Raw genomic sequence first — 57,671 nt, 5'->3', positions numbered from 1 at the left:
CTGTTCGAGCTGAAGTATTTCGATCGGCTTCATTTTGGTGGAGTCAGACCAGTCACCCACCCAAATCCCTGATGTGAGGGGCTGTGAAGGATGAACTGAACGTGCCCATATAAATACTTCTTTAAGCAGCGGCAACACGAGCGCCACTTTGTTCGGAAGCTCTATTTTCTCGTAAGACGGACCGGTCATATTATCTGGTTCATTCCACAAGTCCCAGCCAATGATCCTTTCATCGTTGGCAAATTTTCCGATAATTCCCTTCACATATCTTTCCAGCCTGGGGTACTGCAGGGAATCCTTTAGTGCCAACTGCCCAGGACTTTGAACCCATCCTGAATTATGTTTGAAAGGAATGGGTTCCCTCTGTTTACCCAGTTTATAGAAAGGATCCCAGCAGGAGTCAAAAATCACAAGAAATGGTTTTATTTTATGCTTATGGGCCAGGTTCAGAAATATATCAATCCGTTTAAGAAAGCCTACTGAATCTTGCTGATAAAGTGCATCGTGAAGATATACCCGCACGGTATTCATGCCCAGATCGCTTGCCCATCCCAGCTCCCTGTTAATGGTAACGGTATCAAATGTTTCTGCCTGCCACATTTCCAATTGGTTGATGGCATTACTGGGGATAAAATTGGCCCCGATTAGCCACGGCTGTTTTTTATACCAATCGTTAGCCTGTTGCTTAGTCCATATTTTTCGTTGCGTTTCAGCCTTTTTCTTTTCTCCCGAACAGGCGAAAAACACGCCAAGGCACAATATTAAGGCGTAGGGAAATATTCTTTTCTGCATAATCTTTAGTATAAGTGTTATTAATTTGTGTTGATAACAGTTCCCTTTATCATCCATACTTCTGTGGAATTGGAATAGGCATTGGTACTGGTAACGGCAATTACACTGCCATCACTTAGCACAGTTAAGCTGTTCCATAGACATGATTTATTGCTGGGAATCAAGAAGGGTACAGATTTACTCTTGAAATTCCGGCCTTGTTCATCACCGATGACCACTTTCATATCTGCGAAATTCAGATCATTTGTACGGCCCTCTGTACCCTGATAGGAAAGTATGGTTTCGCCGGTTTTCAATTGCCTGATAAATGGGGCACCTGCGTATAGTGCATCCCCTATCCTATCCGCCAATGCATAGCTTCTGTTTGCACTCTCTGCACCGATTGTTACTGCCCAGTTTTCCTGCAGGCTATTTCTCAATACATAGGGCTTAAAGGTATTAACTGCATTATCTTCTATAGAGACGAGAATGTCTTTGCCATCTTTTAAAAGAAGCGGCACCGGCATTCCATCTCTTTTCCCGGGGCGAAAGCTGACAATTTCCGGGGCTGTTGTCCAGCTTCCGGCATTATCTTTTGATCTGAGCATAGAAATATTCTGCTCATTCGAGTTTGTATACGGGCCTTCATTGGCAAAGTACAACTGTATTTCTCCATTTGGCAATTGAATGGCAGAAGGTTCCCAGCAGCCATTCTCAAATTGATACCCTGCCTCGTACAAATTCTTTTCATTTTCCCAGCTCTGTCCACTGTCACTGCTCTGTTTTACCAGGATGCCGAATTTTCTGGACGGCGCAATATCGTATGGCCTGGCATTGTAAAAAACCAGGATTTTATTGTTGTTCAGCAATAGTAGATCCGGAACGCTCATGTTTGATCCATTGGCACGTGGGGCAATAACCGTTGCCGAAGACCAGGTATTGCCTCCGTCCGTGCTTTTAACCGATACAATGCTACCATCGGCTTCATATACCGCAAGCAATGATGCATCAGCTAACTGTATTATTCTTGCATATCCGGAATAACTGGCGTTCAATGCTGGTGACGAAACCCTTCTTCTGCTATTCTGGTCCCAGCTGATCGATATATCATCCTGCTTAGGTACGGAAACTTCGGGAACAGATTTGTTATCTTTTGAACAGCCTGAACAATAGGTAATGGCTAATATATTAACCAACAGCAATCTAATAAAGGTGTAATGTATCATTGGAGTTTATTGACGATTTATTAATAGTTTGGATTCTGCTTAAGATTTTTATTGTTCTCCACTTCTATTTGTGGCAACGGAAGACGGATGTGTTTACCGGGAACAAAATTATTGAAATCCGGATCGCGCTGAGCTACCTTTGCTACGGCAGCCTGCGTATCGAGGTCGCCCCAACGTTTTAAGTCGGCCCAGCGTACACTTTCCCCGCAAAGTTCTAGGGCCCTCTCCATCTTTAAGCGTTCCCTAAAGAGTGCCTGATCATTTCCGATAGCTGGGTAAGCCGTTGCCAAAGGTGCAAGATTAACCCTTTGCCTTACCCTGTTTACGTATTGATAAGCTGCAGAGGTCTGTCCAAGTTCGTTATTGGCTTCTGCATACATTAAAAGAATATCTGCAAAACGGATTATCCTGTTGTTTACCTGACTAAAATAATCTTCGTTTGTACGCATATAATCCCGCGAATATTTTCTGAACCAGGCTTCATCAGCGTCCCATTGCCAGCTTCTTCCATAAGTCTTGTCACCGAAATCTGCTTCCAGACCAGGATAGAAAAGGCTATATCTCAAACGTTGATCAATTTTACCATCTAAAGTCTTTTCTTTTTTAAATTCATCAACCAACCAGTTTCTTGCCTGGCCATCGGACCATCCTATAGACCTGGGCGCAAAAAACTGAGCTCTGTTATTTCCCATGTTCGAGCTTGGGCCGTCTCCTTCAGCCGTTTTATTTGCATCAGAAAACTGGATTTCAAAAACAGATTCCTTGTTGTTTTCGTTCTCTGCCCTGAAGTTATCCTTATAATCAACCAGATCATAGAAACCTGCCCCTGCGCCGGTTACCAGATAATCAAAGGCTGTTTTTGCCTGTGCCCATTTCCGTTGCTGCATATAAGTTTTACCCAGCAGGGCAAAAGCAGCGCCTTTTGTAGGACGCCCGATATCGTTTCCATTCCATTGCGCCGGCAACACATCTGCAGCTTCTGACAGATCTTTCTCAACCTGTGCCCAAACTTGTGCAAGGCTGCTCTGCTGCGGCATATCGGTTGGGCTTTGGATAGTGGTTACTATCGGAAAATTTTCCCATAATAAGGCAGCATAATAATAATATAGCCCACGTAGAAATTTTGCTTCTCCCAACATCCTGGCTTTTTTGTTCTGATCGGCGAAAGTTATTTCAGGCACATAAGTCAGTACCTGGTTGCATCTGAAAATTGCCTTATAGGTATCGCGGTAGCTTACCTGATTGCCTTCAAAAAAATTATAATTGACATATTGAAAGCGTGTCCAATCAGCCAGTTCGATCCAGGGGCTTTTGCTAAAACCTTCATCAGAAGTTAAATCCAAACGAAAATAAATCCACCTAGACCAACTTCCTGGCTGATAGAACATATGATAAATGGCATTGACACCTTTTTGGGCATCGTCTTCTGTTTTCCAGAACTGCTCCTGTGTAAGTGTATTGGGATTGTCCTGATCAAGCAGGCTTTTTTTACAGGATGATATCACAAAAGTTCCTGTTATCAGTAGAGTTAATAATATTTTTTTCATGTTCATCATTTTAAAATCCAAACTGTAAACCAACAGAGAACATCCTTAGATTTGGGAATGCGCCAAAGTCGTAACCTTTTTCAAAAATGCTGTTGTTGCTGAATTCCGGGTCGAGTCCCGTGTACTTGGTAATTGTTATCAGGTTCTGCCCCGATACGCTGATCTGTGCATTCCGGAATCCTATCCTTTTCAACATTTTTTCAGGGATGTTATATGATATCCCGATATATTTTAACCGGGCAAAACTGCCGTTCTCCAGCCAACGGTCCGTGTCTCCCCTGGAATTGATTGTACTTCCATAATAGGCTCTTGGCACATCAGTATTGGTATTTTGTGGAGTCCATGGCTGTATACCAGCGCGGTAATTGCTGTTATCAGAAAAAGCATCGGTCACACTCCGTGGCCCATTGAATACGGTTGAACCAAAAGAACCGAACCAGTCCATGTTAAAAGAAAAGTTCTTATAAGAGGCATTCAAATTCAGTCCTATTTCGTAATCGGCCCAGGGACTGCCAACTACTACCTTATCAGAGTTATTGATTTCGCCGTCGCCATTGTTGTCCTTGAAACGGATATCTCCCGGTTGAGCGGTAGGTTGGATAACTTTGCCGGCAGCATTTTTGTAATTGGCAACTTCCTGACTATTTTGGAATAGGCCATCAGTTTGCAGCACGTACCACATTCCTATCGGCTGACCAACTTCGGTAACTGTATTACCTACAAAAGTTCTGTTTTTACCGTATCCCAGGTCAAGCACTTTATTACGTAAAGTGGTAAGATTTGCAGTCGCCCCATATTTAAACGTGTTTTTATTTTCCTGGTAGGAAACGGTAAATTCAAATCCTTTATTTCCGAGGGTGGCACCGTTCACATAAGGATTACCGCCATCATTTCCTGTTGAAATCAGTAAAGGATATTGTAAGAGCACATCTTTGGTCTTTGAAATAAAATATTCCGCACTAACGGTCAGTTTATTTTTAAGAAAGGCAGCATCCAATCCGTAGTTCTGTTGGGTAACCTCTTCCCAGCGCAGATCAGGATTGGCCAATTTTACCTGGGTGGCTCCAGGAAGCACCGTTTGTCCGGGGCCTAGTACGATTGTAGGAAAAGTATTTATAAAAGCGATATAATCATATGGTCCGATATTACTGCTTCCAAGCGTTCCATAATTGGCACGTAATTTAAGATCGTTTATCCATGAAGCTTTAAAAAAATCTTCTTTGCTGATCCTCCATGCGCCGGATATGGATGGGAAGACACCAAACTTGTGATCCTTTCCAAATCTCGAAACCCCGTCAGTCCTGATCACCCCGTTCAAAAGATATTTGTCGGCATAGTTATATTCAAATCTTCCAAAATAAGAAATCAGATCGGTACGGTTTTTAAAACCGCCGGTTTGGGGTTCATCTCCCTGATCCAGTACATCATAGTAACCGCCTGAAGGATTTGCCAGGATATTTCTTTTGGTACCCCAAATCTGGGCATATTTATCTCTTTGATAAGATTGTCCAGCTAAAACATTTATTCTATGTTTACCGAAATCTTTATCAAAGGATAACGTATTTTCAATCAGTACAGTCGAAGATTCAGCTCTGTTTTCATTAATAATGGCAGGGTCAAATGCTTGGTTCAGTGTCCAGTTTCCCGGCTTCCTTAAATAAGCATAATGATCTCTGCTTGTTTCATACCCCACATTGATTTTATATTTCAGAGAGGGCAATATCTGCAGTTCCGAAAACAGGTTGCCGCGGATGCGTAAATTTTCGTTTGTCCTATCTTCAAGATCAGCAATTGCGACCGGGTTTGTACCAAAGGTTCTTGCACGTGCCTCGTCTCCATACCCATACCCACCCGGGTTTGCCGGATTGTAAACAGGAATCGTAGGAAGCAGGCGGACAACACTCAAGATAGGGTTTCCGGACATTTCATCTGCTTTGGCATTACTTATCGCCAGATTCTCTCCAATGGTAAAAATCCCTTTTGTGGTTTTGGTATTTACCCTAAAGTTTACCCGGTCGAATCCAGTACTAATGACGGCACCTTTGTTACCAAAGTACCCTCCGGATATGAAATAACTGTTATCTTTTCCTCCTCCTGAAAAACTTAGTGAATAATCCTGTACCAACCCCGTCCGGTAGGCTTCATCCTGCCAATCTGTATTAACTGAAAGATCAAGGTCCTGTCTTTTAACATTGGCATTATCATAAGCCATATTGTTCAGTGTTGCGAATTCGCTGGTTTCAGCAAGTGAATATCTGGGAATGGTTTGAAATGTGGTTTTTGCAGAAACGTCGATTTTAGTCGGCCCCTCTTTCCCTCTTTTGGTAGTAATAATAATAACACCATTTGCAGCACGGGTACCATAGATTGCCGCGGCCGATGCATCTTTAAGGATCTGGATAGACTCAATATCTGCAGGATTGAAATCTCGGTTTGCACTTGTGACCAATCCATCAATCACATATAATGGATTTGTACCCGAAAAATTCTTCAGGCCGCGTATCTGAATCTGCGCTTCGGAACCTGGTTGTCCCCCACTCCTCACACGGATCCCGGTTGCCAGGCCCTGAAGGGATTCGGCAACTGTAGTAGCCTGTCTTTTCTTTACATCTTCTGCCTTTACCACTGATACTGCTCCTGTAAGATCCTGTTTTCGCTGGGTACCATACCCAATCACTACAACTTCATTTAGGTCTGCGGTAGATTCTACCATGATCACTTCTAATATCTGGTTTTCGGCAGCAGAGAGTTCTTGGGTCTGATAACCTATAAATGAAAAAATAAGCACTGCTTTTTGCCCGCCAGGAAGAGCAATCATAAACTTACCGTTACCATCGGTAATGGTAGATACCGATGTGCCCTTTATCTGCACACCAACCCCTGCTAAGGGTCCGCTTGCATCTCTGACAATCCCTGTGGTTCTTTGCTGCGCCTGCACACTAATTGTTAAACTGATCAATAACATGGTTAGGGCGATTTTGAAAATTCGATCCTTGATCCTCATGATCGAATTGGGAGGGGTATTTGTACCCCCGCATTGTGGAAGCTTTTTGTTCATACGCTATAGTTTATATTTGGTAGTGCTAAATAAGGGGATACATATAGATAAATCAGTTCAATTTCTGTTCATTATGTATCAATTATCAGCTGCAAAAGCCAATTTTGAAGGAGATTGATCTAATTTTCGTTTTTTGGACTATATTTAATAATGTTTTTTTACGAGCGACTGAAAAGAATATTTTTCTGCTTTACATTTTTATGTATCCATCAACAACTTCTTGGACAGGCATACACCTTTAGGCATTATCAGGTAGAATCCGGTCTTTCCTATAACTCAGTGATCTGCAGCTTGCAGGACATCAACGGATTTATGTGGTTCGGCACAAAAAATGGTTTGAACCGCTTTGACGGTTACAGGTTTAAGATTTACCGTAATGACCCTGCAAAACCTGAAAGCCTTGGACATAATTTCATTCATTCATTATTTGAGGACAATCAGGGGCTTTTATGGGTGGGAACACGCAAAGGATTGTACAGATATAATCCGATAAAAGATACCTTTATTTTGATTAATGAAACCAGAGACAAAGACATCAGCACGATATCAGCAGATGTTAAAGGAAGGATCTGGTTTATTGCAAACAACACTTTATTGCGATATGATATCAGGACAAAAAAAATAAATGATTTCCCCGGGCCGCAATATGGAGGAGCAACCTCTTTAGCCATTACCAAGGAAGGCGATATATGGGTATCCACAGCACAGGGATACCTTCAGCAATATGGACTAACTACTAATGAGCATAAAGTTTATAGCACATTTGAGGATACCTCTTCCCCATTATCGAAATGGATCGAAAAGATTAAAGATACAGGAGATGGCCATTTGATAATAGGAACATCAAATGATGGGGTAAAACTCTTTAGCACAATTGATCACAGGACAAGACAGTTGCCCATGCGAAATACCGATGGGACTAATGTTTTTGCCAGGGATTTTTTGCAAAGAACAGCGGAAGAGTATTGGATCGCGACTGAGTCAGGAATATTTATTTATAACATGCGGACACAGAAATACGTTCAATTGCGCAATAAAATAAATGACTTTTATTCAATCTCAGATAACGCAGTATACACAATTACCCGTGATAAAGAAGGAGGAATATGGTGTGGAACCTATTTTGGCGGACTAAGCTATTATCCCCAGCAATACACCTCATTCGACAAATTCTATCCTGGGGTTGCCGATAACCGCCTCAAAGGTTATGCTGTCCGCGAAATTCAGCAGGATAAAAACGAAAAACTCTGGATAGGCACTGAAGATTCCGGACTGAACAGGTTTGATCCCAAAACCGGCAATTTTAAAAATTTCATCCCACAGGATGACGGCCAGGGTATTTCACACTCCAATATACATGGACTTGCAGCTAAAGGCAACAAACTCTGGATAGGTACTTTTGAACAGGGGCTGGATGTTATGGATATCAATACTGGCCGTATAATTAAAAAATATAAGGCTGGGCCTGCGCCGAATCAATTCAAAAGTAACTTCATTGAAAGTTTGCTTGTAGACAGCAATGGAGAGCTTTTGGTTGGAACGGCAACCGGCTTATATAAATATCGTGACGGCAGTGATGATTTTATTCTGTTAAATGAATTTCCGGGCAACAGGCATTACTCAGCACTGCTGGAAAGCAGTGAAGGCATACTCTGGGCAGGCACATTACGTGATGGTCTTTGGTTTTTTGATAAAAAAAACAACCAGTCAGGAAATTTTTCCTTTAACGCTCAGGATAAAAGTAGTTTAAGCAGCAATGAAATTAACGGGCTTTTTGAGGATTCCATGCACAACCTCTGGATAACAACCGAAGATGGCCTCTGTATATTAAAAAAGGGAGCAAGGACTTTTAAACGCTATACCACAGCAGACGGATTTCCATCCAACATTTTCTATAAGATTTTGGAGGATAAAAATAGAAATCTATGGATCAGTACATCCAGGGGCCTGGTATTGTTCAACCAAAAAAATGGAAAGATCATTACATACACCAAATCCAGTGGCTTATTGGGAGACCAGTTTAATTATAGTTCGGCCTTTAAAGATGCAACGGGTCAGATGTATTTCGGAAGTGTTAAAGGAATGATTGCTTTCAGACCTGAGCATTTCAGGGAAAACCGGGTCGTTTCAAAAATCTTTATAACAGGTTTTCAGGTAGATAATGTAGAGTTGATGGTTGGAGAAAGAGATTCGCCCTTAAGCAGTCCCATTGATTTCACAAAAGAAGTCAAACTACGTCATGATCAATCTAATTTCAGTATTGATTTTGCCGCCCTAGGTTTTACTTCGCCTGCAATGACAGAATATGCTTTTATGATGAAAGGGCTTGATGATAAATGGACCTATCTGAAGACCAACAGAAAGGTTTATTTTACAAGTCTCTCACCGGGCAAATATGAGTTTTTGGTTAAAGCATCCAATAATGGGAGGATATGGGGCAAGCAAATCAGAAGTTTGAAGATCATCATTGCACCACCCCTATGGGCATCACCCACAGCTCTGGCAATCTATGGGTTAATGATTGCAGCAATAGTGATTGTGCTTGTAAAAAACAATCACAAAAGAATACTGCTGCGATATCAGCGAAAGATTGAACGTTGGGAAGTACAAAATGAAAAAGAACTTTACCACGCGAAGATTAATTTTTTTACCCAGGTTACCCATGAAATAAGAACGCCTCTGAGCCTTATTCACGGTCCATTGGAAGAGGTGATCAGAATAACCGGACGGTCTGCCGAGATCAGCTCTAATCTTCAGATCATGAAACAGAATACCCACCGCCTTATCGAACTATGTAATCAGTTGCTCGATTTTAGAAAAACAGAACAGGAGGGTTTTAACCTGAGCTTTGTTAGCCTTGATGTCAATGAGCTATTGAAACAGACATGCACAAGGTTCCAACCCATAATTAATGAGAAAAAGATCACATTAAACCTTGAACTGGATAATGATGGTTTAGTAGTATATGCTGATGCAGAAGCTCTAAATAAAATCATCAGCAATCTGCTTGATAACGCATTAAAATATGCCTCTACAGCCGTTTGGATCAAAATCTCATCTGATCAGGACACATTCAATATACAATTCATCAATGATGGCACCCCCATCCCTGAAAAATATAGAGAGAAAATATTTGAGCCTTTTTATCGTATGGAAGACGTTAAAGGTATAAGAGGTTCGGGAATCGGCCTCTCCCTGGCAAGGTCACTTGCTGAATTACATGATGGTAATTTATCACTTGTTCTGCAAGATGATGATTATACCCATTTCGAACTCAGGTTGCCCAAACGCCATAATCAGGAATATACATTGGCTTATAACAATGGGAACTACCAGGAAACAAGCGGGGCGGAAGTTAAAAAATTAGATCCAGATGCTCCCAATGTACTAGTTGTTGAGGATAATCCAGACCTGCGAAGATTTATCGTAGGCATTTTAAAGGAGGATTTTACCGTAATAGCTGTTGAAAATGGATCTAGGGCAATGGATATTCTGCAGCAGACAAGTGTGCAGTTGATTGTAAGCGATATTATTATGCCATTAATGGATGGATTGGAATTATGTAAAACATTGAAGGACAGTATTGATTATGCCCATATTCCGGTTATATTGTTAACAGCCAAAAATAGCTTACAGACAAAAATTGAAGGGCTTGAAGCTGGTGCAGATGCTTATATTGAGAAACCGTTTTCGCCCAATCATTTATTAACCCAAATATCCAACCTGTTAAATGTAAGGGAAAAAATCAAAACGCATTTTGCCCAGTCACCATTGGTACATTTAAAAAGTATGGCCTATAATAAAGCTGATGAGGCTTTCCTGGATAAACTCAATGATACAATTGTAAAAAACATGTCTGATACCACATTGGATGTTGACTTTCTGGCAGAGGCAATGAACATGTCGAGGCCAACTCTTTACCGTAAGACAAAAGCCATTTCAAATCTTTCCCCTCACGAACTGATCAACATTACACGGCTGAAGCATGCTGCATTATTGCTCAACGAGGGGCAGTTCAAGATCCTTAAAATTGCCTCGATAACCGGCTTTAGTTCTCAAACACAGTTTTCAAGAAGTTTTGCCAAACAATTTAAAATGACACCATCTGAGTATGTTAATTCTTCAAAACTGACCAAAAGCGAATAACCGAATTGGTTTTATATCGAACCTAAGCAGATTTAAGAAACAAATTAATCCTAAACTGAATGCATCAATGACTGACAATTGATGCATTAAAGATTTCTATTTGTACTTGGTATCATTTTATCTATTGAAAAAACATTTTTTCCTTTATGCTCTAATATTAACAACTCTAAATCCTATTATTTTTTTAGCAAGGTCAACCTATAAGGCTATTTTTTATAAAATGAGTGCAACAAAAAAATATCAAAAATAAAGAAAGTTTAAATATTAGGCCCATAGCGGAACATGTTATTAATAACTTAAAAAAGTTAGATCTTTTTTACGAAAATTCAGGTATAGAGGGCAAAAGATATTTAATAAGTACCTTTTTCCTGAAAATTGGTATATGATGGAGATCGTTTTCAAAGAGTTAAAGACAAAAAAATGGGACGAAAATCTTCTGAAAAAGACCTCGTCCCACTGGGGGTGGCTGATGGGGCTCGAACCCACGACCCTCGGCACCACAAACCAATACTCTAACCAACTGAGCTACAGCCACCGTGTTTTTTAGTGTCACAAAAGTACGACTTTTAATATTCCTTGCAAATATTTTTATTAAAGATTTAACAACATTTTTTTAATTGGTTAAAATTCAATTATTTGAAATGAAAATATTTTTTATACCAATAATAAAATAAGCGATTTAGAACCTAAAAACATAACTTTACACCCTTTATGATCGAAATTTATACAGACGGAGCAGCAAGTGGAAACCCCGGACCAGGAGGTTATGGAACTATTTTAAGAGCAGGCAAACACTACAAAGAATTAAGCGGAGGTTTCAGGATGACCACTAATAACCGCATGGAGTTATTGGCAGTAATTAAAGGACTGGAAGCTTTAAAAAGTTTAAACCAGCAGGTAACCGTTTATTCAGATTCCAAATATGTGGTAGATGCCGTTGAAAAGAAATGGGTTTTTGGCTGGGTAACTAAAAATTTCAAAGACAAGAAAAATAAAGACCTCTGGATTCGCTTTCTTGAATTATATAAACTTCATCAGGTCAAATTCATCTGGATCAAAGGCCACAATGCCCATCCGGAAAATGAACGGTGCGACATGTTAGCTGTTTTTGCCTCGCAGGACAAGCAAAATTTAGCCATTGATACAGTATTTGAAGCAGAACGCAATAAGTTGTTATAATCCCGCTATTTAAGCAAGTTTATATTAATCAATTCCGCCAATCACACCTAAATCTTCCAGTTTGGCTTCTACCTTTTGTTCAACAGATATTGATTTGGCAGTATAAAGCAACATCATTTCTTCTGCTTTCTCTACCATTTTCTTTGATCCGATAAAAATCGGGACACGCTGATGTAATTCTGTTGGCACAATATCTAAAATCCGGTCAAAGCCTGTACTTGCTTTCCCTCCGGCCTGCTCAATGATAAATGCCATCGGATTACATTCATAAAGCAACCTGAGTTTACCGTTTGGCGACCGGGAAGTGGTTGGGTAAATATAAATCCCACCTTTAATCAAGCTTCTATGAATATCGCCTACCATTGAGCCTATATACCTTGAGGTATAAGGTCGTCTGGTGGCCTCATCTTCCACCTGGCAATATTTAATATATTTTTTTACGCCGTCAGGAAAATGAACATAGTTTCCTTCATTAACCGAATACATATATCCTGTTTCCGGAATTTTCATCTGCGGATGCGACAAACAAAATTCGCCAATGGATGGATCTAATGTAAAACCATTAACGCCTTTTCCTGTGGTATAAACCAACATGGTTGAAGAACCATAAATAATATAACCCGCTGCAACCTGCTCCGTTCCTTTTTGTAAAACATCGGTAATACTTGCCTTCCCATCGGTAGATTTCCTGCGATAAATAGAGAAAATAGTGCCCACTGCAACATTCACATCGGTATTTGAAGAACCATCCAAAGGATCAATGCAAACAATATATTTTGCATTTTGAGAAACAGGCGATTCAATATGGATAATTTCATCTTCCTCCTCTGTGGCCACAATGCAACATTCCCCCCCACTGGTCAACGCCGCAATAAATTGTTCATCGGCATATACATCCAGTTTCTTTTGTTCCTCACCCTGAATATTTGTAGTACCCATATCACCTAAAATATCCACCAGGCCAGCCTTGTTGATTTCTCTGTTTACAATTTTCGCCGCTATACCAATGTCCCTTAATAATCTGGAAAGCTCTCCTTTAGCATAAGGAAAATCAGCCTGTTTTTCTATAATAAATTGTCCTAGTGTTTTTACGCCGCAAATCATACTTAGTGTATATTTTACATTATCTACCTGATAATTCTATGACCTCTAAGGTATGAATATTTTCGTCAGTTATGCAAAACCGAATCAAGGTTCTCACTTTATGCCAGCCTTGTTTTCCCGCTGCACCCGGGTTTATATGTAAACATTTTATCTTTTCATCAAACATCACTTTTAAAATATGTGAATGTCCTGTAATAAATAATTTAGGAGGGTTAGTGTATATTTCTGGCTTAACATAAGAAGAGTATCTGCCGGGGTATCCGCCAATGTGAACCATCAATACATCCACCTGTTCGCAGCTAAAACGATTTTGTTCAGGAAATTCCGATCTGATTAATGCATCATCAATGTTTCCCGATACTCCACGTAAAGGTTTAAATGCCGCCAAAGGTCCGGCAACATTTGGACCAAAATCTCCGGCATGCCAGATTTCATCAACCTGATCGAAGTGTTTAAAAACAGCATCATCTAAAAAACCATGCGTGTCAGAAATTAACCCTATTTTTTTCATTTTGTAAAGTTTAATGGAACATGATTCACAATTCATTGGATCGTGATTTACAAAATCCAGCGGTAATCATGGCCAAATCTATTAAAGAAACACCGATTTAGATAACGAAGTTAATTTCTTCTTTTATTAAAACCCCGTCCTAAAAAATCAAGCATTTATTATACAATATTATCTTTTTTTTATTCAAGTCATCTATTGTTTGAATACATCTTTAAAACTTTGGGTCATACCTGATTTAATTGTGTAGCTGAAAGAAGGTTCCCATCTAATGTCATTATTTTAAAAAATTGTCATCTTTGAATGACAACTTTTCGGACAGTGCTTGTCATTCAGTGAATACCTGCGGGCAAGCATGAGTACAATTGAAATAATGTTATGATTGAATAATCTGCGGGAGATAAAACACAAACTTTAGTAATAGCATTACCTTTTACAAAACAAAATCAGTGGTAAACCAGAAACAGCGCCCATAGGCCAGAGATTTACTTCGTAGCTGCTTCGCGGTCTTCGTTGCACTCAGAATGACAAAATCCGTTAACAACCTTCTGAATGCAGTGCAAAGCAGGCATGAGTACAATTGAAAATAATGTTTTAATGAATAATCCTCAGGTGATGGAATGCTAATGTAAATAACCAGGCAACTAAATCTGAGCAAAACTACAACCAATGCTTATAGATTACAGATTCTTCGTTACGCTACCATTGATATATTTTGGTAATATATTGCTAATCACTATTCCAATTTAAATTCTTAAAGAAATATTATCCCGCAGACTTTATTTTTATGGGCGTAATCAGCGGTATCTGCGGCAAACACCTGAAAGAATCTCAACGTTATTTATATTGATTTTTATGACCACGAAGTAGCTGCGAAGCAAAATAAATTATCCCTCAGAATGACAAAAAATTGCATTAATTTAATGACATTGGGTTCGCACCTCTGTGTGGGAATGAATGGCCTGAAAAATATTTGCGGCCACACGATTGGTTTTACGGGAATGATGCACAACCGATGACATAGGCCCATACGATAACTCATCATCCGTTTACCATGTGCTAAAAAGCCAGGAAAAAATCTTTAAGAAGCTGCTTATAAATTGAGGTGTGTTCCTGAAAAGATTCATAAATATAAAAATCAGTTTCTTTTGTATTACCTTCTTCCCTGCCTAAACAAATAATTTGCCTGAAAGCAGGTTTACTTTCATCGGAGTGGATGTGGATTCTTTCTAAAAGTGATAATTGATACGTTCCAGCAGCAGTAACAATGTCGTTTGCTTGTTTGATGGGAAGAATCAGCCACAATTTCCCGGTTTCACTTAGCAGTTCATTTGACTTTTCGATTAACATTCCAAAAAAATCCACATCTGCATGTCTGGCTATACCTTTTCTCATTTCTTCGTTTTTTAAATCGTTAACAAAAAACGGGGGATTGGAAACAATCAAATCGAACTTTTGCGCATTGTTGTATTGTTCGATGGCTATGTTATTAACGGACAACCGATCGCTGAAAATGGACAATAGAAAATTCTTATTTGCGGTTTCTGATGCCTGCCGATCAATTTCTACGGCTTCAATATTAGCATCTGGAAAGCGTTGTGCAAGCATAAGCGCAATTACACCAGTACCGGTTCCAATATCCAATACAGTTTTAGGGTTGATGTGATTTGCCATAGCAGCTATCAAAACCCCATCAGTGTTGATTTTCATGGCACAACCTGTTTGATCTACTTCAAATTGCTTGAATTTAAAAACGCTCATATCTTCTATTTACGATTGAACTAATCGCTAAATCCTAATCCATCTTTACAATCTAACCACCTCAAACACTAACAACCTTATTTTTCATACAACTCTAACGGCAAACCATCAGGATCAGCAAAGAAAGTAAATTTTTTCTCTGTAAACTCATCAATACGAACAGGCTCAGTTGATATATGATGGTTATTTAATCTCGCAATTTCTTGTTCAATATCATCAACTTCAAAAGCTAAGTGACGTAGTCCCTGCGCCTCGGGTCTTGATGGTCGGGCTGGAGGATTTTCAAAAGAAAAAAGTTCAATCTGATATACTCCGTTAACGGCAAGATCTAACTTATAAGATTTGCGTTCTGCCCGGTAAACCTCAGCCAAAACTGTAAAACCCAATTTATTCACATAAAAATCTTTTGATTTTTCATAATCGGAGCAAATGATGGCAATATGGTGGATACTGTTAAACATTGATTGAAATTTGAATAAGTGAATTTGAAAGGCAAAACTGCATAAAAATGATTGAATTTTGAATGATTAAATGAGTGAATTTGAAAGATAAAGCCCTATAAAATGGTTAATGTAGATATAATTCGCAACATTGGCCCATTTAAAACCCGCTCATCCATTCATTACCACAACATCCTCCCATTCAAAACCCAGTTTCTCAATCATTATTATGACATTAGGTCATTTAAAATTAACTCATTCTATCTCCTAATCATTCACTCATTAAATTAAAAAACCCTAAATTTGCAACTTCAAAAAAAAAGCATGATTCATTTCTTCCTTAGTCAATCGCAGGCGGTTTTTGTTCTACAAACAGATAAAACGCTTACTCCCAATGATATTACTAAACTTGAATGGTTATTTGGCGGCGCCAAAATCTCACAAGAAACTGCTTTGAGCGGTTTTTATGTAGGACCAAGAGCAGCAATGATTACTCCATGGAGTACCAATGCGGTAGAAATTACGCAAAACATGGACATGCAAGGCATCATCAGAATTGAAGAATTCAAGAAAGTTGCCGATGATTTTTCTGATTATGACCCCATGCTTTCCCAAAAATATGGTAAGCTTGATCAGGATGTTTATACCATTGATATTAAGCCCGAACCTATCCTTCAGATTACCGATATTGCGGCATACAACAAACAAGAGGGCTTATCTTTAAGTGATGAGGAGGTTGATTACTTAAACACACTGGCGAAAAACCTGGAAAGGCCTTTAACTGATTCGGAAGTTTTTGGTTTCTCACAAGTAAATTCAGAACATTGCCGCCATAAAATATTTAACGGAAAGTTTGTGATTGATGGTGTAGAACAGCCTACTTCACTTTTTAAACTCATCCGTAAAACATCAGAAGAAAACCCTAACGATATCGTTTCTGCTTATAAAGACAATGTGGCCTTTATAAAAGGTCCGAAAGTACAGCAATTTGCCCCTAAACGTGCTGATATTCCTGATTTTTATACCACCAGTGATTTCGATTCGGTCATCTCATTAAAGGCAGAAACGCATAATTTCCCTACTACAGTTGAGCCATTCAACGGTGCTGCAACAGGTTCTGGTGGCGAAATCAGAGACCGTTTAGCGGGCGGACAAGGCTCTTTACCATTAGCTGGAACAGCGGTTTATATGACAGCGCTATCCCGTTTAGAAGACAACCGCTCCTGGGAAAAAGGTGTGGAAGAAAGAGAATGGTTATACCAAACACCGATGGATATCCTGATCAAAGCATCAAACGGTGCTACAGATTTTGGAAATAAATTCGGTCAGCCATTAATTACAGGTTCGGTTTTAACTTTCGAGCATGAAGAAAACAGCAGAAAATTAGGTTTCGACAAGGTAATTATGCTCGCTGGTGGTATTGGTTATGGTAAAGCAAATCAGGCTCAGAAATTAAAACCACAGGAAGGCGATAACATCGTTATTCTTGGAGGCGAAAATTATAGAATTGGAATGGGTGGCGCGGCAGTTTCATCTGCTGATACTGGTCAGCATGGTTCTGGAATTGAATTAAATGCCATCCAAAGATCTAACCCTGAAATGCAGAAACGTGCGGCCAATGCTGTTCGCGGGATGGTAGAAAGTGATCACAACTCCATTATATCCATCCACGACCATGGTGCCGGCGGACACTTAAACTGTTTATCAGAACTGGTCGAAGAAACCGGTGGATTGATTAATCTGGATAAACTTCCTGTAGGTGATCCTACCCTATCTGCGAAAGAAATTATCGGTAATGAATCTCAGGAAAGGATGGGATTGGTTATCGGCAACGAACATATTGATACTTTACAAAAAATTGCTGATCGCGAACGTTCTCCTATGTATACGGTAGGTAAAGTAACAGGTGATCATCGTTTTACTTTTAAATCTGAAACTTCAGGCATCAAACCAATGGATTTGGAACTGGCCGCTATGTTTGGCAGTTCTCCTAAAATTGTGATGGAAGATCAAACCGTAGATCGAAAATACGAAGCGGTTACTTACGATCAGGCCGAATTAAATACTTATTTAGAGCAGGTTTTACAACTGGAAGCTGTTGCAGCTAAAGATTGGTTAACCAACAAAGTTGATCGTTGCGTGGGTGGCCGTGTGGCAAAACAACAGTGTGCCGGACCATTACAATTACCACTGAACAATTGCGGTGTTATGGCTTTGGATTTCCAGGGCAAAGAAGGAATTGCCACCTCTGTAGGGCATGCTCCCCTCTCTGCTTTGATTGATCCAGCCGCTGGTAGTCGCAATGCCATTGCAGAATCTTTATCAAACATTATCTGGGCACCTTTAAAAGATGGTTTAAAAAGCGTTTCACTTTCAGCGAACTGGATGTGGGCTTGCAAAAACGAAGGCGAAGATGCACGTTTATATACAGCCGTTAAAGCTTGTTCTGATTTTGCCATTGATTTAGGAATCAACATCCCGACAGGGAAAGATTCATTGTCGATGAAACAGAAATACAAAGACGGCGATGTTATTGCACCAGGAACAGTTATTATTTCTGCAGGTGCCAACTGTACTGATATTACGAAGGTTGTTGAACCGGTTCTTCAAAAGGATGGTGGTTGCATTTACTATATCAATCTTTCTAATGATACTTATAAACTAGGTGGTTCATCATTTGCTCAGATTTTAAATAAAATCGGAACAGAAACACCTGATATTAAAAATACAGATCAGTTTTCGAAAGCATTTAACACCATTCAGCAGTTAATTAAGGAAGGTAAAATTCAGGCAGGTCATGATATTGGTAGTGGCGGTTTAATTACCACTTTATTAGAGATGTGTTTCGCAGACCGTGATTTAGGTGCATCGATAGATTTATCTTCACTGGCAGAACAAGATACAATCAAGGTATTATTTGCTGAAAACATTGCCCTGGTATTCCAGGCTGAAGCTTCAGTTGAAAACACCTTAACAGCGGCAGGAGTTGCTTTCCACAAAATTGGAGCGGTAAGCTCGACAGCTACACTAACAGTGAAAAATGCTTCCAATCATCTGAGTTTTGATATTGACCATTTACGTGATGTCTGGTTCAAAACCTCCTATTTATTAGATAGCAAGCAAACTGGGGCTGGTTTAGCAAAAGAACGTTATGATAATTATAAAAATCAAGTTCTAAAGTATAATTTCCCTCCGCAATTTGATGGCAAAAGACCTGTAATTGATTCAGCTAATCCACGACCTAAAGCGGCAATTATCCGCGAAAAAGGAAGTAACTCTGAGCGTGAATTGGCCAATGCCATGTATTTGGCAGGTTTTGATGTGAAAGATGTGCACATGACTGATTTAATTACTGGTAGAGAAAACTTAGAAGATATCCAGTTTATTGGTGCAGTTGGTGGTTTCTCTAACTCTGATGTTTTGGGATCTGCCAAAGGTTGGGCCGGTGCATTTTTATACAATGAAAAGGCAAGGGTTGCCTTAGAGAAATTCTTTGCCCGTCCTGATACTTTATCGGTTGGTATATGTAATGGTTGTCAATTATTTGTAGAACTCGGTTTAATCAATAAAAACCATGACGAGAAACCCAAAATGTTGCACAACAAGAGTGGCAAACATGAAAGTATTTTCACTTCATTAACCTTGCAGGAAAATAATTCGGTTATGCTATCGAGTTTAGCGGGCAGCACATTAGGTGTATGGGTATCGCATGGCGAAGGAAGATTCTCACTACCTTATTCAGAAGATAAATATAAAATCGTAGCTAAATATGCCTACGAGAGTTATCCGGCCAGTCCGAATGGTTCTGATTACAATACCGCAATGATGTGTGATGAAACCGGACGTCATTTAGTGATGATGCCTCACATTGAGCGTTCATTATTTCAATGGCATTGGGCAAATTATCCTGCGGGACGTAAAGATGAGGTTTCTCCATGGATGGAAGCTTTTGTGAATGCCCGTAAATGGATTGAATCGAGGTAGAAGGCGATAAGGCAGAAGGTTTAAGGTTTTGAAATCATTAAACATATTGCATTAACAACAAAGGCTTGAATACTCAAGCCTTTGTTGTTCTGTCCCAGTGGTTAACAGGTTTTTTAAGCGTGATGCCTAACCACAACGTCATGCTGAACTTGCTTTAGCATCTTTCCTGTTATGCGTTCATGCCATTAAGATCCTGAAATAAACGGCGCAGCCCTCTTGAATACCAATAAAAACTTAAAAACAAATGAAAAATTCAGCATGACGACCCGTTCATGTATGGTTTTTTATACGTGATGCTTAACCACGATGTCATGCTGAACTTGTTTTACAAGTGTAAATATTAATTTTAAAAGGTCTTGTAGCTACTTCGTGGTCAGCATCTTTCCTGCTTGGCTTTCATATGATTAAATTTCTGAATCAAGTTCAGGAAGACAACCGTTCATAGAACGTCTGTCAACATTGTTTGCCAATGGGTACAATTTTAACACTTCCCATCATACATCTTCCATTTAACATTTCCCATCCTGTTACATCAGATTGAAATTGATGGGCATATTATATCTTACACGAACAGGAATGCCTTTATTTTTTCCGGGTTTCCATAATGGAGATTTTTTGATTACTTTCATGGCTTCTTCATCACAACCGAAACCAATGCCACGTAAAACTTTCACGTCAGTAATTGAACCATCTTTTTCCACAACAAAGCTCACAAACACCTTCCCCTGGATTCCATCTTCCTGTGCTCTTGAAGGATAGCGTAAATTACGTTCCATATATTTGGTAAACGCCTTCATCCCCCCGGCAAATTCCGGATACTCATCAATCCCACTTATTTCTTTAACTTCATTTGAATTTTCACCTTCCCCCTCTTCTTTTCCTAAACCATTTCCGTTCCCATTGGCAGACGGCGTAATCAATGATAAATTTGGTTTTATTTCGCCATCCTGGGTAATATTGCTCACAACGGCATTTTCAATTTCTTTAATGGTTGGCGGATCTTTAATCTCAGTCTTATCCACCACCACAATATTCGAAGTCATATTAACCGTTTTCACTTTAACAGGTTCAGCTTTCGGAGGTTCAATCTTTTTCTCGGGTTCAACCTTTTTTTTCATGTCATGAATTACATTCGATAAATCGACAACTGTTGGAGGTGTAACTTTTTCTACAACGGTTGGAAACATTTTACTGTAAATCAAGGGAGAAAACCCGACCAACAGGAATAAACCAGCTGATACCAAAAGAGATTTGGTCATAATTTTTGAGGATTTAGACCTTAATTCATAAGCCCCATAATTTTTGTTGCGGTCAGCAAATACAAGATCGAGCCACTCGGTTTTGTAAACATTGATTGATGAATTGAACATAGCTATTAATTTTTATAGCATGATGTAAGAAATTTATCAATTCCATAAAACAAATGAAAAATCAATTTTCATTACGAATAATGAAAAAATTCATTTAAAAAACATTTTTTTATTTCATTTTCAATAAAATTCATATTAAACTTACGATTGTTTTATAAAACCAAAGAAAATATACTATTTTTGACAAAAAACATAACAAATTAATGAAAAGCTTAAGAACCATCGCATTAAAAGAGGCTCAAAACAGAATTTCACCAGAAGTTAAATCACCATCTTCAAAAATTTCTGACTTTTTTGGCGCTAATGTATTTGATAAGAAAAAAATGAGAGATTTCTTATCTAAAGACGTGTATGAAAAATTAATTTCATCTATTAATCAAGGTGAATTAATCAACTCTGATGACGCTAATCAAATTGCAACTGCTATGAAAGCATGGGCAATGAGTGCTGGGGCAACACATTATACACACTGGTTCCAGCCTTTAACCGGCACAACTGCCGAAAAGCATGATTCATTTTTTGAACCAAGTGGCGATGGTGCTATTGAAAAATTTTCAGGCAGTGCTTTAGTTCAACAAGAGCCTGATGCATCGAGTTTCCCTAATGGTGGTATCCGTAATACTTTCGAAGCACGTGGTTATACTGCATGGGATCCATCATCTCCGGCATTTATCATGGAAAGCAAAGCAGGTAAAACACTTTGTATCCCTACAGTTTTTGTATCATATACCGGAGAAGCATTGGATTATAAAGCACCATTATTGAAAGCATTGGCTGCACTTGATAAAGCTGCCGTTGATGTTTGTCAATATTTTGATAAAAGCATTACTAAAGTAAATGCTTCATTAGGTATCGAGCAGGAATACTTTCTGGTTGATGAATCTTTATTTAATGCCCGCCCGGACCTATTATTAACCGGCCGTACATTGTTCGGACACATGTCTGCAAAAGGTCAGCAATTAGAGGATCACTATTTTGGATCAATTCCTGAACGTGTTTTCACATACATGGTAGATTTCGAAAATGAAGCGCTAAAATTAGGTATTCCATTAAAAACCCGTCACAACGAGGTTGCACCTTCTCAATTTGAGTGTGCGCCTATTTATGAAGAAATCAACCTGGCCATCGATCACAATCAATTATTGATGGATTTGATGGAAAAAGTTGCCCGTCGTCATCACTTCCGTGTATTATTACACGAAAAGCCATACGCAGGCATCAACGGATCGGGTAAGCACAATAACTGGTCGTTAATTACCGATACGGGTAAAAACTTATTGGCGCCAGGCAAAACCCCTAAAAACAATTTGATGTTCCTTACTTTCTTTGTAAATACAATTAAAGCGGTTAGTGAGCATGCAGATTTATTACGCGCAAGTATTGCATCGGTAAGCAACGATCACCGTTTGGGTGCTAACGAAGCTCCACCAGCCATCATCTCTATCTTCTTAGGTTCTCAATTGAACGATGTGTTGGATGAAATAGAACACTCACGTATCAGCAAAAAAATAAAAGAAGATAATGCACTTTGGTTAGGCATTCCTAAAATCCCACAAATTCTGTTGGATAATACAGATCGTAACCGTACTTCTCCTTTTGCATTTACAGGTAACAAATTCGAGTTAAGAGCAGTTGGTTCTTCGGCTAACTCTTCAGCTCCTATGACAATCTTAAACGCAATCGTAGCTGAACAACTGGTTAAATTCAAAGCTGAAGTTGATAAGTTAATTAAGAAAGGCGATAAAAAAGATATCGCTTTATTAACCGTAATTAAAAAATACATCAAAGAATCAAAATCAATTCGCTTTGAAGGTAATGGTTACAGCCAGGAATGGGAAGATGAAGCTGCAACACGCGGTTTATCAAACATTAAAACCACTCCAAAAGCTTTAGATGCTTACTTAACAGATAAATCTGCTGATTTATTCGCTACAACTGGAATTTATAGCAAACGTGAAATCCATGCCCGTCATGAAATCATGTTAGAGAATTTCTATAAAAAATTGCAGATTGAAGCACGTGTAATGGGAGAAGTTGCGAATACAGCTATTATTCCGGCTGCAATTGCTTATCAAAACTCATTAATCACTAATGTTAAAGGGTTAAAAGAAGTTGGTGTAGACAGCAAATCTTCTCTTGAAATTGTTAAAAAATTATCAGAGCATTTAGATATCGTGAAAACGAATATTGATGCCATGTTAGAAGAACGTAAAGTGACTAACAAAATCGAAGATACCCGTGAAAAAGCAATTGCTTACGATGAAAAAGTTAAATCTTACTTCGACACTATTCGTTATCATGCAGATAAGTTAGAGCAAATCGTTGACGACAGCGTTTGGCCTCTACCAAAATTCAGAGAATTATTATTCATGAAATAATTTAAGCCGTAAGGTTTAAGTATAGGGCGTAAGGTTTTACTTTACGCCCTTTTTTGGATCATGGATTTTCAAGATTTAAGGATTTTAAGATCAAGCGACTGAAAAACCTATATGCTCTATATTTCTATATGGTTTTGATCTTAGATCAAGCAAGAAAAAACCCATATGTTCTATCTTTCTATATGGTATTGATCTTAGGTTCAGGATTCAAAGATCAAGCAACTGAAGTTCTAGATTATGCGACATTGTAAGCAGCAAGAATCGCTTATCAGAACATTAAGCTCAACACTCACTGTTGACATTAGTTTATGGTTTCAACTTTAGACTTCACAAACTTCTGACTCCCGACTTTTTCACTTATCTTTGCGCCAACATGAGTGATAACAGGTACAATCAACGCGGCGTTTCTGCCTCAAAAGAAGATGTGCACAATGCCATCAAAAACATCGATAAAGGAATTTTTCCAAAAGCGTTTTGCAAAATCATTCCCGATATTTTAGGTAGAGAAGATGATTATTGCAACATTATGCACGCCGATGGCGCTGGTACCAAATCATCTTTAGCTTATGTGTATTGGAAAGAAACCGGCGATATTTCCATTTGGAAAGGCATTGCACAGGATGCGATCATCATGAATATAGATGATTTGATATGTGTGGGTGCAACTGATCACATTCTGTTATCCTCAACAATTGGCCGTAATAAAAACTTAATTCCGGGTGAAGTTATTGCTGCTATAATCAATGGAACTGAAGAAATTTTGACCGATTTACGCGAACAAGGAATTTCCATTTATTCAACTGGTGGAGAAACAGCAGATGTCGGCGATTTAGTCAGAACAATCATTGTGGATTCTACAGTAACCTGTCGTTTAAAACGGGAAGATATCATCAGCAATGATAATATTAAACCAGGCGATGTTATTGTGGCCCTAGCATCATACGGACAGGCCACTTATGAAACAGAATATAACGGCGGAATGGGTTCAAATGGATTAACCTCTGCCCGTCATGATGTTTTTGAAAAATCTGTAGCAACCAGCTATCCTGAAAGTTTTGATCCTGCTGTACCATTTGATTTGGTTTTTTCTGGTAAAAAACAACTTACCGAAGAAATTGAAATTGAAGGGTTTGGAAAAACAACTATCGGAAAACTTGTACTTTCTCCTACCCGTACCTATGCGCCAGTGATCAAAAAAATACTGGGAAGCTACCGCAAGCAAATTAATGGCATTGTTCATTGCAGTGGTGGTGCTCAAACCAAAGTATTACACTTCATCAACGATGATATTCATGTTATAAAAGATAATTTATTTCCGGTTCCTCCTCTTTTTAAATTGATTCAGGAGCAGTCGGGAACAGATTGGAAAGAAATGTATAAAGTTTTCAATATGGGGCACCGCATGGAATTATATGTTCCGCAAGAAATTGCAGAAAGTATTGTTGAAATATCTAAAAGTTTCAACATCGATGCAAAAATCATCGGTCGTGTAGAAAAAGGCGAACAAAAACAAGTGACAATTACCAGCGAAAAGGGAACTTTTATTTATAATTAGAAGCCTTATGTAGGATCCATAAGAAACCCGAATAGAAATAACTATTCGGGTTTCTTATTTTATAATTTCCTTTTAAAACTAATTATTCCATTTTGGATTTAGCGTACAATTCAATGTTTAGTTGATATATTTTTATGTTTTATATCACAAACAACCTTTAGTTCAATAATTTAAACACTAATATACCAGCATGCCCTATAATTAAGGCACATCTTTCCTGAGCAGGAAACAGGCTGCAGAGGTCACTGAATATTTAAATGAAACAGACCGTTAAATTCAGAAGGCTACATTATTAATATTGATGCTTCTGGAAAAACTCATATATCTATTCCTGATCTCAGATAAAACAAAAAACCTCTCAACTTTCATTGGGAGGTTTTATCTTTTCAGGTTTTTAGTATTCATCCTCATTAAAAAAGAAGTCTTCTTTAGTAGGATAATCCGGCCAAATTTCCTCAATGGTTTCATATGGCTCGCCATCATCTTCTAATGCCTGTAAGTTTTCAATAACCTCTACCGGGGCACCAGAACGGATACCGTAATCAATTAATTCGTCTTTAGTTGCAGGCCATGGTGCGTCTTCCAAGTGCGATGCTAATTCTAATGTCCAATACATATCTTCAATTCAATTAAATTCTTGTTCTTAACAATGCGCAAAGTATATTAAAATTTTTGAGCAAAGCAAACTTATTTTTCCACTATTAAACACGAGGTACCCAAATATTTTCCTCTGCCTTAAAATCCATGTTCAGTTTTCGTGCCAAAACGAATAAATAATCGCTTAAACGATTTAAATAAACTGTTACACGCTCATCTACAAAGCTATTTTCTGCAAGTTCCACTGTCAATCTTTCAGCCCTTCTGCAAACGCATCTAGCAATATGACAGTAAGAAACCACAGTGTTTCCACCAGGCAAAATAAAATGTTTTAACGCGGGTAAAACCTCATTCATTGCATCCATCTCATTTTCCAGCATAATAATGTCGGCATCATGTAAATCAGGAATCTTCATCCTGGATTTTTCAGGGTCTGCTGCTAATGAAGCGCCCACCGTAAATAAACGATCTTGAACCTCCTTTAACAGCTGTTGATAATGAGGGTTAATATGCTGGCACATAATTAATCCTATATATGAATTTAACTCATCTACAGTCCCGTAAGCTTCAATGCGTAAATGATATTTAGGAACGCGGGTGCCGCCTATTAATGATGTTTGCCCCTTATCGCCTGTTTTAGTGTAGATTTTCATTTCAAGAAAGTTAAAGGTAGAAGGTTAAAAGTAAATGGTTTTAAACCTTAAATCCTATACCTCTAACCATAAACCTTAAAATTAATTTATTTTTTCCCAATCACTGCCACTATCTTTCAAAGCCTGTAATCGTGGAGAAACATTTTTTACATCAGTATTAACATAATCGTTTTCAATCAATCCATCACGCATACGAACAATGCGATGAGCATGTTGTGCAATATCTTCTTCGTGAGTTACCAGAATAATGGTGTTTCCTTTGCTGTGAATTTCTTCTAACAGCCCCATAATCTCAATGGAAGTTTTAGTATCCAGGTTACCTGTAGGCTCATCGGCAAGAATAATGGAAGGATCATTTATTAAGGCTCTTGCCACCGCAACACGTTGACGCTGACCACCTGATAATTCATTGGGTTTATGATCCATGCGATTTCCTAAACCTACATTTTCTAAAGCTTTAGCAGCTCTGGCCTGGCGATCTTTTTTACTGTTACCTGCATAAATTAAAGGCAAAGCAACATTATCCAATGATGTGGAACGAGGCAACAAGTTAAAAGTTTGAAAAACAAAGCCAATTTCCTTGTTGCGAACTTCAGCCAGAGCATCATCACTCATTTGACTAACATTTGTTCCGTTTAAAATATAAGTGCCGCTTGATGGGGTATCTAAACAACCTAAAATATTCATCAATGTTGATTTTCCAGAGCCTGATGGCCCCATCAAAGCAACAAATTCTCCCTTGTTAATATCTAAAGAAACTGATTTTAAAGCATGGATAACTTCTGATCCGATTACATATTTACGGCCAATTTCTTTTATGGTAATAAGTGGTTTCTCCATGTTTTTTCTTTTTTAGACAAGCGTAAAGGGTAAGATGTTACAAGAGGTCTGAAATATTCTCTTATTCTGCCAGGCTGTATCACGATTGAATATTATTTCTCAATAATTTTTGGAACCATGAAAAATTGATCAGTATGTTTCGCTGCATTCTTCAATCCATCGGCTGTAGAAATTTCTTGTTTAACCACATCTTCCCGCCAAACGTTGGTTGCCTCATTCATATAAACCAATGGTTTAACATTTGAAGTATCCAGCTCATTAAGTTTTTCCATGAAAGACAATATTTTGTTCATTTCCAGAATGAGTGTATCAACCTCTTTTTCATCGGTATGAATTCTTGCTAAATCGGCTATTTTATAAATGGTTTTTGCGTCTAAATTCATATCTAAATCAGCTTACTATCAATTAATTGAAAAACTTTTTCTTTTAACACATCCGAATCAACATCTGCCAATTCTGAAGTGTTAATCGGTTTGTGGACGTAAATATCGCAAATTCCGGGCTTACTTCCATATTTAGCGCCATCATCCCAATTTATTTTCCAAACATTGGTAATGCTCACAGGTACCAATGAAATATTTTTATCAATGGCTAACCGAAACGGACCATTTTTAAATTCTCCAAGTTTTGGCGGATAATGATCATCAATCTTTCCTTCAGGAAAAATGATTAAACTCATCCCTCTTTCTAAGTTTTCCCCAGCCTTTTTGAAAGCCCTGAATGCTGAAATCTTGCTTTCGCGATTAACAGAAATATCAATCGTTTTAAAAAATATACTTAATATGGGATTGTTTAACAGTTCATCTTTCCCCATAAAGTGAAACTTTCCATGGCACATGATACAAAACACCATGATATCAAGGTTTGATGTATGATTAGCACAATAAATGTAAGTTTGGTTGTAGTTTAACTTTTGTTCGTATTGATACCTAAAAAACACGCCAGATAACAAACTGCTAAAAAAACTATTCGCTTTTCTACACAAGTTTAGTATTCCATAATAATCCGGATTCCGCGAAGTGAAATAATACAGCGGATAAAATAAGATGAAGAAAAAAAGTATCCAGAATAAAAACCATACCCGGTGTACATGCCTTAAAAAGTGAATCATAGCTAATCAAAAATATAAAATAGTTTCATATTTAAATAAGCGTATTTAATACAAAAACCATTACAGCAAAAAAATGTATAATTGACATTTAAAGCACAGGCATTGTTTATTTTCACAACTTTTTAAAAAGATGTATGGAGGTTATTTAATCCTCAATTTATGCAGATGACGAATTTTTCACTTGCCGACAGCATTAACGGAAGTGATACGATCTAAGAATCATTACTATGGTTTCTTAAAAAATGTTCTCATTAAAATTTAACCGATATGTACTTTGCAAGTAATTTATTTTTAATTTCGTGCCATTATGAAAGAAACAGTGGTGAGCGGCATTCGCTCAACAGGAAAATTACATCTAGGTAATTATTACGGTGCGGTAAAAAACTTTGTGCAGATGCAAAATGATTACAACTGCTACTTTTTTATCGCCGATTTACACTCTTTAACCACACACCCCACTCCTGCCGATTTACATGGTAATATTAAACATGTTTTGGTTGAATACCTGGCCAGTGGAATCGATCCGGAAAACAGCACCATTTATATCCAGAGTGACGTTCCGGAAATAGCTGAACTTTATTTATACCTGAACATGAATGCCTATATGGGCGAGCTTGAGCGAAGCACATCATTTAAAGATAAAGTGCGTGCCAATCCTGATAACGTGAATGCAGGTTTATTAACTTATCCTGTTTTAATGGCTGCCGATATCTTAATCCATAAGGCTACAAAAGTGCCTGTGGGAAAAGATCAGGAGCAGCATTTAGAAATGGCCAGGACTTTTGGAAATCGTTTCAATAGATTATACCATACTGAATATTTCCCTGAGCCTTACGCTTTCAGTTACACTGAAAAGTTAGTTAAAGTACCAGGATTGGATGGTAAAGGAAAAATGGGGAAATCAGAAGGAGAAGCCAATGCAGTCTATTTATCAGATGATCCGGAAACGATTCGTAAGAAGGTAATGAGAGCGGTAAGTGACGGCGGACCAACAGAAGAAAACCAGGTAAAACCAGAACCAATTCAAAATTTATTTGATTTAATGAAGGTTGTTTCCAGCACTGATACACATCAACATTTCGATGATTTGTACAATAAAATGCAAATCCGTTATGGCGATTTCAAGAAACAGCTGGCAGAAGATATGATTATTGCCACTGCGCCAATGCGTGAGCGCATTCAGGAAATTGCAAAAGATGATTCATATTTGAGGCAGGTTGCCAAACACGGTGCTTTAAAAGCTCGTGAAAGTGCCCAGAAAACCATTAAAGAAGTCCGTAGTTTAATCGGATTTAAAAGTTTTTAATTAATTTAATAGATTTGAGGTCTGAGACATTAGATTTGAGCCCAACGCACATTCTCCCGTCTCAGATCTCAAATCTCATATCTAAAAAAGATGCACATAGCAATCGTAGGAAATATAGGTGCCGGAAAAACCACTTTAACAGGTTTACTGGCAAAAAATTATGGATGGGAAGCTTTATACGAAGCTGTGGACAACAACCCGTATCTGGAAGATTTTTATAGCGATATGAAGCGCTGGAGTTTCAATCTTCAGATTTATTTCCTAAACAGTCGTTTCCAGCAAATCACTGATATTGAAATAAATAAGCGCAACGTTATTCAGGATAGAACCATTTATGAAGATGCCCATATTTTTGCTGAAAATTTGCACGATATGGCTTTGATGACTACCCGTGATCATGATAATTACCGGGCCATTTTTGATAACGTCACTTCATTTATTAAACCCCCAGATTTATTGGTTTATCTGCGCGCATCTGTACCAACTTTAGTAAATAATATTCAACGTCGTGGCCGTGAATATGAAGCCGGCATTCGCATTGATTACCTTTCTAAGTTAAATGAAAAATATGAAGCCTGGATTAAAGGTTACAACTTAGGAAAGCTATTGATTTTGGATAAAGATAAATTGGATTTCACCAATAACCCTGAAGATTTGGGCACAGTGATTCAGGCAATTGAAGCTGAAATAAACGGACTTTTTTAAGCCCCACACTGAAGAGAGCGCTAGAGGTAAGATGAATAGGCTTGATTAGAATTACAGATAATATGAACGATGTGCATTCAAAATCTTTTTTAGACTTAAAAATTATCGGAATAATTCCTGCTCGTTACGCCTCTACCCGTTTTCCGGGAAAGCCATTAATTGATATTGCTGGAAAAAGCATGATTCAACGCGTTTACGAACAAGCATCTAAAGCAAAAAGTTTATCAAAAGTGGTTATTGCTACTGATGACGAACGAATTGCGGATGAGGTAAAAAGATTTGGCGGAGAATTTGTTTTCACATCATCAACGCATCAAAGCGGAACTGACCGATGTGCCGAAGTTATTGATCAATTACCGGAATTCGACATTGTAATTAATATCCAGGGGGATGAGCCATTTATTGAACCCGCTCAAATCGATTTGCTTGCAAGTTGTTTTATGGAAGAAAAAGTACAGCTGGCTACACTCATTAAACCTATTCAAAGTCAGGAAAGCATTTACAATCCCAATAGTCCGAAAGTTGTAATTGATGTAAATGGCAGGGCTATGTATTTTAGCCGAAGCCCTATTCCGTTTATCAGAAATGGCGAACCAGGCGTTTGGGCAGAAAAACATCAGTTCTACAAGCATATTGGCATTTATGGTTATAGAACGGAATCATTAAAAGCCATTACAAAGCTGCCTCCATCCTCTTTAGAAATTGCAGAAAGTTTGGAACAACTCCGCTGGATTGAGAATGGATTTTACATTCAAACAAAAGTTACGGATTTGGAAACCGTGGCGATTGATACACCTGAAGACCTTTTGAAGTTGAATAAATTACTTGAAGCTTTAAAACTGGAGTAATTTTTTAGCCACAGATTCGCAGATTAATATTTTAAATGGTTTCAAAAGTTGAAGCCATTTTCTTTATGGAAAAAAATCTGCGAATCTGTGGTAACCCCACTTTCTAATTCTGATTTAAAATATTTGATAGAAACTTAAAATTTGTAATTTCGAGAATGAGAAAATTACTGCTCCTAATCACAATCAGCATATTATTTTTAGCCTGCCAAACAGGCAAAAACGAAAAAGAAGATTCCATTGAGTTTAAAAATGTGAATCAAAGTGTCGCCAAATCATTTTCCGATTTAGAAAAGCTAGACACTTTTAACATCGAACTAACAGGAAGAAAACCAGAAGAAATGGTTTTAACTTTTACAATCAAAAATGCTGCAGGCAAAGAAATATATAATGTCAAATTAAAAGGAACTGATTTATTGGGCAGCACTGATCCAAATTTAGATTTGTCGAAAGAAAAAGCCCAGATTGTGTTTTTAAAAACCATAGCTGATGATTTTTTTGCCGAAGATAATTTTCTTGAGCCTGCGGTAATGCCTGAAGATAAAGCTGATAATTATGTGCCTGATAAAGTCCTTTACGAAGAATTAAAAAAATCAGGATTAAATGGTTTCAAATATCGATTAGGTAAAGAAAACAATATTTATATTGCCTGGAGCGAAAAAGAACAAAAAGTAAAAATTTATTATAACTGCTGCTAAACAAGATCGTTCTATTCCATTGCAGACGGGCATTCATTCAGCCTCCTTTTGTTTTTTTAAGAGTTGACAACTTTAATAGCAAATCAGAAAAAAAGTTGTCAACTCTGATGACTCAAAAGATTCAACAAAAAATAGTCAATCAGCTAATTTTCTGATAAACATATCATTATCATTTTTAAAATATCTAAATTTTAAGCCAACAGAAACGAGGAATTTTCATACCTTTGTATCCCGTACAAAAAGCGGCAATAATTACATTTTGCTGTAAAAAATCACAAACATGACTAAGTATATTTTTGTTACGGGCGGTGTTACTTCCTCTTTGGGTAAGGGCATCATTTCCGCATCTTTAGCTAAACTTTTACAGGCACGGGGCTACCGTGTAACCATTCAAAAATTCGATCCGTACATTAATATCGATCCTGGAACACTAAATCCATACGAGCATGGAGAATGCTTTGTTACAGAGGATGGTGCCGAAACGGATCTGGATCTTGGTCACTACGAGCGTTTTTTAAACGTTCCAACTTCACAGGCAAACAACATTACAACTGGTCGTATTTATCAAAACGTAATCAGCAAAGAGCGTAAAGGAGAATACTTAGGTAAAACCGTTCAGGTGGTGCCTCACATTACCGATGAGATTAAACGCAATATGCGTATTTTAGGCGAAAGCGGAGATTATGATATCATCATTACTGAGCTTGGCGGAACTGTTGGCGATATTGAATCATTACCATTTATCGAAGCCGTTCGTCAGTTTAAATGGGAAGAAGGAAACTCTAACGCCATTGTTATTCACTTAACTTTAGTGCCTTATTTAGCTGCTGCCGGCGAATTAAAAACTAAACCAACACAACACTCTGTTAAAGCATTATTAGAGTACGGTATTCAACCAGATATTTTGGTTTGCCGTACCGAACACCACTTAGGCGCCGACCTAAGAAAAAAAATCGCACTTTTCTGTAACGTTAACGTCAATGCGGTAATCGAATCAATGGATGCATCCACTATTTATGATGTGCCTTTGTTAATGATGAAAGAGCAACTGGACAAAACAGTTTTAGCGAAATTAAAACTTCCAACTAAAAGTGAACCAGATATGGAAAGCTGGAAAGACTTTCTTGGCCGTTTAAAAAATCCGACTGCCGAAGTTAAAATCGGTTTAATTGGTAAATATGTTGAATTACCTGATGCCTACAAATCAATTATTGAATCGTTTGTACACGCAGGCTCAAAAAATGAGTGCAAAGTTCGTGTGGAATATATTCACTCTGAAAGCATTTTCCCTGATAACGTAAAAGAGAAATTGGGTCATTTACATGGCGTTTTAGTTGCTCCAGGATTTGGTAGCCGGGGTATTGAGGGAAAAATTGACACAATTAAATATGTTCGTGAAAATAACATTCCTTTCTTTGGAATTTGCCTCGGCATGCAATGTGCCGTTATTGAGTTTGGACGTAATGTTTTAGGTTTGCAAGATGCACATACAACAGAAATTGAAGCCGATTCAAAAAATCCGGTGATCAATATGATGGAAGAGCAAAAAAACATTGTGAATATGGGTGGAACTATGCGTTTAGGCTCTTATCCTTGCGATATTAAAAAAGGAACCAAGGCTTTTTCAATTTACGGTAAGGCGCATATTAACGAACGTCACCGTCATCGTTATGAATTTAATAACGCTTATTTAAAGCAGTACGAAGAGGCTGGAATGATTGCATCCGGCATAAATCCACAAACCAATTTAGTTGAAATTGTGGAGCTTAAAAATCATCCTTTTTTCGTTGGTGGCCAGTTTCACCCAGAATTAAAATCAACAGTTGCTAATCCTCACCCACTTTTTGTTAAATTTGTCGCCGCTGCGATGGAGTTTGCGAAAAAGAAAACGAATTAAAAAGCAGTATAACAAATATAATGGATAGAAATACCTTTACAGGATTATTCCTGATTATGATCATTCTGGCCGGATCATTCTACTTTTTTGGGCCGAATGATGCTGAAATAAAAAAAGAAAATGCCAGGATTGACTCTACAAAAAGAGCCGATTCACTAAGAAATGCTGGTATTAAACCAGTCCAAAAAGATACTTCTGCTGTAATCGCAACACCAGTTGCTGATTCATCGGCCATAAAAGGTCCTTTCGGAACTGCTTTAAACGGAACAGAATCGAACACCTTACTGGAAAATGAAAACTTAATCATCACGTTAAGCAATAAAGGCGGAAAAATCTCGTCAGTGCAGGTTAAAGGGCAAAAAACTTATACCGGCAAGCCTCTTATTTTATTTGATGGTAGTGCGAACAAGTTTGGCTTAACGTTAAATGCTGCAGGTAAAGTAATCAACACAAACGACTTGTACTTTACCCCTACAAAAACCGGAAACACTGTTACTATGCGGGCTAACTATAACGCCGATGCATATGTAGAATATGTTTACGACTTAAAGGGATTAACCAATAAAGTTGGTTTTAATATTAACCTGGTTGGTTTGCAACAAGTAATAGCTGGCAATAATATTGGCTTAAACTGGCAAACTACTTTGTTACAACAAGAAAAATCCATAGAAAGCGAGCATCGTTATTCTGCACCGTATTATAAATATTTAGATGGCGATGTAGATCACTTAAGCGTTTCTAAAGATGAGAAAGAAGAACTATCAAAAGGCAAAATTCAATGGTTTTCTTTTAAACAGCACTTTTTCTCAGCAACATTAATTGCAAAACAAGGATTTGAAAAAGGGAGTTTAGAAGTTAAGATTCCTACAGCACCTGGTCAGGTAAAATTTTATGATGCCAACATGGAATTACCTTACACGCATACTGCAACTCAGGTTTACGATTTGGAATTCTACTTTGGTACAAATAAATTCTCAGCCTTAAAAGATCAGGGTTATGAATTGGAGAAACAAGTAGATTTAGGTTATTGGCCGCTGAAATACATCAACCGTTTCATTGTATTACCCGTGTTTAATTTCCTTAACAATTTCGGATGGAACTTTGGCTTAATTATCCTGGTGCTAACCATCTTGTTAAAAGTAGCCTTGTCGCCGCTTACCTATAAGTCATATTTATCTATGGCTAAAATGAGGGTTTTAAAACCAGAAATGGATGAAATTAAAGCTAAAGTGGGCGAAGATAATCCAACATTGGTTCAACAGGAATATTTAAAACTCTATAAAAAGGCTGGTGTAAATCCACTGGGTGGTTGTTTGCCAATGCTTTTACAATTGCCTTTGGTAATGGCTTTCTTCTTCTTCTTCCCTAACCTTTTTGAGTTACGTGGCGAGAGTTTCTTGTGGATGAAAGATTTATCAACTTATGATGAGTTTATTAAATTTGGCTTTAAAGTTCCATTTATTGGCGACCACTTAAGTTTGATGTGTGTTTTAATGACCATCTCTACCTTAATCATGACTTACTTTAACAATCAGGTTTCGGGCGCAACTGGTCAGATGAAATACATTGGTTATATCATGCCAATCATTTTCTTAGGGGTTTTAAATAGCTATCCTGCAGGATTAAACTATTATTATTTCTTAGCGAATTTAATGACTTTCGGACAGCAGTTTTTAATTCGTAAAATGGTGGATGATGATAAAATTCATGCTTTGATCCAACAAAACAAAGCCAGACCAGCTGACGAGAAAAAGAAAAAATCTAAATTTCAGCAGCGTTTGGATGACTATATGCGTCAACAACAACAAGCTAAAAAATAATTATTCAATTATAATTGGCAAAACCTCGATCACATTCGCGATCGAGGTTTTTTGTTTTTGGTGGTTAAGCACAATGCATAAAACACCAAACATGAACGGTTATCTTCCTGAACTCGTTTCAGGATCTTAATGGCAGGAATACATAGTAAGAAAAATGCTGAAATAATTCGGCATGATGTGGTGGTTAGGCACAATGTATAAAGCACCTAACATGAACGGTCGTCCTCCTGAACTCGTTTCAGGATCTTTATTGACAGGAACGCATAGTAAGAAAGGTGCTGAAATAATTCGGCATGATGTGGTGGTTAGGCACAATGTATAAAGCACCTAACATGAACGGTCGTCCTCCTGAACTCGTTTCAGGATCTTAATGGCAGGAACGCATAGTAAGATAAGGTGCTGAAATAATTCGGCATGATGTAATGGCCAAGTCAAACGAATTAAGCATAACACTGGCAGTCTTAAAATAAACACCTTTTAATTGTAATATTTGGCATACAAGTTTCCAAATCAGCTAAAAATTTACAATTTTAGAAGATTAAAATCCCAACCAACAAATAATCATTTCTAAAATGCAAAAGAGACTAACAATCATCCTGTTTTTCGTTGTCAGCTTTGCCTATGCACAAAAAAAACCTTTAGATCATACTGTTTATGATAAATGGGAGTCGATAGGAACAAAGCAATTATCAAACAATGGCCAATGGGCCATGTATGGAGTATTGCAACAAGAAGGCGATGCACAACTTTACATCACGAATCTTAAAACCAATGCTAAATTAAATATCCCACGGGGGATGAATTCACAGTTTAGTAATGATTCCAAGTTTGCCGCGTTCAATATTCGTCCGTTAAACGAGAATATTCGTCAGGCTAAAATTAAAAAGAAAAAGCCAGATGAAATGCCCAAAGACTCTTTAGGTATTGTAAACTTAACAACAAATGCAGTTACTAAAATTGCCCGGGTAAAATCATTTAAATTTCCTGAAGATGGTTCTGGTGTGATGGCCTATTTAACTGAAAAACCTGATACTGCTAAAAATGTTACTAAACCTGCAGAGAAAAAGGACTCAGCATTTGATTTGGCAGATGATGATCCTGTGGCTGGCAAAGGAAAAACTGAAGAAGGAACTGATTTAGTGGTTAAAAATCTTTTAACTGGAGTAGACAAAACCTATAAATTCGTTACTGATTATTCATTCAGCAAAAACGGGAAATTATTGGTTTTTGCTTGCAGCGGCTCTAAAAAAGACAAAACAGCCCCTCAAGGTGTATATTTATTAAATACCGAAAAAGGAACACTCAAAACCTTGGTAAAAGGAAAAGGCAGTTTCAAAAATTTTGCATTTGATGAGGATAGTGAGCATCTGGCTTTTGTTGGTGAACAAGATCCTGAAAAACAAGAAATAAAAAATTATAATGTTTACTACAACTCATTGAGTTTAGACACTGCCCAAACCATTGTAGATTATGATATGCCAGGGTTACCTGCAAAGTGGTCAGTAAATGGTGATGGAAGAGTAACATTCAGTAAAGATGGTAAAAAGCTGTTCTTTGGCATCTCTCCTGTTAAAAAAGCAAAAGACACTACAATTGTTGACTTTGAAGTCGCGAAGGTTGATGTTTGGAATTACAAAGATGATTACCTGCAACCAATGCAGCTGAAAAATGTTGATCGTGACAGCAAGAAAAGCTATTTATCTGTGATTGATGTTTTTAGCAGCGATCCAAAAGTAATTCCATTAACTGATTTAACCTTACCAGATGCAAATATGGTTAACGAAGGGAATGCAAATTTTGTTTTGGCATCAACTGATTATGGTCGTAGAATTGAATCACAATGGAGCGGTTCAACCTCAAAAGACTATTATTTGGTTGATACTAAAAATGGCCAGCGCAAGAAAATCATCACAGGCTTGAATGGATATGCAATGGCGTCACCTGGCGGAAATTATATTTTATATTTCGATAGAAAAAATGGAAACTGGTACACTTATGTTGTGGCCAGCGGAAAAACCGTAGCCTTAACAGAAAGCTTAAATGTGAAATTTGTTGATGAGGACAATGACGTTCCTGATCTTCCATCTGCTTATGGAATTGCAACCTGGACTGAGGGTGATAAGGCCGTTTTACTGAATGATAGATACGATATCTGGTCGTTTTCACCTGATGGAAAATCTCAACCTAAAAACATTACTGCAGGATTCGGAAGAACAAATAAAATCACATTCCGGTATGAAAGAGCTCAGCAAGAAAACAGATTTGAAAGAAACATTGATAATAAATTTGTTAAAGCGAATGAACTGGTTTGGTTAAGTGGTTTTAACAACGTAACTAAAGAAAACGGATTTTATCGTACCAATGTTGGCGCAGTAAAAGCACCTGACCTGGTTGTAATGACTAAAAATAAATATTCCAATTTAATTAAAGCTAAAAATGCTGATGTTTATATTTTCGATAAAGGTAACTATGTAGCATCACCAAATGTTTATGTAACTACAGATTTTAAAACCGAAACCAAACTAACCAATACCAATCCGCAGCAACAAAATTATAATTGGGGAACTGCAGAGCTGGTAAAGTGGACCACTCCAAAAGGTTACCAGGCTGAAGGTATTTTATATAAGCCTGAAAACTTCGACCCAAATAAGAAATATCCAATGATTGCTTATTTCTACGAAAAGCTTTCAGATGGTTTATATAGTTATCAAGCTCCGGCACCTACCCCTTCCCGATTGAATATTTCATTCTTTGTAAGCAACGGGTATTTGGTTTTTGCTCCCGATATTAGCTATGAAACCGGGCATCCCGGACAATCGGCAGTTGAATTTATTAACTCAGGCGTAGAAAGCTTAAAGAAAAACAGTTGGGTTGATGGCAGCAAAATCGGTATTCAAGGTCAAAGCTGGGGCGGTTACCAGGTTGCATATTTAATTACTCAAAATGATATGTATGCTGCCGCATGGGCTGGTGCTCCGGTGGTAAACATGACATCTGCTTACGGTGGTATCCGTTGGGAAAGTGGAATGAATCGCCAGTTCCAATATGAGAAAACGCAAAGCCGAATTGGTGCAAATCTTTGGGAAAAACCTGAGTTGTATTTAGAAAACTCTCCATTATTTATGTTTCCTAAAGTAAATACACCAGTGGTGGTAATGGCTAATGATGCAGACGGAGCCGTGCCCTGGTATCAGGGTATTGAAATGTTCACAGGTTTACGTCGTTTAGGTAAACCTGTTTGGATGTTAAACTACAATGGCGAAGCTCATAACCTTGTTCAACGTCAAAACCGTAAAGACATTCAAATTCGTGAGCAACAGTTTTTTGATCACTACCTGAAAGGTGCTAAGGCTCCTGCCTGGATGACCAGCGGTATCCCTGCAACTGAAAAAGGAAAAACATGGGGTTTTGAATTAACAGATGATAAACCTTAACTAGTCAGATGTCGGGAGTCCGATGTCAGAAGATAAAATCCGTAGTCAATAGTTTCTGTTATTGGCTACGGATTTTATTTTTGGATAAACTCTGATCCCTTGATTTGAATCAAAATTGACTGATAATTAGTATCCAAACTTCCGACAGCCGGTCTTCTGACTTCTGACTCTTTATGATTTTTAAAGTAAAAAAGCTAATTTACACCCTTCAAAATAAACTAAACAACCCTAATGGCATTAAGTAGAATCTGGTCTGCATTTATTATTGTAGCAATACTGGTAGCAACGATTAAATGTATCTTTTTTGGACAAACAGAAATTTTTAGCTGGATGGTTACCGGTAGAGCAGACGACCCAACAAACTTAACGAAGATTAATGGCATCATTGAAACCTGCTGGACTTCAGTAGAGTTATGCCTGAAATTAATTGGCATATTAGCCCTGTTTATGGGTTTTATGAGCATTGCAGAAAGAGCTGGTGGAATTCGTTTATTATCCAGAATTGTTGGCCCGTTTTTCTCTAAACTTTTCCCGGAAATCCCTAAAGGACATCCATCTATGGGACACATGATCATGAATTTCTCTGCCAATCTGCTGGGTTTAGATAATGCGGCAACACCCTTCGGTTTAAAAGCGATGGAAAGTTTACAGGAACTGAACCCGAATAAAGATACTGCCAGTAATTCACAGTTAATGTTTTTATGTTTGCACGCTGCAGGATTAAGCCTCATCCCTGTAAGTGTTATTGCTATCCGTGCTTCGCAAAATGCTTCAGATCCTACAGATGTTTTTATTCCTTGTTTAATTGTAACTTTCGTTGGTACAATGGCCGCTATGTTAATTGTATCATTTAAGCAAAAAATTAATTTGTTTCAGCCAGTTATTATCGGCTGGATATTGAGTATTTCCGTTATCATAGCCCTATTGGTTTTTTATGTGACCACTTTGGATGCTGACGGAATTAAATCGTTTTCGGGATTGTTGAGCAATGGGCTTATCTTACTTGTTTTTTTCCTCATTGTTTTAGGGGGGATTTATAAAAAAATTGATGTTTTTGATGCCTTTATTGATGGCGCTAAAAACGGTTTCGAAACGGCTGTTAAAATTATTCCTTATTTAGTAGGTATGCTGGTAGCGATAAGCATGTTACGCACCAGCGGCACATTTGATGTTGTGATTATGGGCATTAAAAATTTATTTGTAATGCTAGGGGCAGATACTCGTTTTGTGGAAGCTTTGCCTACAGCATTAATCAGGCCTTTAAGTGGTGGTGCAGCCAGAGGAATGATGGTTGATACCATGACCGCTTATGGGGCAGATTCTTTCCCAAGTAAACTATCTGGAATTTTCCAGGGTGCTTCTGATACAACATTTTATGTGATTGCCGTGTATTTTGGTTCTGTAAGCATAAAAAACACACGCTACGCCGTTGGTGCAATGTTATTGGCAGATTTAGTAGGCGTTTGTACTGCAATTAGCCTTGCGTATTTGTTTTTTGGATAGAGAAATTATATTAATAAATAAAAAATCCCTGCCCGATAGTTTCCGGCAGGGATTTTTGCCTCCAATAATCTATTTTAATATCCAGGATTTTGCTGTGCTTTTATTCCGGGATTTGCATTTATTTCAGTTTGTGGAATCGGAAGAAGTGTTTTATTAAAAGTTCTGTCAATTGTTTTCGGTCTACTGGTAATCGTTAAACCGCCAAATTCATCATTATAAGTGATTGATTTGTTTGTTCTGATCAGATCGAAAAAACGGTGTCCTTCACCATATAGCTCCTTACTTTTTTCATCAAGAATCATGTCAACCGTAACAGTTGCGGCTGTTGCAGGTATTAAAGATGGATTTCGTTGACGAATTGCATTCAGATAATCGGCAGCCTTCGTTGCATTTGTTGGAAGAGCAGCTTCTGCAGCAATTAAATACATTTCAGATAGGCGAATTAGCTTAATATTAACTGCAGTATTATTTGCCGTACTTTTATCACCAGCCAATGCAATACTTCCGCTGTATTTATAAAGCGCCCCTAATCTTGTAGCTGAACTTTCATCACGTGCCATGATACCTCGTCTAATATCACTTGTACCTTGATTTAAACGATTTAAAAAATCTGTACTGGAATAGAAAAACCCTAAGGCTGCTGTTGTTCCAACATTTCTGTTCCTTTGATAAACACCAAGTGAACCCGTACCAAGGTCATTCTCCAATGGATTAACACCTAATTCAAAAATAGACTCCGATCCATATTGACTTTTCCATGAGTCCACCCATGTTGAATTGCTGTAAAGGGTATATAAACTTGTTGCAGCTATTACTTCCTCGGCAGCCAATAACGATTTAGGCATATCATTCATATACAAATAAACCCTGGCTTGTATAGCTTTATTAGCATAATAATTAATATATCCATTTAATTTTGTTTTAGGTAATAATGGAGCAGCATCTGTTAAATCTTTCACAATTTGATTATAAGTTTGTGCAACTGTAGAACGTAATGGCTGGGCGCCATACCCCTGCCTTGTTAAGATTAATGGAACTCCAAATGATTGATTATTATCAGTATAAGCTTTTCCGTATAATCTAACCAGATCGAAATACATTAAAGCCCTTGCTGTTAAAGCCTGTCCCTTGTATGTGTCGAATCCACTAGTTCCCAGCGCCTCCTGTTTAGCAATTTCTTCGAGAAGATAATTCGCTTGAAGAATGCAATTATAAATCTGTGACCAGAAACCTGAAAAACTATTTGTATTTGCATTTTGATTGAACGTATATAATGCATCTAAACCACGCCCTTGGGAGTAAACTGTCATGTCTCCTCCTTTAACATCTCCATACATAAACAAATTTCTGCCATAATAAGATGCGTCGGTCATCTGGTTCATGATCCCATTAATTAATATCTGTGCATCCCTGGGGGTTTGAATCGCCCTATTTGCATCAGCTGAATTACTGGGGGTCATATCTAAAAACTTTTTACATGATAGTATACTTAACATGAAGATACTGATCAGTATGATGTTTATTCTTTTCATATTTTTAATTAGCTATTTATTAAAAACCAAATTCTAATCCGAAAGTATATGTTTTACCAAACGGTGTTTCCCAACCTCTCGTGCTATAATTTCCTACTTCTGGATCAGCCTCTTTATACTTAGAAAAGGTTAGCAGGTTGGAGCCATTAAAATAGGCTCTTATATTTGAAGCTCCGATTTTTGCGGCTACTTTTTCGGGTAACCTATATGCAAATAATATATTTTTCAACCTTAGGAAACTGGCACTATGTAACTGACGTGTGCTGTATTGCATTGGATCAGTAAGATCATTACCATCAAGTTTTGGTAGGGTACCAGAGGTATTTGTTGGCGTCCACATGTTTTCATAATAGCTTTGTGCTCTAATACGTTCCCAATAGTAACCATCATCTGCTACATCTTTGTAAGCACCATCGTAAATTTGACCACCTATTTTATAAATAAAGTTTAATCCCAAACTGAATCCTTTATATGTCAGGTCTGTATTAATTCCACCAAAAACATCTGGTGTACCATCTCCTATTACAACCCTGTTTGCATCATTATAATTATAAGTAGCTGGTCTTCCATTATAATCAAACCCGCCTGTCGCTGGTGTTGCACCATTCAAATACCAAACATTTCTACCATTTGCAGGATTAACCCCAGCCCACTCAAAACCATAGAAGCTTAACATTGATAGGCCTTCGCTATAAAGAAATTGTGCCCTGGCATCTCCACCGGTAGGATCATTCCAAATGATATTATTCCCTGTCGCCGCACCTTCAGGTTTGTAGAGTTTAGTTACTTTCGATCTCGTAAATGAACCATTTATACCCAAATTCCATTTCCAATCATTTCTGTTAATAACAGTAGCGTTCAAATCAAACTCAAGCCCTCTGTTATTAATTTCGCCGATGTTTCTAAGTGTAGAACTAAAACCAGTAGTCATTGAAACAGGTACACCTAATAATAAATTTTTTGTATCTCTATTAAAATATTCGATAGTTCCAGTAAATATTTTAAAAAAGCCAAATTCTAACGCTACGTTAGTTGAATAGCTATTTTCCCAGGTCAGTATTGGATTGGAAAGCGAAGCATATAATGCAGCTGGTTGACCAAGATATTTACTAGAAAAAGATGTTAATTCACGCCAGTCATAATTATTAGACGGCAATGTTCCATTGGTTCCATAAGACCCACGTAATCTTAAATTATCAATTGCGGAAGCATCTTTTAAGAAGTTTTCGCCATTGACTTTCCAGGATGCACCTACTGACCAAAAAGTACCCCATCTGTTGACATCTCCTAATCTTGATGATCCATCTCTTCTCAAAGATGTAGTGATAAAATATTTCTGGTTATAGTTGTACTCTAAACGTGAAAGTCCTGAAACTATTGAATTTCCCCAGTTATATGCTGATGAGGATGTTGTTCCTGCTGTAGAAACACTTTGCAGCTCACTGCTTCCTAAGTCTACACCTGTAGCTCTTTGAAAATCAGTAACATTCTTTTCTGCCTCAAAACCTGCTAAAAAACTGATTGAGTGCAAGCCAAACTGTTTGTTATAATTAAGCGTACTTGAAGAAACCATCTTATTATAATTGGTGGTTATTTCATTAACACTTCCATTATTAGTTAAACCATTAAAGTGAAGTGCACTATAATAAATATGATCGCTTACCTGAGAGTTATCATATGAAAATACTGATTTAAGGGTTAATTCAGGTAAAATATTGGCCTGGATATATGGATTAGCAATAAATCTCTTAGTTACCGATTTATTATTCCATTGATTATCGTAGTAGATATTATTTTGTGCCAAGCTTCCGAATCTTGCAGTAAAAGGCTGACCAGTTTTATAATCGGTAGGCCAATAAAGTGGCCAAAGTAAATTTCGGGTTTGCATGTAGCTATTTGATCCTGTATTTCGGGTATCATTATAACCACTTTGTGCTGATCTGGTTATATTTACATTAGAGCCAATTTCAACGTATTTACCTATTTTCTGGCTCAAATTAATTCTGCCGGAAAATCTGTCAAAATCATTTACTTTGACTCGACTTTGATCTTTTGTATATGAAAATGACGAATAATACTTTGTATTATCATCTCCACCACTTACTGATAGATCATTAGTCTGATATTTTGCAGTTCTAAAAAGTGCATCGTCCCAATCAAAATATTTACCTTCACGATTTTCTATTCCATCGGTCATGCCCAGAATATTTACATTAACACCTAAACCAGTTCCATCTGTGGTAAAACGATAGCCGTGCCTGTTAAATCTTGTATTCAATTGAGTTAAAGCATAAGTATTTCCGGCAGCTTCGCTTTGACCTGCAGAAGTCCTCACGTCGTGAAAAATGCGATAAAGCATATTTACCTGCTCCTGTACTCCTGCTATTTCATAGTTATCTGTTGCCCAGGTTGGGGTCAAACCCAATGATGTCCTAAATTCAATTTTCGGTTTTCCTGATTTACCGCGTTTAGTATTAATTAATACAACACCATTTGCTGCCCTGGAGCCATACAAGGAAGATGCTGCCGCATCTTTTAGAATTGTAATACTTTCTATATCAGCGGGGTTTATCGTGTTCATGATATTGTTAGTAGCAAAAGTATAGTCGCTACCCTGGCCAATATTTCCAGAAACGACAGGAACTCCATCTACAACATATAGCGGATCGTTAGAAGCATTAATAGAGCCAATACCTCTGATTCTTATGCTTGGTGTTGAACCTGCTTGTCCGGAAGAAGCAGTAATCTGAACGCCAGCAGCACGCCCCGTGAGTGCATTTTGAAATGAAGTTGCCGGTACTTCTTTTAATTTATCTTGGTTGATTACAGCTGCAGATCCAGTGTAACTATCCCGTCGAGCTGTACCGTATGCTACAACCATTACTTCATCCAGTTTATTTTCACTACTTGATAAAGTGATATCAATCTGCGTTCGCCCACCAATGGCAATTTCTCTGGTTCCAAAACCCAATGATGAAAAAATAAGTGTTGTGGAGTTTGCCGGAACTGTAATACTGTAAGTTCCATCGCTACTGGTGGAAACGCCTGTTGTGCTACCTTTCAGTAACACACTTACGCCGGGCAGGGGAATCCTGTTATCGTCTGTAACTTTACCTCTAATAGTGGTTTGGGCATAAGAAACGACATAACAGGTTAAAATCCCTAATAGAATTAGTAAAGATTTTCTGTTCATAATGAATGATTTAGGTTATTGATTTGTTAAGTTGTTGTTAAAATACAAATTTTAACTCATCAAAACCGCCCATCAAACAATCATCAAGCTAAAATGCAGACTGTAAAAGTGGAAGAATACCGCATAATGCTGCAAATTCCTGCAAAGGGATTAAAGTATTTGCAGCGTAACGTTGTTATTACAGAAACTAGGAAGATTGAGGAACCGAAATTCTATTAATAATTTCGTCAATAGCATCCGGATCGATCGCTACATTTTTTGATGCGCACCATTTTGAATTCTTATTATCAAGCCATATACAGAAAGAATGATAACCATCCAAAACAACGGCATAAGTTTCATGAAAATCATCTTGAATGCGCATGCAAAATCCTTTAAAAATCTTGCCTCTCACAATAAATTGCAGGGTTGAATAATTTTCTAACATGGCTCATCATATTTTTGGTTAAGTTACAACAAATGTATTAATGAGAATGTTTCGTTAATTTAAAGGAATCAACAAATAATTCTTAAATACTTAAAAAACGCTTAACCTATGTTTAACATATTGGAATAGCCTTTAGCTATTAAACGTTTTTTTGAAGGTAAAAATATCTCACACTGCAAATTTAATATGGTTTTTCCTCTTTTCACAATAGCGGTTTCTGCCACTATTTCATCTCCCTCTGCAGCAGGCGCAAAATAATCGATATAATTGTTTACCGTTGTATACCGATCATTTAAACCCATGGTATAAACCGTGGCTCCGATTAAATCGTCAATAATTCCGGCCGTTACGCCACCATGCAAAATTTGATAAGGATTGGTCATCTCCTTCCGAATGGTATATTGGCAAACCAATACTCCGTTTTCAGCTTTTATCAGCACAGGTGCTAACCAGTTCATAAAATTTGATGGCGATGCTGTTATCACTTTCCCAATAGATTTTCTGAGGAAATTTAACCGTTGTTCACTTAATGATTCTTCCATTTAATGCAATGTTAATACAGTAAATGTAAGGTGTAATAATCAAAAAGCGAAGTAAACCAAACATTCATTATTTATCATTCACAATCAGATCGTGAGATCGGTTACACCTCTTTGAAAATGGCTTTTGCTAAAATGGAACCACTATTTTAAAACTCATATTTCTACCCATGTTATAGATCCCTGATCTTCCATTTGGTGTTGATTGATAATATTCGAAATATTTTAAGCGGTTTAAGTGAGATTGATAAGCAACATTAAAAATATTATCAACCTGAACAAAAATATCTAAAATATTTTTGCCTGATTTAGATTTTAATGTAGAGCCCAAACCCGCATTGAACAATGTATAACCCCTGGTAAATGTTTCCGTATCATCTAATGCATAAAATTTATTTTGATCAGCAAAAACAACAGCATCTACCTTGAAATAAGGTTTTTCTAAAAAACCAATCGACTTTTGAGCAGTGACCTTTAGTTCAGACCTGATTTGCAAAGGCGGTATAAAGGGTAAATATTCAGCATCTCTTCCGTGTAATCTCAATAGTTCTTCATTTTTATTTAAGCCCACCACATAAGCAAAACTATTATTGAATGTGAGCCACTTTATTGACGATGGATGTAAGTTAACCGCTAATTCTGTACCATAAAGTCTGGCCTTTGATTGTTGATACTGATAAGTTAAATTGCCAGGAACAACTACAACGGGGTTTCCATTTTCATCAGTTAAGCGGGATTGGTAGATATAATTTTGAATATTGTTATTAAAAATCTCCATGCTGATATCTGCATCCTCCAAATAGGCGATGATCCCAACATCTTCCTGGAGATTAAACTCAGGTTTAAATGTTCGGTTTCCCAAATAAACAATATGTGCTCCGGGATCCAGGCCGTTAGATCCGATTTCGGTAATATTCGGTGCACGATAACCTCTGGCAATATTTGCTTTGATTAAAAGCTTTTCTGAAATATTATAAGTTAACCCCAAACTACCTGACAAACCGTAATAATTCTTATTAAACGCTGGAAACTGCAAATCAGCAGCTTGATCATGTTCATCAGATTTTTTCCCGAATCCTGTTTGTGAATCTGTTCCTACATAAAAGTTATTCCAATTGATGTTTCTCCTGTCCATCCTGATTCCACCAGTCAAGTCTATTTTGCCGAATGATTTCTTTGCATAATAAAAAACACCGATATCGAACAAATCGTAATCAGGGATAGGAAAATCGGTAGCAGCCTTACTTCTGTTTGCCTGATACATGCCATTTATGCCAATGGTGCTTTCAATTCCTGAAAAATCAGCAAGATTGTACTTTACATCATAATTGAATGTGTTTAGCACCACATATAAACCTGCCTGAACAGGAATCGTTGGATGGTTATATTCTCTGCGCACGCTTTGTTGTCCGCCAATTAATAAGTTTAAATCACTGTTTTCAAATTTAAACTGACTTGTATTATAAAAACGGTAATGCTGAATATGCTGGTGTAAAGGATTAATTGAGTAGCTGCTTAAATCATTTACAGAAACAATCGGCCGGTTTTTAATATCATCGCCCTCATCTAAAACCTGTCTGGTAAACTTTCGGGTTAAGGAATCCCTGCTTCCATCCGGAATCTCCATTAAATTATTATAATAGGTTATCGCCGTTTTAGAAAATCCCCATGATTTATCCACCCGGGCACTGGCCGATAAATTATATTCTCTGAAAGCAGTTCCATAAACCAGTCCGTCGATTTTATTGCTGTAATTATGCGCAGCTTTTCCTGTTGCTCTTAAAGTATATTTCCAATCGTGATTAATGTATGCCAATCCTAAAGATGTGCCAAACGTACCATTGTTACTCTGATAATTGCTTGTAAAATCTCCTCTCAACTTTCCGCTTTCAAAATTTGGCGTATAAGGAATCATGTTGATCACGCCTGCCAGCGCATCAGAACCGTAGGTTAAACTGGCTGGTCCCTTAACCACTTCAACCCGATTTATTCCATATTCATCAACCTCTATTCCATGTTCATCGCCCCACTGTTGTCCTTCCTGCCGTAAACCATCATATAAAGTCAACACACGATTATAACCTAAGCCCCTTATAAATGGCTTGGAAACATTTGGCCCGGTGGTAACTGCCGTAACTCCAGGAACTCCCTTCACAATGGCTTCAATAAGATTGGTATTTACATTTTGATCCATTGACTTTTTAGTTAAAACAGCTATTGGAACAGGGCTTTTTTTTAATTCTGTTGCACGGTTTACGCCAGTGATTATAATATCATTTAAATTGGATTCTAAATCCACAAGCTCAATATTGAGCGATAAACTATCATTTTGCAGGTTTGCTTTGATACTTTTCGATTGGAAGGATACCCCTGAAAATTGAATCTCTACCGCTCCCTTCAGAAGGTTGTTAAACTCATAAAATCCCGCCCGATCAGATTTAGTGGATTTATTGAGCCCGATAAGTTTGACCGTAATGTTTTCTAAGGGATTTCCTTTTGAAGTTATTCTACCGCTTATACCTGAATGCTGAGCATATCCAACAAAACAGCATGAGAAAAGAATAAAGTAAAATGTTAAAAATTTCATTAGCTTAAAGTTAATCTAAATTTATATTTAGACAAATCTAAATTTATTTTTAAGTATATCAAATTATAATTTTAAAGCACTCTTTATTTTGTTCTTATAAAAGTGTTTTATCACGCAAATGCAATTAAGTTGCAAAATAAAAATCAAAACAACTAAATGCAACTAAATTGCTTTTATATTTGTTCAATAAATTTTAATGATGAAGAATTTAAAAATGATCAATCTGGATAAGATTGGAATTACAGCCTCTACAGCCTGTGCCATTCACTGCGCAATATTGCCCTTTTTGCTTACTTTACTCCCATTATGGGGGCTGGAGTTTTTAGCCACTCCGGCACTGGAAATTTTTATGATCCTGTTATCATTGCTGCTCGGTGTCTGGTCGCTAAACAAATCTTATCGCATTGTTCATCATAACCCCGGCCCAATCATTATTTTGGCTTTAGGCTTTGGATTTATTTTATTTGGGCATTTTTCCGGAATAGAAATTTTAGAACCAATACTCATTCCTCTAGGAGGTTTCACTATTGCTGGTGCACACTTTTTAAATTTAAAATTAACCAAAAGCTGTAAACACCATCACTAGCTAGAAAAACTATATACAATGGTTTGTATCAATACCATCGAAACAATTTCTTAACCATAAAAGGATTATATATTTGTACCATGCAAAGAAAAATTAAACTATTTTTTATCACAGCAATCTCTTTCATTTGCACCATGAACCCTGCATGCAAACACAGTACTAATAATGCACAGGAATTATATAGACGTTATGCAATTAAAAATATTCAGCCTATGAAACCTTAAAAAAGTTATGATCAGCATTCAATCTATAACAAAAAAATATAACCATGGCCCAACCTTAACTTTTCCTGACTGGATTATACAGGACGAGGAGCAATGGCTTCTTTTAGGGGCATCGGGAAGTGGAAAAAGCACCTTATTGAATATTATATCCGGATTGCTTAAACCTGATTCTGGCGAGATAAAAATAAACGGAACAGACATTTATAGTCTACCCTTAAAAGATATGGATCGATTCAGGGGACAAAGCATTGGTATTGTTTTTCAAAAACCTCATCTCATTAAAAGTCTTGATATTTTTGATAACATTGCTCTGGCCTCATCATTGGCGGGCTTAAAAATAAACAAATCGCGTGTAATGACCTTGCTGGAATCTTTAGGCCTGGCAGAAAAAAGAAAGAATTTTCCTGATGAGTTAAGTCAGGGTCAGTTACAAAGAGTTTCCATTGCCAGAGCACTGATAAACAATCCATCGCTATTAATTGCTGATGAACCAACATCAAGTCTGGATGATGAAAATGCAGAAAATGTAATTAGTATTTTAACGGAGCAAGCTGCAGGGAATCATGCATCCCTCGTCATTGCCACACATGATAAAAGAGTCAGGAACCGGGTTAGCAAGGAATATTTATTGTAATGAACATACTCAAATTAAGCACCAAAAATTTACTAAGAAATAAGTTAACCACGTTTCTTAACATTATATTAGTTGCATTTGGAGTCGCAATACTCTCTATCCTATTCCTGGCATCAACGCAAATTGGCAATAAACTGGAACGAAATGCCAGGGATATAGATTTAGTGGTTGGTGCAAAAGGAAGCCCGCTTCAGTTAATACTGAGCAGTATTTATCACATTGATTTTCCAACCGGGAATATTCCTGCAAAAGATGCACTGGAATTGATGCAAAACCCAATGGTTAAACGAGCTGTACCATTGGCGCTCGGTGATAACTATGAAGGGCATCGGATTGTTGGAACCGATTCGGGTTTCGTAAGTCTTTACGATTTAAAGCTGGGCAATGGAAAGTTTTGGGCAAAAGACCTGGAAGCTACCATTGGCAGTACTGTTGCTGCAGAATCAAAACTAAAAATAGGCGATAAATTTTTCGGAGCACATGGTTTAAGTGATGCAAGTGACGAACATAAACAACATGCTTATACAGTTAGCGGCATTTTGCAACCACAAGGCAATGTAACGGATAATTTAATTTTGACCAACATTGGGAGTGTTTATAAGATGCACGAACCAGAACACGATGAAAATGAAAAACATCATGAAGAAATAAACAATAAGGAAATAACATCTATCCTCATTCAATATCGTTCGCCAATGTCAGTAGTGATTTTCCCCAGAATGGTTAATCAAAGCACTAATATGCAGGCTGCTTCTCCTGCGATGGAAAGCGCAAGGCTGTTTTCACTCATTGGAGTGGGTATTGAAACCTTAAAATGGTTTGCCATTTTAATCATGGCCATATCAGCTTTAAGTGTATTCATCAGCTTATATAATGCCATGAAAGAAAAAAAGTATGATTTGGCCGTAATGCGTTGTTTGGGTGCATCTAAACCGAAACTATTCTTTCTGGTTATGATTGAAGGATTACTGATTACCGTTAGCGGAGCAATATTGGGTTTGTTATTAGGGCATTTGGCTTTGCAGATCATTGGATTTTACCAGGAATCATCGCAAGCCAGATTAACCGGATTGTATTTTGTTGCCGATGAATTATATTTGATCATTGCCGGATTGGTAATAGGAGTTGTTGCCTCAATAATTCCAGCTTTACAAACTTACCGTGTAGATATTGCCCGCACACTTTCAAAGGACAAATAATGAAAAGGATATTAATGATCATAGTGGTTTGTTGCATTTCGCTTATCAACGTTCAGGCGCAGGTTAAGGTTCATAAAGATATGCGGACTGCCAACTGGAACTTGATTGGTTTGCGATATGAAAAGCAAATTGAGCCATTAAAATGGGTAAGCATTTTCCCGCCTGAATTAATGGCACTTCATAATAAAACAATAGAATTGCCTGGTTACATCTATCCAACAAAAGTGGGGTCAAAGTTTTCAGAGTTTCTGCTCTCCATTGTTCCAATAGAATCCTGCCCTTTTTGCGGAACTGGCGATATTCCATCAATGGTAGAAGTAAAAATGCTTGCGCCCTTACCTTTTACAGAAAAACCCATCAAAATTAAGGGTAAATTTGTAATCAATAATTCTGGCGATAATAGATCGGAGTTCTTTTTGTTAGATGCAAAACAAGTACAATGAAACACACATTATTTGTGTTGATGCTTTTCATGCTCAATTCTGCATCAGCTCAAAATAAACAGCATAACAGTAATGATCAGATTAAATCATTGAATTGGGACGTTATTGGAACCGTAAAATTCGAACTAACAGATCAAAATGAACTTCTACCTGTTTATGGGGAAAGCATCAACAGGTTTAGAAACAAGGAATTTGATTTGAAAGGTTATTTAATTCCGATTAAAAACAGCGGGAAGCATCAAAAATTTTTACTGGCAACCTTACCGATCAATCAGTGCTACTTTTGCGGACAAAATGGAGTTCCCATCATGATCATGGTTGAAATGGAAAATGCCATCGCTTTTACAGATAAACCGATCAGGGTAAAAGGGATTTTAAAACTTACCAATGCTAATGCAACCTATCAACCTCCGGTTTCCATTGTGAATGCAAAGTTGATCATATAATCTCAGGTATTATGAACGATATTAAAACACAACAATACGAAAGTCTTTTAGTTAAAAATGGCTTAAAGAGAACCGGCGCTCGTTTACAAGTTTTGGATATTTTATCTCACAGAAATTCTGCAACATCTCAACCCTATTTAGAACACGTTGTTGGAAAAGATATTGACAGGGTTACGCTTTACAGAATTTTAAAAACTTTCGAAGAAAAAGGGATTATTCACCGTGTGTTAGATAAACAAGGTACTGCTAATTATGCAATTTGTTCTAATTCATGTACCGAACATCATCACCATGATGAACACGTTCACTTCAACTGCAATAACTGTTTAAGGGTTTATTGCCTTGATGATGTTAAAATTCCACCTTTAAAAATTGGCGGAGGGTTTAAAATTGAAGATATGAACCTGATTGTATCTGGTATTTGTAAAGAATGTAACCAGGCTAATTAATTAGTTTTTAAAGCTTTAAAAAACAGATCAAAAATTAGGCGGAAATACTTTAAAATATATTTTTGCTTATTAAATAGAACTTCTATATTTGCAACTCGTTACAAAAACGGGCCTCGGTAGCTCAGTTGGATAGAGCAACGGTTTTCTAAACCGTGGGTCAGGGGTTCGAATCCCTTCCGGGGTACTGGACATTAATTTTTAAAGCCTAATAATCTGATTATTAGGCTTTTGTGTTTATTAAAACTTCTGTTTTTTACCTTTGAACACCAATTTTGATTTTCAGTAACATTTTGTCTATCAATGTTTTGTGGTTTTAGTGGTTGATGATTATTTAGATGTTTATTAGGTTGATTTTTAGTAGTTTACAGTTAAGTTATTGATTATCATTGGTGTTCAAATCCAGTCTGATTATCCCCCTTAAGCATACCCTTTTTCATTTTCTCAATTTCAGCTTTTTCTTCGTCATCAATTTCTTTTAAAACAATATCAACTATAATGCCGCAATTAGTGTTAATAGTTTATCTTCCTCTTTTGAAATGGCTTCATCCTCAATTTTGGGATGTTTTGCTATTCCCTTAGCTTTTCTTTTGGGAGAGTTCATTACAGTAATTAATGCCAATAAAAGGTAAATGAAATTAGGGTTATTATATTATTTAAATATTTGGTGTTTGTTAAAAATAGATTACATTTTTTTTCAGTTTGTTTTCGGTATTGGCAATATAAAACTGTATGTCTCATGAAAGATAAATCATTAATAGATATTACTTTTAGGGAGTAAGTTCCCTAAAAAACATTACTTTTGGGGAATTAATAATTTGATAATGATCAAGAGGACTATTGAAAAGTTACTTTCTGAAAAATTGTTTAAAGGCAAGACAATTATTGTCACTGGACCTCGGCAAGTAGGCAAAACAACATTGCTCAAAAAAGTACTGAGAGATCATGATTTTCTATTTCTTGATGGAGATGACCCATTCGTGAGAACCCAATTAACAAATCCCAACACGAAGGAAATAGAAGCTATAATAGGCAACGCAAAATTGGTATTTATCGACGAAGCCCAACGTATCGAAAATATTGGAATTACAGCCAAGATTATCCACGATCAATTTAAAGATGTGCAGCTTCTTATGAGCGGATCTTCTGCATTTGAACTTAGGAACCATACCAATGAACCATTGACGGGCAGAAAATGGGAGTATAATCTCTATCCGATTTCCTATGAAGAATTGGAAAAATCAACGAATTATCTTGATGCGAGAAAGCAGTTGGAAAACCGTTTGGTGTATGGCTTTTATCCTGATGTGATCAACAATCCAGGCGAAGAGCGTGATATTTTGAACGAGATTGCCCAGAGTTATTTGTTTAAGGATATTTTAGTTTATGGAAATATCAAGAAACCCGAGGTATTAGAAAAAATTCTTCGGGCATTGGCTTTTCAAGTAGGTAGTGAAGTAAGTTATAACGAAATAGCCCAACTAACTGGTGTAGACAAAAAAACGGTTGCCAATTATATCCATTTATTAACTTTATCCTATATCGTTTATCCATTAACCTCCTTCAGCAGAAATCTGCGTAATGAAATTAAAACTAACCAAAAGATTTATTTCTATGATAATGGCATTCGCAATGCGTTGATACAAAATTTTAATCCGATTGAACTGAGAAATGATATCGGCGCCCTATGGGAAAATTTCCTGATCACCGAGCGACTAAAAAGAAATCACTATCACCGTTTGTTTACCAACCGATATTTCTGGCGTACCAAGCAACAACAAGAGATAGATTATGTAGAGGAAAAAGATGGCAAAATTAGTGGATTTGAATTTAAATGGAGCCCGAGAGTAAAGACAAATATTCCAGCAAATTTCACTCAAACCTACAATGCCAATGTAACTATCGTTACGAATGAAAATTTTAGAGATTTTATAGGGGTGTGGTAATTCTTCAATATTTGCCAAATTAAAAGTTCTAAAGTAATCCGATAAAGGCTAAACCGTCCCGAATTATCGATTAAAAAAATCAAACCTATTCTATAAAACCTTTACTTTTTAAGTCTTCAATTATGGGTTCCAATAGCCTACAGAAGCGCTCTAGGTGTTCAAAATAGTCGTCTTGGACGGTACAAGCGATGGCTTTCAGATAAACTCTGAGGGCCTTTTTTATTTCAGTTCTAGCTAGTTTTGTTTCGCATTTGGCGCACAACTGGCGCTAGTTTAAAATTATTTAATTAAGTCAAAGTTAAACAACTTTTCTTACGGTAATTTTTTTCATGTACTGGCTTTTATGCATATTTACAATTTCCCTTGTTCTTTGGATTTTACTTCAGCGTTCAATGACCTGAACTGTATATAGACAGGAACGAAAACGGCTATTAAAGTGAAAACAGGTATGAATAGAGCGATACTTCCTTTCTTTGAATAGAAATAAATTGCTGCTATAAGTATACAGGGCCAAAGAATAAAAGCACAAATAAGTAGTGCCTTATAAATATCCCTATTTTTGATCAATTTGTTAAGGTCTTTTCGATCGTCATTCATAATTTATAGTTTATTTTTAAACGTTAATAAGCCGCAATAAAATATTTTTTATCCTGCTCATTCTCTTTTTTGAGCTAGGCTGCCTGTGCGCAAGTAAGACCAAAAGTAATAAATAATTATTATCTCACAAATACGTGATATAATTATTTAATCTTTTTTTGTTTGGTCCTATATCGGCCAAGTCAAATCTGAGGCAACTACAGATAGAAAGGTTAGGATTTTATCTGGTCAAATTTTTGTAGGTGGCCCAAAAAATCGCAACTTGCATCAAAGTTGAATCAATGGCTAGAAAAGTTACAGACGGACCCATTAGAAATAAGGAGCGTACAAAGTCGAACCTTTTGGGTGCGCTTGGAAATATCCTGAAAAAAAATGGTTTTTCCGGAGTGAGCATCACAAATATTGCCAACGAGGCCAAAGTGGATAGAAGGCTTATCTACGACTATTTCGGAGATCTGGAAGGAATGGTGAAAGAATACCTCAATAGCCATGATTACTGGAAAATGAATCCCAATGAAATCGATGGCATTGTGCAAGCCTGCCAGGCAGATGCAGGAAAGGGGGTGGCCTATTCAGTACTCGAAGATCAGTTCGATAGTTTGATCAATAATGAAGAGATGCGCCGTATTATTACCTGGGGACTTATCGACAAGCTGCCAGCCCTAAGAGAATTAGACTTGAAACGCGAGAATATGGGCAACCAGCTGTTGAGTGCAGTGGCCGATAGTCACTTTGAAAACAGTGATAAAAACTTCAGGGCGATGTATGCAATACTTATGGGAGGCGTTTACTACCTGACGCTCCATGCCAAAATGCAGGAAAATCCCTTTTGTGGAATAGATTTACAGGAGCCAATAGGCCAGGAACAAATTAAGAAGGCACTTAAGGATTTGATTGACCTCATTTATACTTAACTGGCTTGGGAATTATAGCAATATCATTGTAGCCACTTTCATTCGAATTTGTGCCAATTCATTTCTCATTCAATTTCGTTTCATACATAATATATCACGTATATGCGGTTTATTATTTTTAGATTTGAGTCCATTTTTCAACCCTAAGAACTAATGAAGAGAACTTTACCACTATTGATGTTCTTAGTGCATATTTTTCCCCTATAATCTTTATGACGAAAAGATCATTAAACTTTAAATTCATTATAAAATGAATAGATTATTTTTTACAAGCTTATTATCGTTGTGCCTGGTCTTTCTTTTTAGTAGCTGTCAATCTCCTTTGTCAGAAGGAAATTTAAATGATCCATCGGCAATGGATGTACGTATTGAGATCGTTCAGGACCTAACCAACCAAAGAAAAAATGAAATCAGCATTTTTTTATATGATGAAAATGGCAAGCCTGTGCGGAACAAAGCTATCAAGCTAAATGTAAATGGCCAAGATTTAGTGTATACAGAGCGGCAGGAACTTTACTATATAACGAGTTCGAAATATTGGGCAAGTGATATTCCTGCTGAACGGGAATACAATTTTCGGATTGCCTTGTCAAACGGTAAATCTTATTTTTTGGGTAGGATTAGCCCACTTTCAGAGAACAATGATCAGAATATCGTCTGTGATAAAACGGGTAATTTCAATCAGGATTTTGTGGTTTCCTGGAAGAATTTGAAAGATATTGATCAACTGTCAGTCACCAAACGATTGCTGTTAAGTAATTCAACAAGTAAGGATCAAAAATATGATTTTGAACCGCAGCCTATAAAAAAGATTGCGGGTAATGGAACATTTGTCCTGGCCAAATCAAGCTATATTAATCCGAAATCTACCATAAGCAGCTTGGAACTTAAGTTCGGTGCCACAAAAAATGGGGTAATGAATTCGCAGTTACTTAAGGGAAGTGAGATTAAGATTTCTGGTCATATCGATAGATATGTAGAATTTAATGGAAAACACATTGACTAAAATTGAATCATCTGATCTTCCCCTACCACAAGCACCGGGCAATTGGATCTGGCGGTGACAGCGATGAGTTCAGTACAAAGATAACTGTCATTCCATCCGGATTTTTTTCCGCCCATAACAACCAGTAGGTAATTTCCCCCTAATGTCAGTTGCCAAACTATCTCTGCAAGTTGTCCTTCTCTTGATATGGTTTCAATACACGGATGATATGCTATATTCGGTTGTTTTGTCGTAAGTTCAGCCAGCCGATCTTTTTCTACTTTTAGTCTGGATTGAAGAATAGTGTGACAATCATCCGTACTTTGTGGACTGATGCCCACAGATTCCGGCTCAATTAGCTCAAACGTACTCAAAAGCACAATATCCGTCTGAAGTTTTAATGCCAGTACCAGTGCCGATTCTGCTATCGCGCTATCGCGATTACTCAGTGTAGTAAGTATAAGTATCTTTTTCATTTTAATTGACAATTATATCTTGTAATACGTTTATCTAAGAGCCAGTTACAGAGATGGTCAG

General features: G+C 37.3%; 43 protein-coding genes and 2 tRNA genes (1 of these 45 only partly in view). 24 read left to right on the top strand and 21 right to left on the bottom strand.

Translation table 11 applies throughout. The features are described 5' to 3' along the window. The 4 genes in view from DU508_RS16235 to DU508_RS16220 are tightly spaced (at most 20 nt apart) and all read right to left on the bottom strand, a layout consistent with a single transcriptional unit that may run on beyond the window. Positions 1 to 792, bottom strand: the 5' portion of a protein-coding gene (locus tag DU508_RS16235) for a cellulase family glycosylhydrolase (RefSeq protein WP_115403929.1). Its footprint begins 354 nt before the window's first position; only the first 792 of its 1,146 coding nucleotides appear in the window; the start codon lies at positions 790 to 792; its stop codon lies beyond the left edge, outside the window. 20 nt (positions 793 to 812) lie between these two features. Further along, positions 813 to 1,997 carry a sialidase family protein gene (locus tag DU508_RS16230; RefSeq protein WP_147273645.1) on the bottom strand — a complete coding sequence of 395 codons (1,185 nt, stop codon included), beginning with the start codon at positions 1,995 to 1,997 and terminating at the stop codon, positions 813 to 815. 20 nt (positions 1,998 to 2,017) lie between these two features. After that, positions 2,018 to 3,544, bottom strand: a complete 1,527-nt coding sequence (locus DU508_RS16225; protein WP_115403928.1) for a RagB/SusD family nutrient uptake outer membrane protein — start codon at positions 3,542 to 3,544, stop codon at positions 2,018 to 2,020. 10 nt (positions 3,545 to 3,554) lie between these two features. Then, positions 3,555 to 6,602 (bottom strand): SusC/RagA family TonB-linked outer membrane protein, encoded by a 3,048-nt coding sequence (locus DU508_RS16220; protein WP_115403845.1) that lies wholly within the window; start codon positions 6,600 to 6,602, stop codon positions 3,555 to 3,557. Positions 6,603 to 6,752: 150 nt separating this feature from the next. Between DU508_RS16220 and DU508_RS16215 the strand changes: the two genes are divergently transcribed. Then, entirely contained in the window at positions 6,753 to 10,748 is a 3,996-nt protein-coding gene (locus tag DU508_RS16215; RefSeq protein WP_115403844.1) for a hybrid sensor histidine kinase/response regulator transcription factor, read from the top strand. 461 nt (positions 10,749 to 11,209) lie between these two features. On the opposite strand, the gene DU508_RS16210 is transcribed toward DU508_RS16215, so the two are convergent. Next, positions 11,210 to 11,283: transfer RNA gene (locus DU508_RS16210), tRNA-His, on the bottom strand. A gap of 176 nt (positions 11,284 to 11,459) precedes the next feature. On the opposite strand from DU508_RS16210, the gene rnhA reads away from it, so the two are divergent. After that, on the top strand, positions 11,460 to 11,927 hold the full coding sequence (gene rnhA / locus DU508_RS16205; protein ID WP_115403843.1) for a ribonuclease HI: 468 nt from the start codon (positions 11,460 to 11,462) through the stop codon (positions 11,925 to 11,927). A gap of 24 nt (positions 11,928 to 11,951) precedes the next feature. Here rnhA and fbp read toward each other — a convergent pair whose 3' ends face one another. From fbp to gloA2, 4 genes are all read right to left on the bottom strand, one after another. Next, positions 11,952 to 13,031 carry a class 1 fructose-bisphosphatase gene (fbp, locus tag DU508_RS16200; protein ID WP_394341376.1) on the bottom strand — a complete coding sequence of 360 codons (1,080 nt, stop codon included), beginning with the start codon at positions 13,029 to 13,031 and terminating at the stop codon, positions 11,952 to 11,954. Between the two features lie 19 nt (positions 13,032 to 13,050). Further along, positions 13,051 to 13,542, bottom strand: coding sequence for a metallophosphoesterase family protein (locus DU508_RS16195; RefSeq protein ID WP_115403842.1), 492 nt, complete (start codon positions 13,540 to 13,542; stop codon positions 13,051 to 13,053). A gap of 1,056 nt (positions 13,543 to 14,598) precedes the next feature. Then, on the bottom strand, positions 14,599 to 15,300 hold the full coding sequence (locus DU508_RS16190; protein WP_115403841.1) for a tRNA1(Val) (adenine(37)-N6)-methyltransferase: 702 nt from the start codon (positions 15,298 to 15,300) through the stop codon (positions 14,599 to 14,601). A gap of 77 nt (positions 15,301 to 15,377) precedes the next feature. Next, positions 15,378 to 15,761: an SMU1112c/YaeR family gloxylase I-like metalloprotein gene (gene gloA2, locus DU508_RS16185; RefSeq protein ID WP_115403840.1), complete on the bottom strand. Its 384-nt coding sequence runs from the start codon at positions 15,759 to 15,761 to the stop codon at positions 15,378 to 15,380. Positions 15,762 to 16,064: 303 nt separating this feature from the next. On the opposite strand from gloA2, the gene purL reads away from it, so the two are divergent. After that, the gene (purL, locus tag DU508_RS16180; protein WP_115403839.1) at positions 16,065 to 19,724 is read left to right on the top strand and encodes a phosphoribosylformylglycinamidine synthase; all 3,660 of its coding nucleotides are present in this window, start codon (positions 16,065 to 16,067) and stop codon (positions 19,722 to 19,724) included. A 527-nt stretch (positions 19,725 to 20,251) separates the two neighbouring features. On the opposite strand, the gene DU508_RS16175 is transcribed toward purL, so the two are convergent. Continuing rightward, positions 20,252 to 21,094 carry an energy transducer TonB gene (locus DU508_RS16175; RefSeq protein ID WP_115403838.1) on the bottom strand — a complete coding sequence of 281 codons (843 nt, stop codon included), beginning with the start codon at positions 21,092 to 21,094 and terminating at the stop codon, positions 20,252 to 20,254. A 203-nt stretch (positions 21,095 to 21,297) separates the two neighbouring features. On the opposite strand from DU508_RS16175, the gene DU508_RS16170 reads away from it, so the two are divergent. Then, positions 21,298 to 23,472 (top strand): glutamine synthetase III family protein, encoded by a 2,175-nt coding sequence (locus tag DU508_RS16170; protein WP_115403837.1) that lies wholly within the window; start codon positions 21,298 to 21,300, stop codon positions 23,470 to 23,472. Between the two features lie 373 nt (positions 23,473 to 23,845). Beyond that, on the top strand, positions 23,846 to 25,027 hold the full coding sequence (locus tag DU508_RS16165) for an AIR synthase related protein (protein ID WP_115403836.1): 1,182 nt from the start codon (positions 23,846 to 23,848) through the stop codon (positions 25,025 to 25,027). 394 nt (positions 25,028 to 25,421) lie between these two features. Here the strand turns inward: DU508_RS16165 and DU508_RS16160 are convergent, their stop codons facing one another. The 5 genes from DU508_RS16160 to DU508_RS16140 all read right to left on the bottom strand — a co-directional run bounded on the left by DU508_RS16160 (position 25,422) and on the right by DU508_RS16140 (position 28,228). Then, on the bottom strand, positions 25,422 to 25,643 hold the full coding sequence (locus tag DU508_RS16160; protein ID WP_010603503.1) for a DUF2795 domain-containing protein: 222 nt from the start codon (positions 25,641 to 25,643) through the stop codon (positions 25,422 to 25,424). An 85-nt stretch (positions 25,644 to 25,728) separates the two neighbouring features. After that, positions 25,729 to 26,277: a cob(I)yrinic acid a,c-diamide adenosyltransferase gene (locus tag DU508_RS16155; protein WP_115403835.1), complete on the bottom strand. Its 549-nt coding sequence runs from the start codon at positions 26,275 to 26,277 to the stop codon at positions 25,729 to 25,731. 81 nt (positions 26,278 to 26,358) lie between these two features. Next, positions 26,359 to 27,117: an ABC transporter ATP-binding protein gene (locus DU508_RS16150; protein ID WP_115403834.1), complete on the bottom strand. Its 759-nt coding sequence runs from the start codon at positions 27,115 to 27,117 to the stop codon at positions 26,359 to 26,361. A 92-nt stretch (positions 27,118 to 27,209) separates the two neighbouring features. Beyond that, the gene (gatC, locus tag DU508_RS16145; protein WP_115403833.1) at positions 27,210 to 27,500 is read right to left on the bottom strand and encodes an Asp-tRNA(Asn)/Glu-tRNA(Gln) amidotransferase subunit GatC; all 291 of its coding nucleotides are present in this window, start codon (positions 27,498 to 27,500) and stop codon (positions 27,210 to 27,212) included. Between the two features lie 2 nt (positions 27,501 to 27,502). Beyond that, entirely contained in the window at positions 27,503 to 28,228 is a 726-nt protein-coding gene (locus tag DU508_RS16140; protein ID WP_115403832.1) for a lysophospholipid acyltransferase family protein, read from the bottom strand. Between the two features lie 307 nt (positions 28,229 to 28,535). On the opposite strand from DU508_RS16140, the gene trpS reads away from it, so the two are divergent. The 9 genes from trpS to DU508_RS16100 all read left to right on the top strand — a co-directional run bounded on the left by trpS (position 28,536) and on the right by DU508_RS16100 (position 40,436). After that, positions 28,536 to 29,534 (top strand): tryptophan--tRNA ligase, encoded by a 999-nt coding sequence (gene trpS, locus DU508_RS16135; RefSeq protein WP_115403831.1) that lies wholly within the window; start codon positions 28,536 to 28,538, stop codon positions 29,532 to 29,534. 90 nt (positions 29,535 to 29,624) lie between these two features. Next, complete coding sequence (locus DU508_RS16130) at positions 29,625 to 30,239, top strand: deoxynucleoside kinase (protein WP_115403830.1); 615 nt, start codon at positions 29,625 to 29,627, stop codon at positions 30,237 to 30,239. Positions 30,240 to 30,301: 62 nt separating this feature from the next. Then, complete coding sequence (gene kdsB, locus DU508_RS16125; RefSeq protein WP_115403829.1) at positions 30,302 to 31,087, top strand: 3-deoxy-manno-octulosonate cytidylyltransferase; 786 nt, start codon at positions 30,302 to 30,304, stop codon at positions 31,085 to 31,087. A 155-nt stretch (positions 31,088 to 31,242) separates the two neighbouring features. Further along, a complete protein-coding gene (locus DU508_RS16120; protein WP_115403828.1) occupies positions 31,243 to 31,782 on the top strand; it encodes a hypothetical protein in 540 nt (179 codons plus the stop codon). A 280-nt stretch (positions 31,783 to 32,062) separates the two neighbouring features. Continuing rightward, positions 32,063 to 33,679: a CTP synthase gene (locus DU508_RS16115; RefSeq protein WP_115403827.1), complete on the top strand. Its 1,617-nt coding sequence runs from the start codon at positions 32,063 to 32,065 to the stop codon at positions 33,677 to 33,679. A 20-nt stretch (positions 33,680 to 33,699) separates the two neighbouring features. After that, positions 33,700 to 35,499: a membrane protein insertase YidC gene (yidC, locus tag DU508_RS16110; RefSeq protein WP_115403826.1), complete on the top strand. Its 1,800-nt coding sequence runs from the start codon at positions 33,700 to 33,702 to the stop codon at positions 35,497 to 35,499. Positions 35,500 to 35,671: 172 nt separating this feature from the next. Then, complete coding sequence (locus DU508_RS23880) at positions 35,672 to 35,821, top strand: hypothetical protein (RefSeq protein ID WP_158542190.1); 150 nt, start codon at positions 35,672 to 35,674, stop codon at positions 35,819 to 35,821. Between the two features lie 250 nt (positions 35,822 to 36,071). Then, positions 36,072 to 38,933 carry a S9 family peptidase gene (locus DU508_RS16105; RefSeq protein ID WP_115403825.1) on the top strand — a complete coding sequence of 954 codons (2,862 nt, stop codon included), beginning with the start codon at positions 36,072 to 36,074 and terminating at the stop codon, positions 38,931 to 38,933. A gap of 231 nt (positions 38,934 to 39,164) precedes the next feature. Beyond that, complete coding sequence (locus DU508_RS16100; protein ID WP_115403824.1) at positions 39,165 to 40,436, top strand: nucleoside recognition domain-containing protein; 1,272 nt, start codon at positions 39,165 to 39,167, stop codon at positions 40,434 to 40,436. A gap of 74 nt (positions 40,437 to 40,510) precedes the next feature. Here the strand turns inward: DU508_RS16100 and DU508_RS16095 are convergent, their stop codons facing one another. The 5 genes from DU508_RS16095 to DU508_RS16075 form a co-directional block, all read right to left on the bottom strand. Next, a complete protein-coding gene (locus DU508_RS16095; RefSeq protein WP_115403823.1) occupies positions 40,511 to 41,968 on the bottom strand; it encodes a RagB/SusD family nutrient uptake outer membrane protein in 1,458 nt (485 codons plus the stop codon). Positions 41,969 to 41,987: 19 nt separating this feature from the next. After that, positions 41,988 to 45,161 (bottom strand): SusC/RagA family TonB-linked outer membrane protein, encoded by a 3,174-nt coding sequence (locus tag DU508_RS16090; protein WP_115403822.1) that lies wholly within the window; start codon positions 45,159 to 45,161, stop codon positions 41,988 to 41,990. A 187-nt stretch (positions 45,162 to 45,348) separates the two neighbouring features. Beyond that, positions 45,349 to 45,588, bottom strand: a complete 240-nt coding sequence (locus DU508_RS16085; protein WP_115403821.1) for a hypothetical protein — start codon at positions 45,586 to 45,588, stop codon at positions 45,349 to 45,351. Between the two features lie 101 nt (positions 45,589 to 45,689). Next, a complete protein-coding gene (locus DU508_RS16080) occupies positions 45,690 to 46,130 on the bottom strand; it encodes a PaaI family thioesterase (protein ID WP_115403820.1) in 441 nt (146 codons plus the stop codon). A 127-nt stretch (positions 46,131 to 46,257) separates the two neighbouring features. Continuing rightward, complete coding sequence (locus tag DU508_RS16075; protein WP_115403819.1) at positions 46,258 to 48,714, bottom strand: TonB-dependent receptor; 2,457 nt, start codon at positions 48,712 to 48,714, stop codon at positions 46,258 to 46,260. 196 nt (positions 48,715 to 48,910) lie between these two features. Between DU508_RS16075 and DU508_RS16070 the strand changes: the two genes are divergently transcribed. From DU508_RS16070 to DU508_RS16020, 10 genes are all read left to right on the top strand, one after another. Further along, complete coding sequence (locus DU508_RS16070; protein ID WP_233509654.1) at positions 48,911 to 49,300, top strand: MerC domain-containing protein; 390 nt, start codon at positions 48,911 to 48,913, stop codon at positions 49,298 to 49,300. A 231-nt stretch (positions 49,301 to 49,531) separates the two neighbouring features. Beyond that, complete coding sequence (locus DU508_RS16065; protein ID WP_115403817.1) at positions 49,532 to 50,158, top strand: ABC transporter ATP-binding protein; 627 nt, start codon at positions 49,532 to 49,534, stop codon at positions 50,156 to 50,158. After that, positions 50,158 to 51,357 (top strand): ABC transporter permease, encoded by a 1,200-nt coding sequence (locus tag DU508_RS16060; RefSeq protein ID WP_115403816.1) that lies wholly within the window; start codon positions 50,158 to 50,160, stop codon positions 51,355 to 51,357. Before DU508_RS16065 ends, DU508_RS16060 begins: the two co-directional genes overlap by 1 nt. After that, complete coding sequence (locus tag DU508_RS16055) at positions 51,357 to 51,800, top strand: hypothetical protein (protein WP_115403815.1); 444 nt, start codon at positions 51,357 to 51,359, stop codon at positions 51,798 to 51,800. Before DU508_RS16060 ends, DU508_RS16055 begins: the two co-directional genes overlap by 1 nt. Then, positions 51,797 to 52,246, top strand: coding sequence for a hypothetical protein (locus DU508_RS16050; RefSeq protein WP_233509653.1), 450 nt, complete (start codon positions 51,797 to 51,799; stop codon positions 52,244 to 52,246). The genes DU508_RS16055 and DU508_RS16050 overlap by 4 nt, the downstream gene beginning before the upstream one ends. Before the next feature lie 11 nt (positions 52,247 to 52,257). Continuing rightward, on the top strand, positions 52,258 to 52,695 hold the full coding sequence (locus tag DU508_RS16045; RefSeq protein WP_115403814.1) for a Fur family transcriptional regulator: 438 nt from the start codon (positions 52,258 to 52,260) through the stop codon (positions 52,693 to 52,695). A 110-nt stretch (positions 52,696 to 52,805) separates the two neighbouring features. Then, positions 52,806 to 52,879, top strand: a tRNA-Arg gene (locus DU508_RS16040). A 637-nt stretch (positions 52,880 to 53,516) separates the two neighbouring features. Next, positions 53,517 to 54,638, top strand: a complete 1,122-nt coding sequence (locus tag DU508_RS16035; RefSeq protein WP_115403813.1) for an ATP-binding protein — start codon at positions 53,517 to 53,519, stop codon at positions 54,636 to 54,638. An 878-nt stretch (positions 54,639 to 55,516) separates the two neighbouring features. After that, the gene (locus DU508_RS16025) at positions 55,517 to 56,149 is read left to right on the top strand and encodes a TetR/AcrR family transcriptional regulator (RefSeq protein WP_115403925.1); all 633 of its coding nucleotides are present in this window, start codon (positions 55,517 to 55,519) and stop codon (positions 56,147 to 56,149) included. Between the two features lie 250 nt (positions 56,150 to 56,399). Further along, positions 56,400 to 57,155 (top strand): hypothetical protein, encoded by a 756-nt coding sequence (locus tag DU508_RS16020; protein ID WP_147273644.1) that lies wholly within the window; start codon positions 56,400 to 56,402, stop codon positions 57,153 to 57,155. On the opposite strand, the gene DU508_RS16015 is transcribed toward DU508_RS16020, so the two are convergent. Then, positions 57,152 to 57,610 (bottom strand): universal stress protein, encoded by a 459-nt coding sequence (locus DU508_RS16015; protein WP_115403810.1) that lies wholly within the window; start codon positions 57,608 to 57,610, stop codon positions 57,152 to 57,154. The two genes, DU508_RS16020 and DU508_RS16015, sit on opposite strands and share 4 nt — an antisense overlap. Positions 57,611 to 57,671: the final 61 nt, after the last annotated feature.

Origin of the sequence: Pedobacter chinensis (assembly GCF_003339865.1) — a bacterium.
Lineage (GTDB): Bacteria > Bacteroidota > Bacteroidia > Sphingobacteriales > Sphingobacteriaceae > Pedobacter > Pedobacter chinensis.
The sequence above is the reverse complement of the archived record's forward strand: the minus strand, read 5'-3'. Positions and strand labels throughout refer to the sequence as shown.

Coding starts and splice junctions, on each gene's coding strand:
- DU508_RS16230 (WP_147273645.1), bottom strand. CDS start 1,997: ATGATACATTACACCTTTATTAGATTGCTGTTGGTTAATATATTAGCC.
- DU508_RS16225 (WP_115403928.1), bottom strand. CDS start 3,544: ATGAAAAAAATATTATTAACTCTACTGATAACAGGAACTTTTGTGATA.
- DU508_RS16220 (WP_115403845.1), bottom strand. CDS start 6,602: ATGAACAAAAAGCTTCCACAATGCGGGGGTACAAATACCCCTCCCAAT.
- DU508_RS16215 (WP_115403844.1), top strand. CDS start 6,753: ATGTTTTTTTACGAGCGACTGAAAAGAATATTTTTCTGCTTTACATTT.
- rnhA (WP_115403843.1), top strand. CDS start 11,460: ATGATCGAAATTTATACAGACGGAGCAGCAAGTGGAAACCCCGGACCA.
- fbp (WP_394341376.1), bottom strand. CDS start 13,031: ATGATTTGCGGCGTAAAAACACTAGGACAATTTATTATAGAAAAACAG.
- DU508_RS16195 (WP_115403842.1), bottom strand. CDS start 13,542: ATGAAAAAAATAGGGTTAATTTCTGACACGCATGGTTTTTTAGATGAT.
- DU508_RS16190 (WP_115403841.1), bottom strand. CDS start 15,300: ATGAGCGTTTTTAAATTCAAGCAATTTGAAGTAGATCAAACAGGTTGT.
- gloA2 (WP_115403840.1), bottom strand. CDS start 15,761: ATGTTTAACAGTATCCACCATATTGCCATCATTTGCTCCGATTATGAA.
- purL (WP_115403839.1), top strand. CDS start 16,065: ATGATTCATTTCTTCCTTAGTCAATCGCAGGCGGTTTTTGTTCTACAA.
- DU508_RS16175 (WP_115403838.1), bottom strand. CDS start 21,094: ATGTTCAATTCATCAATCAATGTTTACAAAACCGAGTGGCTCGATCTT.
- DU508_RS16170 (WP_115403837.1), top strand. CDS start 21,298: ATGAAAAGCTTAAGAACCATCGCATTAAAAGAGGCTCAAAACAGAATT.
- DU508_RS16165 (WP_115403836.1), top strand. CDS start 23,846: ATGAGTGATAACAGGTACAATCAACGCGGCGTTTCTGCCTCAAAAGAA.
- DU508_RS16160 (WP_010603503.1), bottom strand. CDS start 25,643: ATGTATTGGACATTAGAATTAGCATCGCACTTGGAAGACGCACCATGG.
- DU508_RS16155 (WP_115403835.1), bottom strand. CDS start 26,277: ATGAAAATCTACACTAAAACAGGCGATAAGGGGCAAACATCATTAATA.
- DU508_RS16150 (WP_115403834.1), bottom strand. CDS start 27,117: ATGGAGAAACCACTTATTACCATAAAAGAAATTGGCCGTAAATATGTA.
- gatC (WP_115403833.1), bottom strand. CDS start 27,500: ATGAATTTAGACGCAAAAACCATTTATAAAATAGCCGATTTAGCAAGA.
- DU508_RS16140 (WP_115403832.1), bottom strand. CDS start 28,228: ATGATTCACTTTTTAAGGCATGTACACCGGGTATGGTTTTTATTCTGG.
- trpS (WP_115403831.1), top strand. CDS start 28,536: ATGAAAGAAACAGTGGTGAGCGGCATTCGCTCAACAGGAAAATTACAT.
- DU508_RS16130 (WP_115403830.1), top strand. CDS start 29,625: ATGCACATAGCAATCGTAGGAAATATAGGTGCCGGAAAAACCACTTTA.
- kdsB (WP_115403829.1), top strand. CDS start 30,302: ATGAACGATGTGCATTCAAAATCTTTTTTAGACTTAAAAATTATCGGA.
- DU508_RS16120 (WP_115403828.1), top strand. CDS start 31,243: ATGAGAAAATTACTGCTCCTAATCACAATCAGCATATTATTTTTAGCC.
- DU508_RS16115 (WP_115403827.1), top strand. CDS start 32,063: ATGACTAAGTATATTTTTGTTACGGGCGGTGTTACTTCCTCTTTGGGT.
- yidC (WP_115403826.1), top strand. CDS start 33,700: ATGGATAGAAATACCTTTACAGGATTATTCCTGATTATGATCATTCTG.
- DU508_RS23880 (WP_158542190.1), top strand. CDS start 35,672: ATGATGTGGTGGTTAGGCACAATGTATAAAGCACCTAACATGAACGGT.
- DU508_RS16105 (WP_115403825.1), top strand. CDS start 36,072: ATGCAAAAGAGACTAACAATCATCCTGTTTTTCGTTGTCAGCTTTGCC.
- DU508_RS16100 (WP_115403824.1), top strand. CDS start 39,165: ATGGCATTAAGTAGAATCTGGTCTGCATTTATTATTGTAGCAATACTG.
- DU508_RS16095 (WP_115403823.1), bottom strand. CDS start 41,968: ATGAAAAGAATAAACATCATACTGATCAGTATCTTCATGTTAAGTATA.
- DU508_RS16090 (WP_115403822.1), bottom strand. CDS start 45,161: ATGAACAGAAAATCTTTACTAATTCTATTAGGGATTTTAACCTGTTAT.
- DU508_RS16085 (WP_115403821.1), bottom strand. CDS start 45,588: ATGTTAGAAAATTATTCAACCCTGCAATTTATTGTGAGAGGCAAGATT.
- DU508_RS16080 (WP_115403820.1), bottom strand. CDS start 46,130: ATGGAAGAATCATTAAGTGAACAACGGTTAAATTTCCTCAGAAAATCT.
- DU508_RS16075 (WP_115403819.1), bottom strand. CDS start 48,714: ATGAAATTTTTAACATTTTACTTTATTCTTTTCTCATGCTGTTTTGTT.
- DU508_RS16070 (WP_233509654.1), top strand. CDS start 48,911: ATGATGAAGAATTTAAAAATGATCAATCTGGATAAGATTGGAATTACA.
- DU508_RS16065 (WP_115403817.1), top strand. CDS start 49,532: ATGATCAGCATTCAATCTATAACAAAAAAATATAACCATGGCCCAACC.
- DU508_RS16060 (WP_115403816.1), top strand. CDS start 50,158: ATGAACATACTCAAATTAAGCACCAAAAATTTACTAAGAAATAAGTTA.
- DU508_RS16055 (WP_115403815.1), top strand. CDS start 51,357: ATGAAAAGGATATTAATGATCATAGTGGTTTGTTGCATTTCGCTTATC.
- DU508_RS16050 (WP_233509653.1), top strand. CDS start 51,797: ATGAAACACACATTATTTGTGTTGATGCTTTTCATGCTCAATTCTGCA.
- DU508_RS16045 (WP_115403814.1), top strand. CDS start 52,258: ATGAACGATATTAAAACACAACAATACGAAAGTCTTTTAGTTAAAAAT.
- DU508_RS16035 (WP_115403813.1), top strand. CDS start 53,517: ATGATCAAGAGGACTATTGAAAAGTTACTTTCTGAAAAATTGTTTAAA.
- DU508_RS16025 (WP_115403925.1), top strand. CDS start 55,517: ATGGCTAGAAAAGTTACAGACGGACCCATTAGAAATAAGGAGCGTACA.
- DU508_RS16020 (WP_147273644.1), top strand. CDS start 56,400: ATGAATAGATTATTTTTTACAAGCTTATTATCGTTGTGCCTGGTCTTT.
- DU508_RS16015 (WP_115403810.1), bottom strand. CDS start 57,610: ATGAAAAAGATACTTATACTTACTACACTGAGTAATCGCGATAGCGCG.